Genomic DNA, 56,762 nt, shown 5'->3' with positions numbered 1-56,762 from the left:
CCCACGCTGGGCGAGCCCGGCCGCCGTGGCCAGCCCACCGATTCCCCCGCCGATCACCGCCGCTGTGCGCATGTCGCCTCCTCTACATCTGTAGAAGACACTACACTTGTAGAGATGACGACCGCTACGGGCCGCCGCGACGCCATCGCCGACGCCGCCATCGCCACCCTCGCCCGTGACGGGATGCGCGGGCTGACCCATCGCGCGGTCGACAAGACCGCCGGGCTGCCGGAGGGGTCGTGCTCCTACTACTTCCGCACCCGCCAGGCGCTGCTGGAGGCGACCGTCCGGCGTCTGGCCACGCTCGACGAGGACCTGGTCGCGCCGATCGCGGGACTGCCCGCGCACCTGAGCGTGAACGACCTGGCCGACCTGTTGACCGGGGCCGTCGAGCTGGCCGCGACCGACCAGCGGGACCGCCACCTGGCGCGATACGAGCTGTCCCTGGAGGCGACCCGCCGCCCCGAACTGCGGGCCACGCTCCTTGAGGTGGGCAAGCGCTATCGGGAACTCGCGACCGCGCTGCTCACCGCCGCCGGGGCCGCGAACCCCGACCGGCAGGGGCCTGATCTCGTCGCCTACCTGGACGGTCTGATGTTCGACAGCATCGCGGGGGCGGGCGCCCGGGAGTTCGACCGCGCCGCCGTGCGCCGCTCGTTCGGCGAGGTGCTCGCCGCGATGATCTCTGGATCACCCGACTAGAACACGTTACAGTTCTCGCACGGACGAAGGGTGCGGGAATGAAGTTCACGATGAGCGTGGCGATGAGTCCGCTGGACCAACTCACCGAGCTGGCGCGCACCGCCGAGGAGTGCGGCTTCACCTCGATCGCCCTGCCTGACTCGCTGTTCTATGCCGAGTCAGTGGCCGCGAAGTACCCCTATACCGACGACGGCAGCCGGTTCTGGACCGAGGACACACCGTGGCCCGACCCGTTCGCCGCGGCCGCCGCGATGGGCGCGGTCACCAGCAGGATCAGGTTCTACCCGCAGGTCCTCAAACTCGGCCCGCGCAACCCGCTGCTGCTCGCCCGCCAGGTCGGCAGCGTCGCCGTGCTGACCGGCGACCGGTTCGGCCTTGGCGTCGGGCTCGGCTGGTCGCCGGAGGAATCCGAGTGGTGCGGCGCCCCGTTCGCCGACCGCGGGGCCCGCGCCGACGAGGCCATCGAGGTGCTGCGGCTGATCCTCGGCGGCGGCATGGTCGAGCACAGCGGCCGGTTCTACGGCTTCGGCAAGCTGCGCATGAGCCCCGCGCCCGCCGCTCCGGTGCCGATCTACGTCGGCGGCCACTCCCCCGCCGGACTGCGCCGCGCCGCGCGCCTGGGCGACGGCTGGACCTCGGCGATGATGCGGTTCACCGAGCTGCGCGACACCGTCAAGACCCTGCGCGACCTGCGTGCGGAGTACGGCCGCGACGGCGAGCCCTTCGAGATCCAGGCGGTGTGCGTCGACCGGTTCGGCCTCGACGGGTTCCGCGCGCAGGCCGAGATCGGCGTGACCGACGCGGTCACCGTGCCGTGGATGTTCTACGGCGCGGGCTTCGACGCGCCGCTGCGGGACAAACAGGACGGTATCCGGCGCTTCGCCGACGACATCATCCACCGATTCGAGGGGGACTAGAACGTCATGCACCGATTCGACAGGGCCGACGACATCATCCACCGGTTCGAGGGAGACGCGTGATCACCTGGACGGCAGCCACCACCGATCATCCCGCGCGCACCGCGGCGCTGGCGTCGATGGACGCGGTCAGCCGCAAGGCGCGCGACGAGTGGATCGGCCTGTTCGCCCCCGATGGGGTGGTCGAGGATCCGGTCGGAAAGTCGCCGTTCGACCCCGAAGGCAAGGGGCACCACGGGCACTCCGGGATTGCCGCGTTCTGGGACATGGCGATCGCGGGCGTGGAGCGGTTCGAGTTCCGGATCGTCGACTCGTTCGCCTGCGGTGCCGAGGTGGCCAATGTGGGCACCATCAGCGCTTTTCTGCCCGGCGGGGCCCGCGTGGACACCGAGGGCGTGTTCGTCTACCGGGTCGGGGATGACGGTCTCATCCGGTCTGTCCGGGCGTTCTGGGAACTGGAGCGGACGATGGCGGGCATTCGTCACGACTGACCCGGGTTCGGTTCACCGCCCAGCGTGAACATGCTCGCCGGGCGGTTCCGGTTGTGGTTGACTGACTGTGGTCGATCGCTCCGCCAACGTAACGTTGGCCCGGTCGGCTGCGAGATGACACGTGTCCGCACGATGCGGTCACAAGTAAGAAAGCTAGGAGACAAGCATGGCCCAGGGCACCGTCAAGTGGTTCAACTCGGAAAAGGGCTTCGGATTCATCGCCCCCGATGACGGCTCCTCCGATGTGTTCGTGCACTACTCGGAGATCCAGTCGAACGGGTTCCGCACCCTCGAGGAGAACCAGAAGGTGCGCTACGAGGTCGGCCAGGGCGCCAAGGGCCCCCAGGCGACCGGTGTGACCATCGTCTGACACTCGTCTCAACCTCGCGGCTGACGTCGCGTTCCCGAGACCTTCACGGAGAAGAGCCCCGCTTGTGCCGAAGCGGGGCTCTTCTCCTGTCTCAGTGTCCACAGTGGACGTAGTTGTCCACAGGTCTTGTGCCCCCGCTCCCGCCGAACCACCGGGTCCGACAGAATGGACTTTCCACCCCGGACGAGGAAGCAGGAGTGATGACCGACCTGGCGCACGGGATCCATCAGCGCATCGCCGAGGAACTGGGCGTGCGCGAACGGCAGGTGGCCGCTGCCGTCGAGCTGCTCGATGGCGGGGCGACGGTCCCGTTCATCGCGCGCTACCGCAAAGAGGTCACCGGCACCCTCGACGACGCGCAGCTGCGCACCCTCGACGAGCGCCTGCGCTACCTGCGTGAGCTGGAGGAACGCCGGTCGGCGATCCTCGACTCGATCCGCGAGCAGGGCAAGCTGGACGACGCGCTGACCGCGCAGATCATGGGCGCGGACTCCAAGGCCCGCCTGGAGGACATCTACCTGCCGTTCAAGCCCAAGCGGCGGACCAAGGCCCAGATCGCCCGCGAGGCCGGGCTCGAACCGCTGGCCGACAGCCTGATCGGTGATCCCACGCTGGCCCCGGAGGCCACCGCTGCCGCCTATGTCGACGTGGACAAGGGCGTGGCCGACGTCAAGGCCGCGCTCGACGGTGCCCGGTCGATCCTGGTCGAACGGTTCGCCGAGGACGCCGACCTGATCGGCGAGCTGCGCGAGCGCATGTGGGGGCGCGGCGTGCTGGCCTCAAAGGTCCGCGACGGCAAGGAGACCGACGGCGCCAAGTTCGCCGACTACTTCGACTTCTCCGAGCCGTTCGCCAAGCTGCCGTCGCACCGCATCCTGGCGATGTTCCGGGGCGAGAAGGAAGAGGTCCTGGAGCTGGCCATGGAGGCCAGTCCGGAGGTCGACCAGACGGTGGTCCCCCCGGTCCGCACCGACTATGAGGTGCGCATCGCCCAGCGTTTCGGAGTCAGTTCCGAAGGCCGCGCCGCCGACAAGTGGCTGTCGGACACGGTCCGCTGGGCCTGGCGCACGCGCATCCTGGTCCACTTGGGCATCGACCTGCGGGGCAGGCTGCGCCAGGCCGCCGAGGACGAGGCGGTGCGCGTGTTCGCCGCGAACCTGCGCGACCTGCTGCTCGCCGCGCCCGCCGGGTCCCGCGCCACGATGGGCCTCGACCCCGGTTTCCGGACCGGCGTCAAGGTCGCGGTGGTCGACGCGACCGGCAAGGTCGTCGCCACCGACACGATCTACCCGCACGTGCCGCAACAGCGGTGGGACGACTCCCTGGCCACACTCGGGAAGCTGGCCGCCGCGCACAACGTCGAGTTGGTGGCGATCGGCAACGGCACCGCGTCGCGGGAGACCGACAAGCTGGCCACCGACCTGATCGCCAAGTTCCCGGCGCTGAAGCTGACCAAGGTCATGGTCTCCGAGGCGGGCGCCTCGGTGTACTCGGCCTCGGCCTACGCCTCGCAGGAACTCCCCGGCCTGGACGTGTCGATCCGCGGCGCCGTGTCGATCGCCCGCCGCCTGCAGGACCCGCTGGCCGAGCTGGTCAAGATCGACCCGAAGTCGATCGGGGTCGGCCAGTACCAGCACGACCTGTCCGAGGTGAAGCTGTCGCGCTCGCTCGACGCGGTGGTCGAGGACTGCGTGAACGGCGTCGGCGTGGACGTCAACACCGCGTCCGCCCCCCTGCTGACCAGGGTGTCCGGCATCGGCGCGGGCCTGGCCGAGAACATCGTCGCCCACCGCGACACCCACGGCCCGTTCCGCTCCCGCAAGGGCCTCAAGGACGTCCCGCGCCTGGGTGCCAAGGCGTTCGAACAGTGCGCGGGCTTCCTCCGCATCCCCGCGGGCGACGACCCGCTCGACGCTTCCAGCGTGCACCCCGAGGCCTACCCGGTGGTCCGGCGCATCCTCACCGCGGCCGGGGTCGCACTGCCGTCCCTGATTGGCAACACCACCACCCTGCGCGCCCTGCGCCCGGAGAAGTTCGTCGACGAGACGTTCGGCCTGCCCACGGTCACCGACATCCTCGCCGAACTGGAGAAGCCCGGCCGCGACCCGCGACCCGCCTTCAAGACGGCCACCTTCGCCGAGGGCGTCGAGAAGCTCGCCGACCTCAAGCCGGGCATGACCCTGGAAGGCGTCGTCACCAACGTCGCCGCCTTCGGCGCCTTCGTCGACATCGGCGTCCACCAGGACGGCCTGGTCCACGTCTCGGCCCTGTCGAAGACCTTCGTCAAGGACCCCCGCGACGTGGTGAAGTCCGGCGACGTGGTGAAGGTCAAGGTGCTTGAGGTCGACATCCCCCGCAAACGCATCTCCCTGACCCTGCGCCTGGACGACGAACTCCCCACCCCAGGCCAACCCGCCACCGGCCGCCCCAAGGGCGGCAGGCCGCAGCAACACCGCTCCACCACCGACCAACGCGGCGGCGACCAACGCCGAGGCCGCCAGGACACCCCCGCGTCCGGTTCCCTGGCCGACGCCTTGCGAAAGGCGGGCTACCAGGGCTGACACCCGGTTGCTGGGCGTGCTTTCCGGCAGCACGCCCAGGACCGACGCTGCCAAATCGATCGCTTCGAGCGAGATGCACCCGGACCGGCGCGTCGACCAACAGAAGGCCGTCGAAACCACCTGCGGCGCGGACGGATTCCGGGTCTGGGTGGTCGAAGTCGACTCGACGGTCGCGGGGGTTCGCCGCCGCCCGGCTGGACCACGACGAATCATGGGCGAGATCGACCCACCGTGAAACTGCCCTCTCGACATCGCCCTGCGCACACGTTCGCGGTGATCGTGGCCTGGTGACCCGCGTGCGCGGCGAGTGGACCTTCACACCTGACGGCGCGGGCACGCTGGTCCGGTGGACCTACTCGTTCTTCGCCCGCCCGCGCCGAGGGTTCCTGATCCGCCTGGTGGTGGTGCCGCTCTGGCGGCGCTACGCGACCATCACCCTTGCCAAGGCAAGCGCCGCGCTGGGGTGAACCGGACGGCGAGGCGAGACAGGGCCAGGACGGCGACGAGCAGGCCGAAGTCGCGCAGGGCGACGTCGTAGAAGCCGGGAATCGTCAGCAGGTTCACGATGATCCCCGCCAGCCAGGCGGCGACCAGCAGGGCGCCGTAGCGGGGCACCAGCGCCACCGCGACGCCTGCGACGATCTCGATCACGCCCACGGCGTACATCGCCTGCTGGGCGGTGCCCGGGACCAGGCTGTCGATCCACGGCGCCAGGTAGATGGGCCACTCGACGAGCAGGTTGGCGAACTTGTCCAGCCCGAACAGCACCGGCGCCACGGTGAACACCGTCCGCAGGGCAAGGAAGGCCTGATACGCCGGATCCGCCAGCGCGGACCGGGTGGACACATCGGACGACATGGCATCCTCCTTCTAAAATCAATGTGTCTTGACTTTAGAAGCGTCCAGGTTGTTTCGTCAACAGAAGTTGGCTTTAGAATGGTGCCGTGGACGACGCACGGGAGGACTCGGTCTCGGCCGTGGCCGCGCTGGAGGAGCCGACGCGGCGCAGGCTGTACGACCACGTGGTGCGCCAGCCGAACCCGGTGACCCGGGACGACGCCGCCACGGCGTGCGGGCTGCCCCGGGCGACCGCCGCGTTCCACCTCGACCGACTCGCCGACGAGGGGCTGCTAGACGTCGTCTACGAACGGCGCAGCGGCCGGTCCGGACCGGGCGCGGGCCGCCCCTCCAAGCTGTATCAGCGCTCCGGCCGCCAGGTCGCGGTGTCGCTTCCCGAGCGCCAGTACGAGTTCGCCAGCCGACTCCTGGCCGCGGCGATCGAAGACGTGGAGCGCACCGGCGACACCCCGCGCGCGGCCTTGGACCGGCACGCGCGCGAAGCGGGCGAACGACTCGGCGAGGCCGCGCGCACCGCGGCGGACCTCGATCAGACCGAGGCCACGATGCGGGCCTTGGACGACTACGGGTTCGAACCCCGGGCGACGGACACCGGGATCGTGTTGGGCAACTGCCCGTTCCACACGCTCGCGCGGGCGCACACCGAGATGGTGTGCGGCATGAACCTGGGTCTGCTCAACGGCTTCCTGACCGGACTCAGCGCCACCGGGCTGCGCGCCACGCTCGACCCGGCGCCGGGGTTCTGCTGCGTCCGCATCGAACCCGCGGGGTGATCACGAACGGCCAGCGCAGGTCCGCTGCAGAACAACGGGCCGAGGTTCTTACTCGGCGAGCGGGACGAACAGCGGCCGCACCTCGTGGCCGGGTTGAGCTTGGCGATCTCCGCCGCGGAGTGATCAGGTCAGTCGGCGGGCGGGACGAATAGCGGTCGGACCTCGACGCCGCCCGCACGGGTGGCCGGGTTGAGCTTGGCGATCGCCACCGCGGTGTCGGCGTCGGGCGCGTCCAGGATGAAGAAACCGGCGACGACCTCCTTGGCCTCGACGAACGGCCCGTCGGTCACGACGTCGCCGCGGATGGCGGTGGCGGTGGGACTCGGGGCCAGCGCGAACCCGGTGACGATCTCCCCGCCGAGTTCCTTGACCTGACCCTGGTACTGGTCGAGCAGCGCCACGTAGTCGGGCGTGAGCGCCATCGGGTCGGCGGGCGCGGGCGAGTAGATCAGGACCGCGTACTGGGGCATCAGGGTCTCCTCGACATCAGCGTCCGTCCCGCGACGAACAGCGGACCGCCACGGTCGACACCGTAGTCGGCGCGATCCGGTGCGCGCCATCCGGCACGGGAGGAGTTGCCAGCTGTCCTCGCCTGTGCGTCGAGCCCGGCGGCGAGGCCCCGAATCAGACCGTGAGTTCCGCTTTGGGGAACTCCTAGGGACCAGTGGCTAGTCGGTCTGAACCGAGGCCTCGCCGCCGGGAGATCTAGGCGGGCTCGCGCACCTTCCGACTCGCCGCGGCGCGGAGGAGTTCGGTGATGACGGGGAGCCGGTCGTATGGGAAGTAGTGGTCGCCGCGCAGGGCGGTGTGGGTGAACGCGGCCGTGGTGTAGCGGGACCATTCGAGGCCGAGGGCGGGGGTGGCCAGCGGGTCGTCGTCGGCGTGCCAGGCCATCAGGTCCAGCGCCATCGGGGTGGCGTCGGGGTGGTAGCCCACGATCAGCGCGAGGTCGGAGCGCAGCGCGGGCAGAAACAGCGCTCGAAGCGGTGAGGTGCGCAGGATCGGGTTGACCGCGCCCATCTCGGCCAGGGCGTCGATCAGCGCGTCGTCGTCCATGTCCAGCAGGGGCGCGAACAGCCGGGCCGACGACTGGTGCGGCGGCCGGGAACCGGCCAGCACCACGAACTCCGGGCGCGGCAGTCCATCCGCGACGATCCGCTTGCCGGTCTCGAAGGCGAGCAGGCCGCCGAGGCTGTGGCCGAACAGCGCGTACCGACCCGGACCGGACACAGTGGACGCCAGCTCACCGGCGAGATCCACCAGGGACGTCGCGGGTGGCTCGCGGCGGCGGGCCCCCCGGCCGGGGAGGTCCACCGCCGCGACGGTGAACTCCGCGGGCAGGCCCGAGACCCATGACTTGAACATCGCCGACGAGCCGCCCGCGGGGGCGAGGCACACCAGTCGGATCGGGTCGGGTGTCATGGGTCCGGGCCGCCTTCCGCATGGATCAGATGTCGAGAAACCCGCGCGGCTCGCCAACTCGAACCCGGTCGGGTGTCATGGGTCCGGGCCGCCTTCCGCATGGATCAGATGTCGAGAAACCCGCGCAGGGCGTCGACGCGGTTGGTGCGCTCCCAGGGCAGGTCGAGGTCGGGCCTGCCGAAGTGACCGTAGGCCGCGGTCGGGGCGTAGATCGGGCGCAGGAGATCGAGATCACGGATGATCGCGCCCGGGCGCAGGTCGAACACCGCGCGGACGGCCTCCTGGATCTTGGTCGGGTCGACCGTCTCGGTGCCGAAGGTCTCCACGAACAGGCCGACCGGGGCCGCCTTGCCGATGGCGTAGGCGACCTGCACCTCGATGCGCGTGGCCAGACCGGCGGCCACCGCGTTCTTCGCCACCCAGCGCATCGCGTACGCGGCCGAGCGGTCGACCTTCGACGGGTCCTTGCCCGAGAACGCGCCGCCGCCGTGGCGGGCCATGCCGCCGTAGGTGTCGACGATGATCTTGCGGCCGGTCAGGCCCGCGTCGCCCATCGGGCCGCCGACGACGAAGCGGCCGGTCGGGTTCACCAGCAGGCGAGCGCCCGAGCTCTCCAGGCCGAGCGCCTCCAGTTCCGGGGCCACGACGTACTCGCTGACGTCCGGGGCGAGCAGGCTGTCCAGGCTCACGCCCTCGGCGTGCTGCGACGACACGACGACGGTGTCGAGCCGGACCGGCTGGTCTCCGGCGTACTCGATGGTGACCTGGGTCTTGCCGTCGGGCCGCAGGTACGGCATCACGCCGGACTTGCGGACCGCGGTCAGCCGCAGGGCAAGGCGGTGAGCCAGGGCGATCGGCAGCGGCATCAGCTCGGGGGTGTCGCTGCACGCGTAGCCGAACATCAGGCCCTGGTCACCTGCGCCCTGGCGGGCGATCTCGTCCTCGCCGTCGCTGTCGTCGACGCGCACCTCGTGGGCGGTGTCGACGCCCTGGGCGATGTCCGGGGACTGCGACCCGATGGCGATGTTGACCCCGCAGGAGCGGCCGTCGAAGCCCTTGGCCGACGAGTCGTAGCCGATCTCCACCACGCGGTCGCGGACGATGCCGGGGATGTCGGCGTACGCCTCGGTGGTGACCTCGCCCGCGACGTGCACCTGGCCGGTGGTCACCATCGTCTCGACGGCGACGCGCGAGCGCGGGTCCTTGGCGAGCAGCGCGTCGAGGATCGAGTCGCTGATCGCGTCGCAGATCTTGTCCGGGTGTCCCTCGGTGACCGACTCGGAGGTGAACAGGCGGCTGTTCATGGATCAGGCCCCTTTCCGGGCGAATTCGGTGGTCCTGGAGTTGTCGAACGCGTCGAGCCAGTCCCCCACGCTCGGCGCGCGGAGTAGGGCGGTGCCGACCAGCAGGCCCGCGTAGCCGAGGTCGGCGAGCCGGGCGGCGGTCTCAGGGGTGTCGATCCCGCTGGCGCTGACCGGCGCCCGGGTTCCCGACGCGCGCAGGAACGGAAGCATCCGTTCGCTCCTGGTCAGGTCACCCGTGTCGCGCTCGCCGGTCTTGATGTCCTTGTTGTTGACCGCGATGACGCACTGCGAGGCCGACGTGATGCCGGTGATCTCGTCCTCGGAGGTGATCTCGACGAACGGGGTCAGTTCCAGCGACAGGGCCGCGTCGATCAGGTTGGCCAGGCTGGAGCGGGTCAGCAGCCCGGCGGTGAGCAGGACCGCGGCCGCGCCGCAGCGGCGGGCTTGCTGGATGTGGTCGCGGCGGGTGATGAAGTCCTTCTGCAGCACCGGTTTCCCGGTGCGGTCGACGACCTCACGCAGCAACTCGGGGGTGCCGCCGAACCAGCGGCCGGTCACCACTGAGACGCACGCGGCGCCCGCGGTCTCGTAGTGGGCGACGACCTCGGCGACGGTCCGACCGCCCATCAGGTCGTTGCCGTGCGGGTCGCGCCGCTTGACCTCCATGATCAACGGGCGCCGCGCTTCCAGCAAAGCCTCAATGAAAACACTCACGACGGCCCCTCGCAGGCTCCGGGCCGCCGCTCGCGGTCGCCCTGTGTCAATGATTCGCTCGCAAGCTCGCTCATCCGACGACCTCTCGCGATCGAGCCGTGCTCCACTCCAAGGCGATAGCCGCCACATTACTTCCGGAGAAGCGTCCACTGTGGTCACGGGCGGCGGTGTCCACGTCGATGCCGAGGTAGCCGGGGTGTGTGGCCAGCCACGGGTAGTCGGCACGGTTGTCGGCGCTGATCCCGCCCGCGAGAAGGAAAGGCAGGGTGAGACTGGGCACCAGGTCTGCCACCGCGGACTCCCGCAGTTGCTGCCCGGTGCTGCCGACCTGGCCGTTGTCGCCGACCCGGTCGAGCAGGAACACGTCGGTGCCCGCGCGTTCGTAGGCCGGGACCAGCCTGCGCTCGACGCAGCCGCCGTCGTCGACGTGCAGCACCTTGACCACCTTCAGTCCACTGTGGCCTTTCTGGCGTAGGCCCTTGACCACCAGCGGCGACTGATAGGCGTGCAGCTGCACCCAGTCGATCCCGCTGCGGGCGAGCACATCGCCGAGCCGGTCGACGTCGCTTAGGAACGTCACCAGGACCGGTTCCAGCACGCCGGTCGCCCGCGCCGCGGCGGCCAACTCCACGAGCGTGTCGACGTCGAGTTCGGCCGGACCGCCCGGGATGCCGTGCCAGAGCCCGACGAGGTCGGCACCGGCGGCGGCGAGCACGTCCATGTCGGCGGCCGAAGTCGCGCCGCACGTCTTGAGCAGGATCTCCTGCCTGCCCGCGGGGCTGGTCATAACCCCATCATCGATGCGATTCGGTTGTACTGGATCTCGGTCGTGCCCGAGTAGATGGTGCCCGCGACGGCGTTGCGGAGGTCCTTCTCCAGTCCGGTCTCGGCCATGTAGCCGTGGCCGCCGAAGATCTGCACCGCGGCCAGGCCGGAGGCGAGGTTGGCCTCGCTGGTCAGCAGCTTGGCGATGGCCATCTCGGTGGTGACGTTGTAGCCCTTGGCCAACCGCTCGGCGGTGTCGTAGAGCCAGCGGCGGGAGTTCTCCACGCCGATGCGCATGTCCACGAGCTTGTTCGCGATGGACTGGTAGTGGCCGATCGGCTTGCCGAACTGGGTGCGCTGCTTGGCGTAGGCCAGGCAGCGGTCGAGCCGGTGCTGCATCTCGCCGACATTGATGATGAAGGAGAACAGGATCTCCCGCTTCATCACGTGGTCGAGGACCAGGAACCCGCCACCCACCCGGCCGATGACCTGGGTGGCGGGGACCCGGCAGTCGTCGAAGAACAGCTCGCTGAGCGGTGACGTGCGCAGGCCCATCTTCTTCATGGACTTGCCCACGGTCAGGCCGGGGGTGTCCCGCTCGACCAGCAGCGCCGTGACCCCGAGCGCACCGCCCTCTGGGCGGGTCTTGGCGTAGACGACGAACACGTCGGCGATCGGGGCGTTGCTGACGAAGGTCTTGCTGCCGCGCAGGACGAACTCGTCGCCGTCGCGCTCGGCGGTGGTGAGCATCCGCAGGGCGTCGGAGCCGCCCTCGGACTCGGTGATCGCGTGGGCGCCGATCAGCTCGCCGGAACAGATCCGCGGCAGGTAGCGCTGCTTCAGCTCAGCGGAGCCGAAAGCCTCCAGTGGGACACCGGTGCTGCACATGCTGGTGGTGACCGAGAAGCTCAGGCCGCCGTCGCGGTTGCCCTCGCCAAGGGCCTCCAGCACGCCCATCGTGGTGACCAGGTCCAGGCCCAATCCGCCGAACCGTTCGTCGAACGGCAGGCCCAGGATGCCCGACTGGCGCACCAGTTTCCATTTGTCCCAGGAGAAAGTACCTTCCTCGTCCCGCTCCACGTGGTCGGCGCTGAGCGCCTCGCACCACTGCGCGATTCCCGCGCGCAGGTCGATCTGATCGGCGTTCCACTCGATCACCGCGACACCGCCCTATTCGATCAGCAACACGCCGACAGCGGCCTGATCAGCCGCCAGAACCTGCTGACAACACCGTTCAACAAGTGCGAGTTAGTAGTGCGAGGAACCGGACTCGTCGAGGCTGTGCACCTCGTCGCCGCGCAGCGCCGGGGAGAACACGCACACCAGGCGCAGGTCCTCGTCCGGGCTGGCGATCAGGAAGTGCGCGTCGTTCTTGTCCAGCGCGTACATCACGCCCGCGGTGATCGGGAAGGAGTTGCCGTCCATGTCGACGACCTCGCCGGACCCCTCGATGCAGTAGCACGCCTCAAGGTGGTTGCGGTACTCCAGCAGCGACTTGGTGCCCGCGCGGACGGTCGTGTCGGTCAGGCTGTACCCCATGCCGTCGGACTCGACGAGGAATCGCCTGCTGAGGCCGTTGCCCCACTCGACGGTGCGGACGCCGGAAAGCTCACGGATGATCATCGTGTTCTCCCTGTGTGCAGTGGGTGGTGGGGGTGGAGTGACCGGACGAAGTCGTGGAAGTCCGCGACCACGTCCCGGTCTCGCGTCAGGGCGTGCTCCACCACGGCGACCCCGGCGGACCCGACGATGACCGCGTCGGCCCCGACCCCGTGGATCGCCTCGACGTCGCGCCGCGTGCGAACGCCGAAGCCGACCGCGATCGGCGCGGTGGCCGTCTCGCGCAGGCGGGCGACCGTGCCCGCCAGATCGGCGTAGCCCGCCGCGGGCGCGGAACCGCTGCGCCCGTAGTGAGCCACCAGGTAGACGTAGGCCGACGCCTTCGCGGCGGTCTCGGCCAGCACCTCCGGAGGGGACTTCCGGTGGTAGCAGGTGGTCACGATGGGCAGCGCCGCCGCATCCGTGGCCAGGTAGTAGTCGGCCTTGAGCCGCGGCGGCAGGCCGTGCACGAGCAGGCCGTCGACCCCGGCGGCGGCGACCTCGTCGGCCACTGTGGACAGTGACCGGCGCTTGAGGGAGTGACTCCAGTCGACCAGCAGCGCGATCTTGAGCCTGCGCAGGCCGGGCCGGGTCTTGGCGATGAAGTCGAGCGTGGCGTCGAGGTCGACACCTTGGGCCAGTGCCCGGTTTGCGGACTGCCGCACCGTGAGGCCGTCAGTCACCGACCCCGGGAACGGGACAGCCAGCTCCAGACAGTCCACACCGGACTCGTCCAGCATCGCGACGAGATCGGCCAACACGTCGAGCGGCGGGTCACCGGCGTTGAGGAACAACGCCAACCCCGACTCGCCCACCGGCCGCTGCTCGAAGAAACCTCCCGAAACCCCACGCGCGCGGCCCCCACCCTGTCCCGGGGGGACGGCCCTTGGCCAGTCTATCGGGGTCTGGCGGGTTTCGGGGTGATCGGGATGTGCCTGTGGATGGATCGGCGCCACTGTGGACAACTCGGGCCGCTCAGGCATGGAGCACCGCCGTTGGCTTGCGCAAGCGGTCCACCAACGAGCGGGCGGCGCCGTCGCGGAGGGCGGACTCGGCCGCCTCGTACGCGTCGGGCCACGCGGGCGTGTGTCCACTGGCCACAGCCAGCGCCGCGGCGTTGAGGGCGACGGCTTCGAGGGCGGTGCGGTGGGCCTTGCCCGCGAGCACGTCGAGGAAGTGGTCGACCAGCGATCCCGGGTGCTCCGCGAGATCGGCGAGACCGCCGTCGCCGCGGGCCAGCACGCCCGGCGAGAGCCGGATCGGGCCGCCGTCGTTTGTGTGGATCACGTTGTGGGCGAACCCGAGCAGCTCGTCGGCGCCGAAGTCGTTGGCGCACAGCCAGATCCGGCGGTCCTGCGCCGAGGCCAGCTCGCGCAGGTCGGCCAGGGAGACCGCGGCCGACACGCCAGTCACCTGGGCGGCGACCGGGACCGTGGCGATGAACGGGCCCAGCGCGTTGAGGAACCGGCCGAAGCGCCGCATGCCAAGGGGCACCAGGGTTCGCGCCATCCGCGTCAGCACCGACGGGTAGACGAACGGGCCGGTGAACGCGACGCCCTGCTTGGCCAGCGTCGACGCCGTCTCGTCGAGCGACTTGGTCAGGCCGACGCCCAGCCGCTCCAGCAGGTCGATCGAGCCCGCGCTACCGGTGTAGGCGCGCGAGCCGGACTTGACGACCGGCACCCCCATCGCCGCGGCCACGAAGGCCGCGGCGGTGGAGATGTTGAACGTGCGCGGTCCGCCGCCGGTGCCGACGATGTTCACCGTGCCCGGCCACGGCGCCGCTTCCACGCGCAATGACCTCACCAGTGCGCGTAAGGACTCCGGGTCGGGCAGCTTCGTGGACAGCGACGCCAGCAATGCGGCGATCTCGGCCCGGTCGACGGCGCTCGACTCGATCCCGTCCCACAGCGAGCGCCACGCGGGCTCGTCGATCTCACCTCGCCCCTGGACCAGGGCCGCGATCACCTCGTGCATGGTCAGGCACCCACCACGGGGCCGATGCGCGCGGCATCGATGAACCGGTCGACCGCGGCGACGCTGCGGAAGTTGTCCGGGTCAAGGTCGTCGTCGCCGATCGGGACGCCGAAGCGGTCCTCGATCCACGCGATCATCTTCAGCAGGCCGAGGCTGTCGACCACACCGTTGGCCAGCAGGTCGTAATCGACGGCCAACCCGTCGGCGGCGACATCGGGGAGGAATTCATCGATGATGAACGCCTTGATCGTGGAGACGTTGCTCATGACACCCTTCTTTCGGCTTGAGACGACCCGGTCCCGGTCCGGCCCACCGCGGCGCGGTCGACCTTCCCGGTGGCGGTCTTGGGCAGCGGCTCGTCGGTGATCCGCATACGTGAAGGGATGGCGGCGCGCGGAAGCCGCCGCACGCAGTGCTCCCGCAGCGCGAGGCTGTCCAGGCCGCTGCCCGGCGCCCGGTGGATGGCAGCGGCCAGCACGGCCCCCGCGACCGGGTCGGGCAGGGCGGCCACGGCGGCCTCCAGCACGTTGGGGTGCTCCAGCAGCGCCGCCTCGATCTCGGCGGTGTTGACCGCGACGCCGCGCACCTTGACCTGGAAGTCGGCGCGGCCGACCAGCATCAGCCTGCCGTCGCCGCCGCGCCGGACCAGGTCGCCGGTGCGGAAGTAGCGCAGGTCGTCGGCGCCGGTCGGGTGGTCGGTGAACTTGCCGACGTTGCGGGACGCGTCGAGGTAGCCCTCGGTCTGGAACGGCGTGGACACATACAGCTCGCCTGTACCCGGCCCGGTGATCACGCGGCCCTCGTCGACCAGGATGGCGCGCACCCCGGGCAGCGGATCGCCGATCGCCATCGGCAAGCCGTCGACGTCGGCGATGAAGCTGTCGTTGGTCTCGGTGCAGCCGTAGATGTTGCGCAGCCGCGCCTTGGGGAACAGCAGCGGGATCCCGGCGAGCACGTGGTCGGGGGTGGCGTCGCCGGTGACCATGACGTGCTCGACGCTGTCGAAGCCCTCCGCGCCCGCGGCCAGCAGCAGTCCGAAGAACATTGGCACGGCCTGCACGACGTGGATCTCGTTGGCGCGCAGTACTTCGGCGAGGTGGCGGCCGTTGGCGGCGTAGGCCGGGTCGACCATGACCACCCGCCCGCCCGCGGCCAGCGTCGTCCACACGTCGAGCAGGCAGATGTCGAAGTTCAGCGGCGCCACGTTGAGCACGGTGCGGCCGGGGCCGATGCCGAAGGTCGGCGCGGCCCAGTCGGCGAAGCGGGCCACCGCCTGCGCGCTCAGCGGGACGATCTTGGGCTGCCCGGTGGAGCCGGACGTGGTGAGCATGAACGCGGTGTTCGCGGGCGGCCACGGCGGGGAGGAGACCGGCGTGGGCGGCAGCATCCGCCTGGCCTGGCCCGGCGTGGTCAGGACCGTGGTGCAGCCCGCCTGCGCGAACAGGGTGGCGAGGATGTCGTCGCCAAGCGCGGGCGATGGCAGCAGGAACGGGCGGCGGGCCAGCAGACAGGCCAGCACCAGCGCCACGGCCTCCGGCGACTTCTCCGCCAGGATGCCGACGGGCAGGCCGGTGGCCAGGTCGTGCCCGACGAGCTTGTCGCGTTCGACGTGGGCGAGGTCGAGCAGCTCGCCGTAGCCGATCTCGGTGTCGTGCCAGACCAGCGCGACCGCGTCGGGCGCGCGCTCGGCGTGCCACACGAAGCTGTCAACGAGGTCCTGCAGGAACGGCTCAGCCATGACGCCTCCCATCGATGCCCAGCCAGACCAGACCGGCCGCCACATGCTCGACGTGCCTACCGAAGCCCCACCCGAAACCGCCGACCAGATCCTGCAGGAACGGCTCAGCCATGACGCCTCCCGTCGGTGCCGTGCCAAACCACGCGAGAACTGCCCACCAGGTCCCGCAGGAACACCTCAGCCATGGCGCCTCCCGTCGATCTCGACCCAGCCGCCTTTGAACGCCAGGCCGCGCGGGGTCTTGCAGGTGAACTTGACGACCGGGCCGCCGTCGGTGACGTAGGTGATCTCCAGCGGCTCCGCGGGCAGGATCGGCGCGGAGAAGCGGCACCCGATCCCGGTGATCCGCGCGGCGTCGCCGCCCGCGTAGCGGTCGACCACGTCCTCGGTGATCAGGGCGAGCACGCTCATCCCGTGTGCGATCACGCCGGGGAAGCCCGCGGCGATCGCGGCGACCTCGTCGAGGTGGATCGGGTTGTGGTCGCCCGAGGCGTCGGCGTAGGCGAGCACGGTCTCGGCGGGGATCGTCGCGGTGACGGCGGTGCGTTCGACGGGGCCGGGACCGGCGGTGAGCTCGGTGGCGGCGGGCATGTCACCGAAGGGCTCCGGCGTGGTCGCGTCGACCAGCAGGGCACCGGTGAGCAGCTCGGACACGACGGCGCCGTCGTCGCCGACCACGACACAGCGGATCGCCAGGCGCACGCCCTTGGCCTCGCGGCGGGCGGCGAGCACCTCGACGTCGATGCCCACCCGCTCCCCCGGCGCGACCAGCCTGCGGACCCGGATCTCCTGGCTCAGATGGACATTGCCGGGACGGGGCTGCCCCTCGGGGGTGAGCTGGTCGACGATCTCATCGAAGCTGGCCATCGCGAGCACGAACGGATAGACCGGCGACGCCTGCGGGGCCCCGACGACCCGCCGCACGCCGATGGCGCCGCGCAGCACGTCGCGGTAGTTGGCGAGTTCGGCGGCGGTGACCGCGCGGATGTCGCTGGCGGCGAACGTCGATGCTTCGCTCACGGGGCCACCACCAGGCAGGCGTTGTGGCCGCCGAAGCCGAACGAGTTCGACAGCGCGGGGCCGGAGGCCACCGGGCGCGGTCGGCCGTGCACCAGGTCGATGTCCATACCAGGCTCGATTCGGTCGTGGTTGGCGGTCGGCGGGACGGTTCCGGCGGCGGTCGCGAGGATCGTCGCGATCAGCTCGACCGTCCCGGCGGCGCCGATCAGGTGGCCGGTGACGCCCTTGGTCGCGGTCACCGGTGGGGTCTGGCCGAAGACCTTCGCCAGAGCGATGGCCTCGGCCCGGTCGTTGTGCGGTGTGGACGTGCCGTGCGCGTTGACGTGGGTGATGTCCGCGGGCGACAGTCCGGACGCGGTGATGGCCGAGGTCATCGCCGCGATCGCGCCGCCGCCGTCGGGCAGCGGCATCGCGAGGTGGTGGGCGTCGGAAGTCGCGGCGTAGCCGAGGATCTGGGAGTGCACCGTGGCGCCGCGGGCCAGCGCGTCCGCCCGGCGTTCCAGCACCACGAAGCCCGCGCCCTCGCCCATGACGAAGCCGTCGCGGTCAACGTCGAACGGCCTGCACGCCAGCTCGGGCTCGTCGTTGCGGGCCGACATCGCGTTCAGGTTGGCGAAACCGGCGAGGCTGACCGGGGTCAGCGTCGACTCGCAGCCACCCGCGATGGCGACGTCGACCTGGCCGGAGCGCACCATCGCCGCCGCGTGGCCGACCGCGTCGACGCCGCTGGCGCACGTGGTCGAGATGGTCAGCGACGGCCCGTGCCAGCCGAGGCGCATCGCGATCAGCGCGGCCGCCGAGTTCGGCATGGTCACCAGCGGCATCAGCGGGTTCACCGCGCGGGGCCCGTTGAGGTAGTAGTTGCGGCTCTCCTCGTCGCTGGTCCACCGGCCGCCGACCGCGGTGCCGACGACGATCGCCGTGCGCGCCGGATCCGGGGCCGGACCGCCCGCGTGCTGGTGCGCCGACAGCGCGGCGACCAGACCGTAACGGGCGAACGGATCCATCCGGCGCGCTTCCTTGGCGGTGACCAGGCCGACCTCGTCGAGCCCGGAGACCCGGCAGCCGAACCGGACGCCGTGCCCGCTGACGTCGATGTGGTCCAGCGGCGCCGCCGTGGAGCGGCCCGCCAGCAGCGCCGACCAGAACCGGTCGAGGTCGCACCCGGCCGGGGTGACCACGCCCATCCCGGTGACGACGACTTCAGGAGAGGGAGCCATGTCCGCGCGCCTCAGGCCGCGATGAGCCCGCACTGGCGGGCCGCGGTCAGGAAGGCGTCGGCCGCCACGTCGATGTCCTCGGACGAGTGCCGGGCGGTGACGGCGATCCGCAGGCGGGCCAGGGTGTTCGGCACCGCGGGCGAGACGACCGGCAGGCCGACGACCCCGGCCTTGCGGCACGCGGTGGCGTAGTCGTAGGCGAGCTCGTCGGACCCGGCGATCAGCGGGATCACCGCGGTCTCGCTCGACAGCGTCCGCATGCCCGCGTCGGTGACGATCTTGCGCAGCCGCGCCGACTCGTTCTGGATGTGGGTGACCCGCCAGGGCTCCTGGTCCAGGATCCGCAGCGACTCCAGCGCCGCACCCGCCTGGGCGGGCGGCAGGGCCGCGGAGAACAGGAACGGCCGCGCGTTGTACTTGAGGAACACCGCCAGCTCCGGGGAGCCGACGACCCAGCCGCCGGTCGACGGGATGCCCTTGGACAGGGTCCCGACCTTGATGTCGACCTTGACCTTGAAGTCGAAGTGCTCCTCGATGCCGCGGCCGGTCTTGCCGATGACGCCCAGCGCGTGCGCCTCGTCGACCATCAGCAGCGCGTCGTGCCGGTCGCAGACCTCGCGCAGTTCGGGCAGCGGGGCGATGTCGCCGTCCATCGAGTAGACCGAGTCGACGATGACGAGCTTGACGCCCTCGCGGTGGGACTCGGCCAGGCGGCGGTTGAGGTGGTCGGCGTCGTTGTGCCGGAACCGGGTCACCGTGGCGCCGCTGAGCTGGCAGCCGTCGACGATGCTGGCGTGGTCGTACTTGTCGATGAAGACCGTGTCACCCGGGCCGACCAGCGCGGCGATGGTGCCGACGTTGGCGGCATAGCCCGAGCCGAAGACCAGCGCGGTGTCGCGGCCGAGGAACTGGGCGACCTCCGCCTCCAGCTCTTCGTGCAGCGGGGTCGAGCCCGCCAGGGCCCGGACACCGTGGGCGCCGGAGCCGTAGGTGTCGACGGCGGCCTTCGCCGCGGCCACGACTCGCTCGTCACCGGACAGTCCGAGGTAGCTGTAGCCCGACATCTGCAGCAGGCGCTCGCCGTGCAGGTCGACATAGGGGCTGTCGCGTTCGGGGGTGTACGGCATGAAGCTGTTGCGCCGGTCCGGCTCGGACTCCAATTGCCCGAGCCGCTGCCGAATCGCGGTCAGTTTCGGCTCCAGCCGTTCCCATGCTGCAGAAGCGCTCACGGTTGCGTCTCCTCTTTCCGCGTTTCGGCGAATTCCACGGTCGAATACGCCCACCGACTCCGGTGGCCGTTCGCCTTTTCTGCCGTTTCCCTAAGTACGAATTTCCGCCTGGCGCAATTTCTACGGCAGGCCGCGCAAGCGGAGCGCAACACCGAGGTTGCGTGGCGTGGATCCCGTCTGTCACAGCAGGTTACGGCTGGCGGGACTCCTACCGGGACGAACATGGGGTTGCGCTGTTCAGGCGTACGCGAGTACTCCGTAAAAACGTCCGCATCGACTACCTGTTGGGCTTGACACCTTGATCCGGTCCCCCGGTAGAGTTTCCACGCGAGTGGTCCAAGCGGGGCTTTCTGAATTTAGATCGCTTAGTGGATTGTGCCGAGCCGCCGAAGCGGGTGCTGGCGCCTGGCGTCACGCACCCTGGGGGTCCAGGGAGTTTGCGCGCATGCTGATCAGACTCATCGGGCTGATCGCCGTCGAGGAACCGGGCGGCGTGGCTCGACACCTGTCCAGCGCCCAGACCCAGGTCGCCTTCGCCCGGTTGATCCTGGAGCGGGCCACCGGCACCGACCGCGACCAACTCGCCGACACCGTGTGGCCCGACGGGCTGCCCGACACCTGGGCTTCGGCGTTACGCAGCGTAGTCAGTCGGGTGCGCACTTTCGTCGCCCATGACGACGCCGAACTCGTCGCGCAAGGCAGGCGCTATCTGCTTCGGATGCCGCAAGACGCCGTCGTCGATCTTGAATGCGCCGAGCGAGCGGTTGGGGACGCGATCCGCGCGCAGGCCGAGGGCGCCAACGCCGACGCGCAGAAATTCGCCATGACCGCGTTGTCGTATTTACGCGAACCATTTCTCCCCCATCACGAGGGCGAGTGGGTAGCGGGCGTGCGCGAGCACCTCGACGGGCTGCTGTCCTCGGCGCTGGAGACCGCCAGCGGCGCGGCGGCGGCGCTGGGCGTGGACCGCGACGCGGTGCGCTTCGCCGAGGAGGCCGTGCGGCGGGCCCCGCTGAGCGAGAGCGCGCACCGATGTCTGATGACCGCGCACGCCGCGGGCGGCAACCGGGCCGAGGCGCTGAGCAGCTACCAGCGGCTGCGCCAGGTGCTGTCGGAGGAACTGGGCATCGACCCGTCGCCGCAGACCCAGGCCGCCTACGTCGACCTGCTCGGCGGCCCGGCGTCGCACCGGGGCAAGCCGCGCGCCGGGACAGTGGCAGCGGCGGCGGTCCCGTTCAGCGGCAGGCGCACCGAGCTGGCCGGGATCGCCAAGGCGTGGGCGCAGACCGAGCAGGGCGTCGGCCACCTGGTGCTGGTCACCGGCGAACCGGGGGTCGGCAAGACGCGGCTGGTCACCGAGGCGGCCCGGCGGATCGGGCGCGCGGGCGGGCTGGTGGTCTACGGCCGCTGCGAACCGGGGTCGACCGTGCCCGCCCAGCCGATCGTGTCCGCGCTGGCCGACTTCGTCGCCGCCACTCCGACCGAGTCCCTGCCGCCACTCAGTTTTGGTCCACTGAGGACACTTCGGGCGCTGGCGCCGGGAAACGACGCGCGACCGGACCTCGCCGCGCTGACGAAGCTGCTCGCGGAGCTGGCCGACCAGTCGATCTGCCTGGTGCTCGACGACCTGGACCTGGCCGACGAGGACACGTTCCTGTTGCTGCGCAGGGTGTTCCGGCTCGGCGGCACCGACTGTTCGCTGCTGCTGGTGGCCACCGCGAACGGCCGCGGGCCGCGCAAACCGGCGGATCCGCACACCGACTTCGTGCACGACATGGACCGGCTCGGCCTGCTGCGCCGGGTCGCGGTGCCCGGGCTCGAGGAGTCCGACATGCGCGCGCTGTCGCGCCAGATCATGCCGACCGCGCACGCGGCCGACGTGCCACCGCCGTACCGGCTGCTCGCCGACACCGCGGGCAACGCCTATCTCGCGGTGGAGATGCTGCGCTGGTACCGCGAAGGGCCCGCGGTGGCGGGGCGGCGGCTGCCGGACGGCATCCACGACTACGCCGAGGCGAACCTCGCCGCGCTCGACCCGGAGCCGCGCAGACTGCTGCGGGCCGCGGCGGTCGCGGGCTTCGCCTTCGAACTCGACCTGGCAGGCGACGCCGCGGGCCTGACCCCGGACGACGCACTGGACAGCCTCGACGAGCTGGTCGAGACGGGCCTGGTCACCGAGGTGATCGCCACCGGTTTCGGGGCCAACCCGGTGCCGAAGTACCGCTACACCCACGATGTCGTGCGGCGCGCGGTCTATGAGCAGCTCAGCGAGACCCGGCGGCGGTGGCTGCACGCGCGCCTCGCCGACGCCATCGAACATCACCGCACCGACAACCTCGCCACCCACAGCCGGGCCCTGGCCCACCACCGCTCGGCGGGCGCCGCGGCCGATGGCGACACCCGCGCGGTCCAGGCCAGTTGGCACGCCGCGGCCTGGGCCACCCGCAAGGGCGCGCAGTCCGAGGCGGTCCGGCTGCTGGAGCAAGCGCTTACGCATGTCCCGGAGTCCGACAACGAGCTCAGAGCCGACGCCCTGACCAGGTTGGGTCTGGCGCAGCTGGCCGCGGGTCACCGCGACTGCGACCAGACCCTCCTCGACGGCACGATCCAGGCCCTGCACACCCACCGCCTCAACATCGCCGCCCAAGCCGCCCTCGGCCTGGCCGACGCCGTCGGCACCCGCCCCCGCCTGCGCAGCGAGGCGACCGCGATGATCGACCTGCTGCTCCGCACCGTCGCCGAGTCCCGCCCGAACCGCTCGGTCGCCGTGGACGACGTGACGGTGGGCAGGCTGATAGCAAGGCAATGCGACCTGTCGACGTCCGTCTCGGCCGATCCGGCGGTGACCCGCTCCCTGCGTGCGATGACCGGTGAGCTGCGACTGCTGGAAGGCCCCGACCACGTCCGCTGGCGCGCCACCCTCGCCGCTGAGGCCCTCGCCGTCGCGGGCGCCATCGGCGACACCGCGGGCCGCGTCGCCGCCGCCCACCACCGCGCCGCCACCGCCGAACTCACCGGCGACATCGAGTCCCGCGACGCTGCTTTGGCATCCCTCGCGGAAGCGATCAACGACGGCGATGGCGACGAGATAGCCATCGGCGACGCACTGTTGGCCGAGCACACGGTCGCCATAGCCGTCACCGAGGGCAGACTCACCGACGCCGCCGCCACCGCCCGCCACGTCGAGATCGTCCAGTCCGCCACCGCGATCGCCCCCCTCCCCGGCAGCCTCGCCCAACGTCAGATGCTCATCTCCCGCTGGCTCCGCTACGGCGGCGCCGTCGCCCCAGACCACCCGACCACCGCCCACGAAGGCGCCGAACGAGCCCTGGCAGCAATCCTGCGCGGCGACCGAGGCCTCCCCCACTTGACAGTGAGAGCCCTGGCCATCAACGCCGAACCCCTCCCCACCGGCGACGAATGGCCACACGCGGTCGGCGTCTTGGCATTGTCAGCGGTCGAACTCGGCGACGCGGCCACAGCGGAAGCCGTACGAGCCCTCCTGACCCCCTACCCAGACCTGACCTGCGGCGTCGGCTACCGCACTTTCGTCGGCACAGCGGCATTCCACTTAGGACGACTGGCAGTAGTCGTCGGAGACTGGGACGACGCCGAACGACACCTGTCGGCGGCCCTGTCACAACTGGCAGGAAGACGAGCCAGACCATGGATGGCCCTAGCCCAACTGGCGCTGGCCAAGGCCTTGGACAGCCGCAACAAGGTAGGCGACCGCCGCTGCGCCCAGGCGCTTCGCGCAGAAGCCACCTGGACCCTCACAAACCTGGGCCTACGCAGATCCGCATAGAACGGAACCGCCGGGTCCAGTTTGTCTTTTGAGGACCGCAGCTCCTTGCCCTGGTCCGTGTCCTTTGAGGACCGCAGGTCCTCGCCTTGTCTTGTGGGGACCGAAGGTCCCTGGTTGTGGGGACCGAAGGTCCCTGCACTTCCCCCAGCACCCTCGTCCTGGCAATCCCTTATCCGGAAACAGGGATGTCAAGGGTCAGCTCGCTGATCGCGCAGCGACGCCGCAGGCGCCCTTGACATCCCTGTTTCCGGATAAGACGCTGATTGACGAGGGAGCGACTCGCCCTCCGAAGCCCGAACGAGTGCGCTCAATCGTTGTGCACCAACGAGTGCACTCGTTCGTCGCACAACCGCGGGGTCGCTCCCCTAGCCCGAGCGTTTAACATTCGATCGACGGCGTCAAGGGCGCCTGCGGCGTCGCTGCGCGATCGGCAAGCCGACCCTTGACACCGCCGATCGAATGTTAAAGATGGCCAGGACGGGGTGCTGGGGGCAAAGCGGTCGGTTGGGTGGCTGCTTTGCGTTGGTGCGTTTCGGTCTAGGACAAAGGGATTCGGACTAGGGCTGATGGGTCCGGGTGTACGACTACGTCCGCCAGGCGGTCGGCTACCGGTGTCTCGGTTGCTGTCGCTACTACCATCAAGCCCGATGATCTACACGAATGCCACAGGTGTGAGAGCAGTGAGATGGACGTGGGGTCCGCTCTATGGGCGTCGTCCAGGACCAAGATCGTGGGGACTCTGCTGGTGATCGCTCTGACCCAATGGCCTACTGCGTCGAACATTCCCGCACGTTCATAGGTTGAACCGCCTCGGCCCGGGATGGTTCCGCCGACCCTCGCACCAAGATCAGGCAACAGGTGGGCGATCTCGTCAGCCCAGCCTTGCAAGTCGGTGACCAGCTGGTCAGTCGCGCAAGCCGCCGCGTGGAAGCCGAGAGCCTCGCGGAAGGCCCGATAAGTCTCATATGTGCCGGCCGTCCAACGCCCGTACAGGACAAGCGCCCCTTCCGCGTGCAACCGCAGCACGAGTTCGGCCGTGACAGCCATCCGGTCCGCGGCCGAACCGCGGTAGACGAGCACCATCCGGGCGTTGCCGGACTGAACCTCAGGCCAGACCGACGTGGCCGTGCGGAGTGCTTCGGCGACGTCGACCACGACGGTGGCGGCTGGGTCGTGCAGGGCTCGTCTGGCCCATTCGAGGTTGGAGGTGCCGGTGCCCTCGGGGGTCGCGCCGCCCACGCACATCTCGTAGACGCGTTCCGGTGGGGCGTCGGGTAGGGGGGTCCAGAAGCCACGGTCGAGGAGCTCGATGCCCGCGGGCAGGGTCGGGCCAGCGACAACCGCGGTGGGGGCGGTCGCCAGGATCTGGCCGGGGGCGGCCTTGGCCAGCAGGGTTCGCGCGTGGCGCATCGCCTGGGTGCCGATTGGGGACTCGGGGGCGTCGACGGCGGCGCACAGCACGATGCGTAGGCCGCCTAGGGGGTCTCCGGTGTCCGACTCCGCGAGCGCGACCATGCTGGCGATCTCCAGTGACGCCCTGGTCGCGTCGCAGACGCTGTGGAAGACGGCGCTGACCACGCGGGGTTCGGTGGGTTCGTCGTCGGTGATCTCGTGGCCGCCGAAGCGCAGCGCGATGTCGTGGGCCCCCGCCGTGACGTCGTGCGCGCGTGCGTCGAAGGCGGCGGTGAGGACGGTGACCATTCCGGGCATGTCCTCGGTATCCTCGTGCGGCCAGGGGGCTTCCACAATGCGCCGCAGGCTGCGGGCCAGGTCTAGGGGCGGTCCGGACTCAGCGCCTGATAAGGCGGGGCCTGATATGGACATGGGGCTCCTCCCGAGAACCACGCTCCACAATGGCGAATGCCCACCACCGCGGCACACGGTACTCGGTCATTACGCCCGCAACCGGACGAATGCTACAGATCAACTCAGCCGAGCGTCAACGCGGACCGGGTCTCTCAAAATATTCCAACACCAATGGAGATAGTCCTTACAGGACCAATAGGGGGTGCTCCGACCTGGCGATGGATCCGCCCGTGACACCATTCGCAAGCCCAGCTCTGGCAGGCACTCATCAACTGTTCACGCCGCCGAAAGCAATCGATGGACACCGTATACGCGGCATAAAAAGTCTCGGTTCAATACTGCGCGAATGTTCACACAAACCGGCAACACCCTGCGGAAACAGGCAAACAGAAATGGGATTCGCGTCATGGCGCGTCCCACGCGGTCGGCGCGCGGAACAGCACCTTCGGGAGCGTCCATCGGGGACCCGGGGACGGCGGGTCCCCGGTGGACGGGGCGACGGCGGCCAGTGCGGCGACGAGCGCGGCGACCTCCTCGTCGCAAGCCTGCGAGGTCAAGATCGGCTCGGCGCCCATAAGGGCCGACTCTCCGCGCTCGGTGTCCGGAGTCACGATCGGTTCAGTGCTCACAGCGGCGGGTTCCCGTGCTTGGTGTGCGGCAGCGACGCGCGCTTGGTCCGCAGCATCGCCAGCGCCCGCGCGACCGTCGAGCGGGTTTCGGCCGGGTCGATGACGTCGTCGACGAGCCCGTGCTCGGCCGCGAAATAGGGGTGGACAAGTCGCTGCCGGTACTCGGCGATCCGCAGCGCGCGGGTCGCCTCCGGGTCGGCCGCCGCGGCGATCTCCTTGCGGAAGACCACATTGGCCGCGCCCTCGGCCCCCATGACGGCGATCTCGTTCGTCGGCCACGCGTAGGACAGGTCCGCCCCGATCGAGCGGGAGTCCATGACGATGTACGCGCCGCCGTAGGCCTTGCGCAAGATCACCTGGACCCGCGGCACGGTCGCGGCGCAGTAGGCGTAGAGCAGCTTGGCACCGTGCCTGATCAGCCCGTTGTGCTCCTGGTCGGTGCCGGGCAGGAACCCGGGCACGTCCACCAGCGTCACCAGCGCGATGTTGAACGCGTCGCAGGTTTGGACGAACCGGGCCGCCTTCTCCGCGGAGGCGATGTCAAGCACGCCCGCCAGCGAGCTCGGCTGATTCGCCACAACCCCTACTGTCGTGCCATCGATACGGGCCAGCGCGCACACGACATTGGTCGCCCAGGTCTCGTGCAGTTCGATGTATTCGCCGTCGTCAACCAGCTCGGCGACCACGTCCCGCATGTCATACGCGCGGCCCGGCTCGACAGGGACGATGTCGGCCAGGGCGTCGGTGCGTCGGCCGGCCGGGTCGGTGGCCGCGAACGTCGGCGGCGGCTGCTGGTTGTTCGACGGCAGCAGGCCGACCAAGTAGCGCACGTCGAGCAGGCAGCTCTCCTCGTCATCGTGGACGAAGGTGGCGACCCCGGTGCCGCCATGAACGTCGGCGCCGCCGAGTTCGTCGTGGGAGACCTGCTCACCGGTGACCGCGTGGACGACGTCCGGCCCGGTCACGAACATCTGGGCGACATCGCGGACCATGAACACGAAGTCGGTCAACGCGGGCGAGTAGGCCGCGCCGCCCGCGCACGGGCCGAGCATCACGCTGATCTGCGGGACCACACCGGACATCCGCACGTTGCGCCGGAAGATCCCGCCGTACCCCGCCAGCGCGGTCACACCTTCCTGGATGCGCGCGCCCGCCCCGTCATTGAGCCCGATCAGCGGCGCCCCAGTGGACTCGGCCAAGTCCATGATCTTGTGAATCTTCTGCGCGTGCGCCTCACCGAGGGAACCGCCGAACACCCGAAAGTCGTGCGCGTGGACGAAAACCGTCCGCCCCTCGATCGTCCCCCACCCGATGACCACCCCATCCCCGGGCGGCTTGCGGTCAGCCATCCCGAACCCGGTCGCGCGGTGCGTGCGCAGAGTCTCGATCTCGTTGAAGGAACCCGGATCGAGCAGAATGTCGAGCCGCTCCCGAACAGTGAGCTTACGCCGCGCGTGCTGCGCCTCCGTCGCCGCCACGCTCGGCCCGTCGTACGCCTTGCTCCGTTTGAGACGGAGCTCCCGCACCCTGGCGGCCATGTCGTCCACAGTGGACAGAGCGGCTAGTTCGCCTTCGGCGGACGGGTCGGCAAGCGCTGTCACGAGTGCTCACTTCCTCGCTTTTGGCTGCGGGCAGGACCTTCATTGAATCTTCGACAGCGCAAGCACGGCGCAACAGCAGGGGTTGTCCCTGGAAGGAATGAGGGAGAATCACCCACGCCCCCTGGTCGACGTTCCTCACCGACCTCAAACACTGAAGGCCCGTCCCGGGGGCGAAGCGGCTCAACCCCCGGGACGGACTGCTCAGGTGACGCTCACGCCACCGTCGATGCTCACCACCTGGCCCGTCATGTAGTCCGCGTCCAGGAACAGGGACATGCTGCGGGCGACCTCCTCGGTCGTGCCGAAGCGCGGGACCGGGCACTTCTCCTTGATCGCGTTCTGCACCTGGTCCGACAGGTCCTTGGTCATCTCCGTGATCATGAAGCCCGGCGACAGCGCGTTCACCGTGACGCCCCGACGACCGCACTCGGCCGCCAGGGTCCGGGTGAACCCGATGACACCCGACTTCGACGCGCCGTAGGCCGTTTGGCCCGCGGTGGCGATGATGCCGGACGGGGACACGATGTTGACCACCCGTCCCCAGCGCTGGCGGAGCATGTGACCGACACAGACCCGCGCGGTGTGGAACGTGCCGATCAGGTTCGTCTCGATCACCTCCCGCCAGTCGTCCGGGGACTGCATCGCCATCAGGCCGTCCTTGCGGATCGCGCCGTTGTTCACCAGCACGTCCACGGGGCCCAACGCCTCGGTGATCTCCGCGTACATGGCCACGACCGCCTCATACGACGCGACCGAGCCGCCGACGACGACCGACGGGTTCTCCAGCTTCTCGGCGACCGCGAGAGCACGGTCGCGCGAGCTGTTGTAGTGCACCGCCACCCGACAGCCGAGGGCGTCGAGTTCCATCGCCAGCGACTGACCAAGGCCGCCGGAGGCCCCGGTGACCAGAGCCACCGGCTGCTCCGGACGCGATCCCGCCTTACCCATTGCGCACCCCACCCCACTCGGCGTCGGTAGTGGCTAGCACCCGCTCCATCACAGCGCGCGTTCCCGCCTTACCCATTGCGCACCCCACCCCACTCCAGCAGCACCGAACCCCACGTCATCCCGGCGCCGAAGCCCGCGAGCAGCACCAGGTCGCCGTTGTTGATCCGACCGGCGTCCAGTGCCTCGGCCAGGGCCAGCGGGATCGACGCGGAGGCGGTGTTGCCGTACCGGTCGAGGTTGGTGACCAGCTTCGCGGGATCGAGCCCGGTGTGGCTGAGGATCGAGTTGATGATCCTGATGTTGGCCTGGTGCGGGACGATGTGGTCGATGTCGGCCACCCCCACCTTGGCCTGCTCCAACGTGGCCCGCACGGTACGCACGGTGAACCGGACGGCGTTGAGGTAGATCTCGTTGCCGTTGATCTTGGCGTAGTGCAGGCCCTGCTCGACGGTCTCGGCCGTGGTGGGCATCCTGGCCCCGCCCGCCACCACCTTGAGACTGTCGTGCTTGGACCCGTCGGCACCCAGGTTCCACGCGCGGATCCACGTGTCCGGGCTGGGGGTCAGCACGATCGCGCCAGCGCCGTCGCCGACCAGGATGCTCAGATCCCGGTCCTCCGGATTGACCGTGAGCGAGTGCGTGTCCGACCCGATGATCAGGATCGGCCGCGGGTCCATCAGCATCCAACCCGCCGCCGTCATCAGCGAGTACACGAAACCGGAGCACTCGGCGTTGACGTCGTGCGCGCTGCCCGCGATCCCGAGCTCGTGGTGCACGAACGCCGACGTCGCCGGGGAGAGCTGCTCCGGCGTCGCGGTGGCCACGATGAGGTGGGCGATGTCGGCGCCGGTGAGCCCGGCCTTCTCCAGTGCCCTGCGGCCCGCCTCGATGGCCAGTGACGCGGTGGTCTGGCCGGGGCCGACGATCCGCCGCTCCCGGATGCCGCACCGGCTGACGATCCAGTCCTCGTCGACGCCCAGCCGGTCGGCCAGCTCGACGCTGGTCAGGACGGTTTCCGGGACGCTGACACCCCACCCGGCGATGTCGAAGCCGTTCACGGCCCGCGCCTTAGTTCGCGGGGACGAGGGCCATCAGCCGCTCGTGGACGGCGCGCAGGGTGGTGGTGTCGTCGATGTCCTTGAACAGCGACTCGTCGGCCGGGATGTGCGGGTACTTGTTCTGGAAGCCGTAGAGCCACTCCATGAGGTCCAGCGAGTCCACATCGGCGAGCTGCAGCAGCGGGGCGTCGACATCGACGTTCTCGGCACCCGACACGGCCGCCAGCTGGGTGGCCAGTTCTTCGACGTTGGGCAGTTCCATCTTCGTCGCTCCTCACAGTCGCGTTCGTCTCGCGCCGCCTCCTGGTGCGGCGAGGTCCTTGACGGATGTAACCGGCACAAGCGCAACGAAGCCGCAACTCCCTGCGTGTTGCGCCGCTGTTGCACGGGTCGCGCTTACCTACAGACCGCAGAGGCGTCACACGGCCAGGAAACGTGGAAAAGGGGTTTTGGCATGACTGCGGTGACAGGTGGGGCAGAGAACAAGGTGATCAACCCTGAGGTCGACGCGATCCGGCACCACTACGAGGTCAGCAACGACTTCTACCGGCTGCTGCTCGGCCCGGCCATGATGTACTCGGGCGGCTACTGGAACGAGGGCGAAGACCTCTACGGCCTGCACGACCTCGCCCAGGAGCGCAAGCTCGACAAGTTCATCGAGCTGGCGGGCGCCGGGGGCGCCAAGCGTGTGCTCGACATCGGCTGCGGCTGGGGCACCATGCTCGACCGGGTCACCCGCGTCCACGGCGCGGAGCAGGCCGTCGGCGTGACGCTGTCGCGCACCCAGGAGGAGTTCATCAACTCCCTGGGCAACGCCAAGGTCACCGTGCACGTCGAGTCGTGGGAGGACCACAAGACCGACGAGCCCTACGACTCCGCGTTCTGCATCAACGCCCTGGAGCACTTCGTGCTCTCCACCCTGCCGCCCAAGGAGCGCACCCGCCGCTTCCGCGCGTTCTTCCAGCAGTGCCACACCCTGCTCAAGCCGGGCGGCAAGCTGGTGCTGCACATCATGACCATCGAGAACCCGCCGCTGAAGCGCGAGCTCATCGACGACCTGAAGTTCTTGCAGCGCGAGGAGTTCAAGGGCTGCTACATCCCGAAGCTGCAGGACCTGGCCGCGGGCGCGGAGTCGCTGTTCGTGATCGACGAGATCGTCAACGAGCCACTGTCGTTCGCCCGCGCGTGCCGCGTCTGGCTGGAGTTGCTGGCCGAGCGCCGCGACGAGGCCGTCGCCATGGAGGGTGCGGAGATCGTCCAGCGCTTCGAGCGCTACCTGGACATCTTCGCCTACACCCTCGAGGACGGCATCTTCAACAACTTCCGCATCACCCTCACCCGGCGCGGCTAGGAGCACCGACATGACCAGGACGATCAACCGGGTCGAACCCCCGGCCGAGGGCTCGGGCAGCCGGGTCCCCCACTTCCGTGTCGCGGTGATCGGCACCGGGTTCTCCGGGCTGGGCATGGCGATCCGGCTCAAGCAGCAGGGCATCGACGACTTCGTGGTGCTGGAGCGCGCCGACGAGGTCGGGGGCACCTGGCGCGACAACTCCTACCCTGGCTGCGCGTGCGACGTGATGTCGCTGCTGTACTCGTTCTCCTTCGCGCGGAATCCGAACTGGACCACCACCTTCGGCAAGCGCGACGAGGTGTTCGCCTACCTCAAGGAGTGCGCCGAGAAGTTCGGCGTCCGCCCGCACATCCGTTTCCGCCACGAGCTGGTCGGCGCGCGCTGGGACGACACCGAGCGCCGCTGGCACATCGAGACCAGCGGCGGCGACGTCACCGCGCAGGTCCTGGTCACCGGCACGGGCTACCTGTCCGACCCGGTGATGCCCGACATCGAGGGCCTGGAGTCCTTCCCCGGCGCCAAGTTCCACTCGGCCACGTGGGACCACGACTTCGACCTCAAGGGCAAGCGGGTCGCCGTCATCGGCACCGGCGCGTCGGCGATCCAGTTCGTGCCGAAGATCCAGCCCGAGGTCGGGCAGCTGTTCGTGCACCAGCGCACCGCGCCGTGGGTGGGCCCGAAGGCCGACAAGACCACCAACAAGCTGCAGTTCGCGCTGCGCAAGAACGTGCCGGGCTACCAGCGCTTCCGCCGCAACTTCAACATGTGGGGCCGCGAGATCCTGGCCTTCATGCTGGCGCGGCCCAACATCGCGGCCAAGACCATCACCGGCATGGCCGAGAAGAACCTCAAGAAGCAGGTCAAGGACCCGGTGTTGCGGGCGAAGCTCACGCCGAACTACGCCGCGGGCTGCAAGCGCCTGCTGTTCTCCAACACCTGGTACCCGGCGCTGCAGCAGCCCAATGTGGAGCTTGTCACCGACGCCATCGTGCGCGTCGACGGCAGCTCGGTCGTCACCGCCGACGGCACCTCGCGTGAGGTCGACGCGATCATCCTGGGCACGGGCTTCTCCGCCACCGACCGCCCGGTCGCGCGCCGGATCTGGGGCCGCGACGGCGTCCAGCTCGCCGACGCGTGGAGCACGGGCATGTCCGCCTACGCGGGCACCACGGTCACGGGATTCCCGAACCTGTTCATGCTGCTCGGCCCCAACACCACGCTGGGCCACTCCTCCCAGACGGTGATGATCGAGGCGCAGATCGCGCACGTCGTCGACGCGCTGAAGGTCATGGACAAGCGCGAACTGGCCAGCGTCGAGGTGCGCTCGGAGGCGCAGCAGGCCTACAACACCGCGCTCGACGCCAAGCTCGAAGGCACGGTGTGGACCGCGGGCGGCTGCGTCAGCTGGTACCAGGACGGCTCCGGCCGAAACCCCTCTATCTGGCCGACCTACACGTGGCGGTTCCGCAAAGCGACCAAGAAGGTCGACCTCGGCGCGTACCGGATCGCCACCACCGTCGGGCTTCCGGTGAAATCACAGTGAACGTGGAGAGAGCAATGAGTAGTGGATTATCGCGTCGCGGCGTCCTGAAGGGCGCCGCCGCGACGACGGCCGCCACCATCGTCGGGTGGAGCGCGGCGAACTCGGCGTTCGTCACCGCCGCCCAGGCGCAGGCCCCCGGGGTCACCCCCGTCCCCGCGCTCGACGGCGTGCTGGAGACCTACAGCCCGGCGCTGGGGAACTTCAGCAAGGACTTCGGTGAGCTGATCACCGGTGCCCCGCGCGCGGTGCTGCGCCCTGGGTCGGTTCAGGACGTCAGCAAGATCATCACCTGGGCCCGGCGCAACCGGCTGACCGTGGCGATGAACGGCCAGAGCGGGCGCAGCCCCGACCTCGAGTCGCACTCCAGCTACGGCCAGGCGCTGGTGCCCGGCGGCATCGCCATCGACCAGCGCAAGTTCAACAAGATCCACTACATCTCCAACGGGCGGGCCTGGGTCGACAGCGGTGTCACCATCCGCCAGCTCACCGACGCCGCGCTCGCGCAGGGCCTGACCCCGGTCGGCACCACCGACTACCTGAACCTGTCGATCGGCGGCGTGATCAGCGTCGGCGGCATCGGCGGCCAGGTGCAGAAGCACGGCCTGTTCGCCGACACCGTGGAGGCCATCGAGATCGTCACCGGCACCGGCGACATCCTGCGGGTCTCGAAGACGACGCGGTCGGACCTGTTCGCGGCGGCTGTCGCGGGCGCGGGCCAGTTCGGCATCATCACCAAGGCGCTGATCAAGCTGGCGCCCGCGCACACCAACGCGCTGGTGATGACCCTGTTCTACGAGGACATGGCCACGTTCCACGCCGACTCGGAAAAGATCATGGTCGAGAACCGCCTGACCCACCAGTCAGGTGAGATCGTCCGCAAGCCGGACGACTCGGGCTGGCGATACAAGGTCGAGGCCGCCGTCTACTGGACCACGACCCCGCCGGACCAGGCCGCGATCCTCGCCGACCTGCGCGACACCCGCGCCGACATCCAGATCTCCGAGATGTCCTACACGGACTGGTACTTCCGGCTCGACGGGATCGAGGACTGGCTCAAGGCGAACGGCTTCTGGCAGGCGCCGAAGCCGTGGCTGAGCATCGTCCTGCCGTCCTCGACGATCCAGCAGTACATCCCGCACGTCGTGGCGGACCTGCAGCCGTCGGACATGGGTGTCGGCTTCTCCGGTCTGTACCCGTTCTACCGGTCGAAGCTGACGCACCCGTTCTTCATGCTGCCGGAGACCAGCGACGAGCGGCTGTGGCTGTTCGACCTGCTGCGCTTCCCGTTCCCGAACGACCCGAACCTGCAGCGCATGCTCGACCAGAACCGCAGGCTCTACGACCTGAGCAAGCCCATGGGCGGCAAGCGCTACACCGTGGGCGCGATCCCTGGCATGACCCCGGCCGAGTGGAAGGCGCACTTCGGCGGCCAGTACTCGCGCCTGCTCGACCTCAAGCGGCGCTACGACCCGGACCGCGTGCTCACCCCCGGGCAGCACTTCTTCGCCTGATCGCCCTTCCCCGGGAGCAGGTTCGTCGACAACGCGGTTGTTCGGCGGACCTGCTCCCGGTTCTCCCTGGAGGCTCACCATGACCGACTACGACCTGATCGACGAAGCGTTCATCAACACCTCCCCCGACGTCGTGTGGCAGGCCCTCATCGCCGAACTCGGTGGGGCGCGGCGCTGGTGGGTGCCGACCAACACCTTCGAGGCGGGCGCCATCCCCGCCGACAAGGTCGGCGCGGAGGTGCACGTCACCGTGCACACCAAGGGCGTGGACAAGGGTGGCCCGAAGCTGAAGTTCACCAGCCGCACCACCGGGGTCGTGCCCGGCCGCAGCCTCACCACCGAGTACATCGACGGCGCCTTCCGCGGCACCGGCGACTTCCTCCTCGAGGAGATCGACGGCGGCAAGCGCACCAAGCTCTCCATGCACTTCAAGGGCGCACCGCAGGGCATGCTCAAGATGCTGGCCAAGGTCAAGGACCTCGGCGAGGCGCACTCGCAGGGCACCCAGGGCGCCTTCGCCAACCTCAACGCGCTGGTGGGATCCCGGTGACCCGCAGCATCTCGACCGCGGCCGACCTGGTGGTGCGCACCGACGACGGGGCCGAGCTCGCGGTCACCGTCGAGGAACCGCGCGACGAGCGGGGCCCCACCGTGGTCCTGGTCCACGGCTGGGGCGCGGCCCGCGCCGTGTGGCACCACGTGGCGGGGCGGCTGCTCACCGCGGGCCACCGCGTCGTGCGCTACGACCACCGCGGCCACGGCGCGTCGACCGTGGGCAAGGACGGGATCACCGTCGAGCGGCTAGGCGCCGACCTCGCCGCGGTGCTCGCCCAGCTCGACATCACCGGGGCCGTGCTCGTCGGCCACTCCGGCGGCGGGTTCGCCGCGATGTCCTATGCCACCACGTATCGCACCGAGGCCCAGGCCCGCGTGCGGTCCATGGTGCTGTTGGCCACCGCGGCGCACGACCGCAAGGAGCCCGCAGGCGAAGTCAAGATGATGGGCAACCCGGTATTCCACTTCGCGCTCAACCGGGGCCCCGTCGGCCGGGCGATGCTGCGCCAGACCCTCGGCGAGAACCCGAGCGCGGCCGTGGCCGAGTCCAACCGGCGCATGTTCGCGGGCACCCCGCGCAAGGTGCGCCAGGCCTACTTCGGCTGCATGGGCGAGATGGACATGCGCGCGGACCTGACGACGGTGTCCATTCCGGCCGTGGTGATCGCGGGCTCGCGGGACAAGATGATCAGGCCGGAACTCGGCGCGGTCGTGGCCGACTCGCTGCCGGACGCGGAGTTCCGCATCGCCAAGGGCATCGGCCACATGGTGCCGCTGGAGGCTCCCGACGTGGTGGCGGCGGCCGTCACGGAGATGGCGGCCCGCTAGCCAGTCACTCTCCGACCGGTTCGTAGAATTGTTCAACAGTCCTCTTGTTGAACAATTCTACGAAGGGTCGGAGCCGCGGTCGGGCACGTGGAGCCCGGTGATCCGCAGGCAGCAGCGTCGCTGCCCCATGTTCACCCTCCGCCCCGCCACTAACCCCGGGCGGGACCGCGGGTGCAGGGCACTCCCCCCGAGTGCCTTTCGTCGTCGCCGTGCCGCGGTCCCTCCAATTTCCGCGGCACGGCGACGGCGTACGCCGCTTGCTCGGGTCGGGCACGACGAGTCGCTGGTGATCAGCGACTCGCCTGGCCACCCTGGCCGAGAGAGGAGCCGAAGTGGATCTGCGCAGCTGGCTGCCGCGGGCGGTCGACGTGGTCGAGGAGTGGGGCGCGGCGTTCGGCCCGTTCACTCCGCACCCGTCCCACCAGGTCGACGACGCCACTTTCGCCACCGCCTACGCGCGCTTCGCCAAGCGCCTGCACGACAACTACCCGTTCTTCCACCCGCGCTACGTCGGCCAGATGGTCAAGCCGCCGCACCCGGCGGCCGTGGTCGGCTACGTCACCGCGATGCTGATCAACCCGAACAACCACGCCGCCGAGGGCGGCCCCGCCACCACGGAGATGGAGCGCGAGACCGTCGCCGGGCTGGCCGACATGTTCGGCCTGCCCCGCCACGCGGGCCACCTGACCACCAGCGGCACCATCGCCAACCTCGAAGCCCTTTACGTGGCAAGGCAAGCGCACCCAGGCAAGGCCGTCGCCTACAGCGCCGAGTGCCACTACACGCATGAGCGGATGTGTCACGTGCTGGGGATCGACGGCGTGCGGCTGCCGGTCGACGACATGGGCAGAGTGGACCTCGACGCCCTGCGCGACGCGCTGGCCACCGGCCGGATCGGCACCGTCGTCGTGACCGCGGGCACCACCGGGCTCGGCGCGGTCGACCCCGTGCACGAGGTGCTGCCACTGGCCCGCCAGTTCGGCGCCCGCGTGCACGTCGATGCCGCGTACGGCGGGTTCTACGCGCTGCTCGCCGGGTCCGACCCGACCATCGACCCGCGGCCGTGGGCGGCCATCGCCGGGTGCGACTCGGTGGTCGTCGACCCGCACAAGCACGGCCTGCAGCCCTACGGCTGCGGCGCGGTCCTGTTCGCCGACCCGGCCGACGCGCGCCACTTCGGGCACGACTCGCCCTACACCTACTTCACCGACGCCGACCTGCACCTCGGTGAGATCAGCCTGGAGTGCTCGCGCGCCGGTGCCGCGGCGGCGGCCCTGTGGCTGACTACGCAGTTGCTCCCACTCACCCCGACCGGTCTCGGCTCGGTGCTGGCCGCCAGCCGCCGGGCGGCGCTGCGGTGGGCCGACCTGCTGGAGACGAGCACCGAGCTGCGCCTCTACCAGCGTCCGGACCTCGACATCGTCACCTATGCGGCGCGCTTGCCGACGCTGAGCGCCATCGATACCGCCTCCGAGCGGCTGCTGCGCGGCGGCATGTCCCGCGACGACGACCCGGTCTACGTGAGCCTGCTGCGCGTCGAAGCCGCTGCTCTGCGGCGCAGACACCCGGATGTGGCCGCCGACGCCGAGACCGCGCGGATCTGCCGCAGCGTGCTGATCAAGCCCGAGGCCGAGGACCACGTCGACCGCACACACGACCGGGTGCGCCGTCTCGTCACCGCGACCCGGTGACGCCCGATCGACCCGACCCGGCGGGCCCCACACGGAAGGAGTCACCCGAGGTGACCTTCATGGACATACCTGGCCGCGCACCGAGCCTGCCGGAGCCGCATGAGCTGCCCACCGGTGTCCGGCTGGCCACCGCGGCCGACGAGGCCGCGCTCATCACCTTGCTGAGCGCCTCGTTCCAAGAGGACCCGCTGACCAAGTGGATCCTGCCCGACCCGGTCGCCCGCCGGGCCGCGTTGCCGGGCTTCTTCGAGGTGTTCGTCGAGCTCGCCCTGACCCACGGCGGCATCCTGCTCGGCGGCGACTTCGAGACCGCGCTGCTGTTCACCTCCCCGGTCGCCACCGAGTTCGCCGACGAGCGCGCCGAGGAGATCCAGTGGCGCCTGTCGGCCGCGGTCGGCGGCGGCGGCGCCGCGTCGATGCTGCTCACCATTCTGGGCATGCAGGCCTCCCACCACCCGACCGACCGCGCCCACTACTACATCTCCTTCGCCGGGGTCCGCCCCGACCGGCAGCGACGCGGAATCCTGACCGGGATGATCGCGCCGCTGCTGCACCTCGCCGACCGGCAGGGCTACCCGATCTACACCGAGGCCAGCTCCGCGGGCGGCGCGGCGGCGGCCCTGCGCTTCGGCTTCACCCCGATCGGCAGCGTGATCACGCTGCCGAACGGACCCGCGTTGCGTCCATTGTGGAGGGACCCGCGATGACCGACCTACGAGTCTGGACCGCCGCGGAGGTGGAGCGCGGTGACCAACCCGCGCTGTCGTCGGTGCTGCGGTGGAGCCAGGACTATTTGGTCTCCCCGCACGCCGACCTCGGCCGAACCGGCCCGGTCTGCCCGTACACCCAGCCGTCGCTGCGCAAGAACCTCTTCCACCTGGCCCTCCCGACCACCGACGACCTCGCGGGTGCCGTCGCGGCCCTGCGGTCGTGGCACACCCGCCTGTCGGCGGATTTGGACGATGCCGACCGTGAGCTGCTGACCCTGCTGCTCGTCCTGCCGGACATGGACCACACGGACTCGACCGAACTGGACCTGTTGCAGCGCAAGGCGAAGGACGAGTTCGTCGCCGACGGCCTGATGATCGGCCAGTTCCACCCGACCTGCCCGGAACCGGGCCTGTGGAACCCGGACTTCCGGCCGCTGCGGTCACCGGTGCCATTGCTGGCGGTCCGCCAGATGCTGGTGTTCGACCTGCTCTTCCTGATCGACGACCTCGACCACGCCGACAGCTACCTGCGCCGCTTCGCCCCGGCGATCCCGGCCAGGGTGCGCGACCAGCTGATCACCCGCCTGGTCAACAGATCCTACTCCGAAGCCATGAGCGCATGACCACTCATCCACAGGCCCGCGCACTTGTCCACAGCCCGACCCACACCCCTCCCACCCACCACCCTCTCCCGATAGACTGGCCAAGGGCCGTCCCCCCGGGGAAGGGTGGGGGCCGCGCTCGTGAGGTTTCCGGCGGTGGCAATGGTTTGCGGGCCACCGCGATCTTGATGCCTGCCGTCATGGTGGCCGTCTCGGCGGCGTGGGTTCTGCGCGCGCATGCCGGGCCCATGCCCACCCCTGCGACCCGTGCACACGCCCTCAGCGGCGCGGGACACCATGGCGGCGGGATCACCTTGCCGCCACCGGTCATCGGCGACGCGTTGGCCAACACCGTCGGCCTGGCATTCCTCATCCTGCTTCCCGCCGCCGCGGGAATCGCCGTGACGGCGGTTCTCGTGCGGCGGGTCTTCCCGTCTTCCGGCGTCCTTCGGCACACCGCGTTCGCGGCGGCGGCCGGGGTGGTGGCAGCGGGGGTGACCGTCGCCGTGGCCGCTGTCGCGCTGGCGGGTGCGGTGTCGTTCACCGAGTCTCTGGCGGCATCGGTTTCCGTGCTGCGGAACACGTTCGTGGTCATCGTCGGCGTGTGTGCCGTCGGAGGCGTTCCCTGGCGGCAGGTGCCCGCCCGACAAGTAAAGGTGTGGTGAACATGATCAACCGTCGCAACGCGCTCACACTCGGGGCGGTGGGCGGGGTCGGGCTCGCGCTTCCGACCGAGAGCCTGATGGACTTCGCCTTCGGTCCATCATGGACAGTCGAGCCGTTCACCAGGGCGCTGCCCATCCCCCAGGTGCTGCGGCCGTCGGCCACCCGGATCGACACCGACGTCTACCGCCTGACCGTCGGCGAGGGCACCGCGGAGATAGTGCCCGGGGTCCGCACGAACGTCCTGACCTACAACGGCCAGTTCCCCGGGCCGACGATCCTCGCCCGGCAGGGCCGCACCGCCAAGGTCGTGGTCACCAACACCCTGGCGAGCGCGACGGCGGTGCACCTGCACGGCGGCAACGTGCCCGCCGACAGCGATGGCCATCCGATGCATGTCATCGAGCCCGGCCGCTCCCGCACGTACACCTACCCGAACATCCAGCGCGCGGGCACGCTCTGGTACCACGACCACGCCCACCACCTGGAGGCCGAGCAGGTCTACCGCGGCCTGTCCGGCCTCTACCTCATCGAGGACGCCCGGCCGACGCACCGGCTGCCCAGTGGGGCCCACGACATCCCGCTGCTGCTGCGCGACGCCGACATTTCCCGCGACGGTGAGTTGCAATGGGCGGTGTTCGGCCAGGCGAACCGGTCGCTGGTGCTGGTCAACGGCGCGGCCCAGCCGCGGCTGGCGGTGCGGCGGCGGCGGTATCGGCTGCGGCTGGTCAACGGCGCCAACGAGCGCACGTTCCGGCTGAAGCTGAGCAACGGCGCCGAGTTCGTGCAGGTCGGCAGCGACGGCGGGCTGCTCCCCCGGCCCGTCCGGCGAAGCGAGATCACGCTGTGGCCCGCCGAGCGGGCCGACGTGGTAGTCGAATTCAGCGGGGCGGCCGACGGTTCCCAGATCTTCCTGGAGAACATCGACGGCGAATCCGATGCGAGCAGGCGGATCCTGCGGTTCGACGTCGCCGGCGGCCCCGAGTCCGATGGGTCCTCGGTCCCCGCGACGCTGGCTCCCGCGCCCATCCCCAAGCCGCCGACCGTGACTCGCAAGGTGGAGCTGAGCTTCGACGCGCTCGCGGGCACTTTCCTCATCAACGGCAAGGCCTACGACCCCGAGCGGGTGGACTTCACCGTCAAGCGCGGCACCACCGAGTTATGGGAGATCACCAATCTCGACACCCAGTTCGAGATCCCGCATTCACTGCACCTGCACCTGATCCAGTTTCGCGTCCTGGACCGCGACGGCATCCCGGCCGCGGAGTGGGAGGCGTATCCGAAGGACACCGTGGCGGTCCCGCCGGGCACCACCGTGCGGATCCTGGCGACCTTCGACAGCCCCTACACGGGGATCTACCCGTTCCACTGCCACTTCATCGACCACTCGTCGACGGCGATGATGGCGCAGATCAAGATCGAGCCGTGAGAGTAGGGGTCCGGTCGCCGACCGGACCCCTAACTTCACGAACTGGCGGAAACGCAGAGCAGGATGAAGCCCACCGCCACGGCGAGACCGCGAAGATTGTGCCACCGGTTCCACGGCGCTTCGAACGTCTGCCGCACCTCGGCGGAGTTCTGCTGGCGCGCGACCGGCCCGGCCGCCTCAAGCCGGGCGTTCAGCGGAAAGTTGCCGCCGAAGGTGAAACCATGGGACAGCACCACGAGCACCGCCCCGATCACCGCCGCGGCGTCCACGCCGCCGCCGTTGACGAGGTCGATCACCGGGATCGCCAGTGCCGTCAGCATCGACACCAGGAACGTCAGGCCGAACAGACCGTTCCCGATCACGCGGTTGATCCGCTGCATCACGTCGATGAACACCTTGTCGTCCACCTGCTTGAGTGCGGGCATGACCCCGACCGAGAACCCCAAGAACACTCCCGCGATGAGCCCCGACGCGATCGCCGCGACCAGCACCACTACCTCGAACATCCGACACCTTCCATCGACACCGACGTTTGCCCGGACTCCGCCAAGCGCAACCTACTGGGGCCGGCGGACAAGATCGATGGGTTGAGATCACATAGACGATTCATGCGTTTTTCACCCATCTGCATGTGCATTCGTCTATACTAGCGGTATGAGCACGCTAGCGGACGACACCTTGACCGGTCTGCTGGACGGACCGAGAGCCCGCGGGGCCTTTCTGCTCCGCTCGATCCTGAACCCACCCTGGTCGATCCGCATCGAGGACCGCGCGCCGCTGTCCCTGGTCATCCCGGCCCAGGGCGACGCGTGGATCGTCCCCGACCACGGCGACCCGGTGCAGCTGCATCCCGGCGAGGTGGCGATCATGCGCGGCCCCACGCCGTACACGATCGCCGACGACCCGGCCACCGTGCCGCAGGTGATCATTTACCCCGGCCAGCGATGCGTGACCATCGACGGCGAGGACATCGGCGAGTCCCGCAGCCTCGGCGTGCGCACCTGGGGCAACAACGAGGGCTCCGCGGTCATGCTCAGCGGCACCTACCAGATGCAGCGCGAGATCGGCCAACGCCTGTTCGGCGCCCTCCCGCCGGTCCTGGTCCGCCCGATCGACGCGGGCGACAGCGCGCTGGTGGCGTTGCTGGAAGGGGAAATGCTCAAGCAGGAGCCCGGACAGGAGCTCGTGCTCGACCGCATCCTCGACCTCGTCCTGGTCAGCGTCCTGCGCGCCTGGCTCGCCTCCCCCGGCGTCGGCGCCCCCGCCTGGTACCGCGCCCAACACGACCCGGTGGTCGGCGCCGCGCTCCAGCTGGTGCACACCGAACCGGCCCACCCGTGGACCGTGGCCACCCTGGCCGCCCGCGCCGGTGTCTCCCGCGCCGCCCTCGCCCGCCGCTTCACCGCCCTGGTCGGCGAACCCCCGATGAACTACCTCACCAGCCTCCGGCTCGCCCTGGCCGCCGACCTCCTGCGCGAGTCCAACGCGACCATCGGCTCGGTGGCCAGAAAAGTCGGCTACAGCAGCTCTTTCGCGCTGAGCACCGCCTTCAAGCGAGTCCGGGGCATGTCCCCGCAGGAGTACATCCGCCAGGCCGCCACCAACCCCGGTTCCCCCATCGCCGCGGTGTCCTAAAAGGATGGTGCGGGCGTGATGGCCCGCACCATCCACTCGACCTACAGGATCTCGGTGAAGACCCCGGCCCCGTTGTTGCGGAAGTGCCGCACCGTGACCGGACCGCCGCTGGGCTGGGTGATGACGCCGACGTCAACCACCCCGTCGTAGTCGAAGTCCGCCCGGTACACCTCATACTTCGTACTCACAGTGGTCGTCGACGCGAAGACCACCGGCGTACCGCCGTTGCCGAAGTGCAGTTCGGCGCCCGCGTAGGAGTACTCGCACCGCCGGTACATCAGCATGTCCTGCCCGCCGTCGCCGTTGAAGTCGGCGAACACGTGCTGCGGCTGCGACGTCGAGTTGCAGACGCTGATCGGACCGGGCACCAGCGTGCTCGATGTCGTGTTGAGGTACGATCTGACCTGCATGGTCTGGTCGCTGGACTCCCAGATGTCCTTGCGTCCGTCGCCGTTGAAGTCGACCTGGTTGATCGTGCTCGGGAAACTCACCCCGGTCGTCTCGTACCACGGCACGAAGTTGCGCAGCACGAGGATCTGCTTGCCCGCCACCGTCCAGATGAAGTGGGTCGTCACCAACTCCACGACACCGTCGCCACCCAGGTCCACCGCCTCGCCCTTGTTCGGGCAGAACGGCGCGTACGGCGCGGGTGAGGTGAACGGGTAGACCACCGGCGCACGGAATATGCTCCCGACGATCCGGTAGGACACGGTGATCGTGCAGTCGGTGCGCGCGGATCCGGTCGACCCGAGCGTGATCCGGTCCGACCTGCCGTCGCCGTTCAGATCGCCGTAGAACGTGGTATTGCCCGCCGCCGCGGTCCCCGGAGCCACCAGGCTCAACGCGACCGCTGACAGGATCAGTAAGAGAACGCGCGTTCTTCGCATGACATCCCTCCCCTTGGCGCGACCGCGGGCCGCGGGCCGCCTGCTGGTTGATCGCGACCGGCTTCCCGGGCGTGAGGGGTGACAGGACGCGGCCGCCGGTTTCGCTCCAGGAAGCGAAACCGGCGGCCAGGGTTGTGCGTCGGGACCTACCGGGGGAGCAGGCCGTCGGCACGTTCAGCGCGGCCGTGCAGCCAGAGGGCGCGGCCGAGGCAGCCGAGTGCGAGGACGCAGGCGACCGTGCGGGCGAGGTGGGCGGAGTTCCATGGGTCCTCGAAGGCGGCGCGGACGGCGGCGAGGTCGGCGATGTTGGCCGGGGCGCCCGCGGCTTCCAGCTTCTGGTTCAGCGGGATGTTGATCCCCATGGTGATGGCCACACCCACCACGTAGAGCAGCAGCGACGCGATGATCCAGCGGGCGGCGGCACGTCTGCCCATGCGGTTCTCGATGATCGCGGCGGCGCCGGTGAAGATGAAGGAGCCGAGGAACGCCGAGCCGAAGGCGCCGTTCTCGATGGAGCGGTTGATGTTCTGCATGCTGTCGATGAACGCCTTGTCGTCGGTCTTGGCCAGACCGGGCATCACCGAGATGGCGAACGCGTAGAACACTCCCGCGACCACGCCGACGCTCGCCGTGGCCAGCCACAGCAGTGGGCCTGCCAGCTTTCCCTTGGCGCGCTGGTCGACCTCACCCGTACTCGTCATGATTCCTCCTCGTTGCGGGCCCGTCGGCTCAGGTGAGGACCGTCGACAGACTGCTCGTCGACCCCTCGGCGACCATAGACCCCTTGTGCAGGAGGCCGAAACGGTCGCACAGCCACCGAACCTCACCAAGATCACGGCACGCGTACAGCACCGCCACACCTTCGTCGCGAAGCCGGGCGAGGGTGCCCAGCACGCGCTGCTTGCTGTCGGGGTCGATGCCCGTGGTCGGCTGGTCGAGCACCAGCAGGCGCGGCCGGTGCAGCAGGGCCACGGCCAGGCTCAGTTCGCGCAGGACCCCGCCGGTGCAGCGGTCGACGCGCTCGCCCGCGCGGTCGCGCAGGCCCACCGCGGCGAGGACCTCCGCGGCCCGGTCGCGGCGCATGGCCCTGGGCAGGCCGAAGAAGCGGGCCCAGAACCGGACCGTCTCGGCGATGGTGGCCGACGGGATCATCACCACGCTCTGGGGCACATAGCTGACGGACTCGCGCAGGGAACGGCCGCCGATGTTGTCGATCGGGGTGCGCCGGACCATCACCGTGCCCGCGTCGGCGGTGAGCAGACCGCACACCATCCGCACGGTGGTGCTCTTGCCCCCACCCGCCGGGCCGACGAGGCCGTACGCCTCGCCCGCCCGCACGTCGAAGGACACGTCGTCGACCACGACCCGGTCGCCGTAGGTCGCCCGCAGGCCGCGCACCGACAGCAATGGCCCTGGTCGGACCGGTGCGGTGCGCAGGGCCGGGAGTGTGCGCTCAGCCAGGCCTATCGCTCTCGAGGTGGGTAAGTCGACGGCGGTGTTGATCGATCCCATGGCGATTCCCCTTGTGTCTAGAAGCCCTGCTCTTCCCCGCAAAGGCCCGCCCGCGCTGTGGACGCGGGCCGGTCTACGCCGCCGTCAGCGACCGTGTCGCGTTCACCACCAGCGGTACTGGCGGTGGTAGTTCCACCGCAGCACCGTGGTGCCGAGCAGTCGTACCGGCGGCGGCATCGCGGCGGCGGCCCCCGCCGCACCCGCGCTGTCGGCGCCGTCGAGCATCCAGGGGACGAGGAACTGCATGATGGGAAGCGGCGCGCTGGTGATCACGCGTTGCTCGATGGCGGAGTACTCCCGCGCCGACAGGTCGACGCAGAACGCCTTGAACACCACCGATTCCTCGGCGCGCAGGTGGTCCTGGATGATCGTGTCGAACCCGGCGGCCGCGGCCTCGACCTCGCCGCGCTGACGACCCGGCCGCAACGCGGCGGTCACCGCGTCCATCGCGTCGTCGAGCGCGGCGTGGTCGGCGTGCATCGCCTTCTCGGTCTCGGCGAAAGCCAGCACCCGCTCGCGCAGCGCGGGCCAGAGGATGTCGTCCTCGGTGTGGTGGTGCCAGTCGATGACGGCCCGGACCTGCCGCCACCAGTCGGCGACTTTGCCGACTTTGGCCTCGGTCAGCACGGGCGCCACCGAGAGGAGCCTGCGTGCGTCGCGGCGCATCGCCACGTGCATCAGGGCGAACCCATGCACGTGCTTGGGCAGCGAGTCCAATCCGTTCTCAGTGGACAGATGAGCCTGCACGATCACAGCCCTCCTCGGTGGCGTTCCAGCGGTTCGGTTGAACTGCTAGCTCACGTTCCAGACGCCCGTCGCGGCGGCGTCCTTGATGTAGTCGGCGAAGTCCTTGGCCGGGCGGCCCAACACCTTGCTGATGTCGTCGCTGGTGTGGGCGTTGCGGCCGTCGAGGACCTCCTTCATGAGGTCGGAGAAGTGCGACGGCATCCCGTATTCCGCCAGCGCCGCGGCGTAGTCCTCATGCGACATCGGCTGGTAGACGACCTCGCGGCCGAGTGCCTTGGTGAACTCGGTGGCGACCTCGGCGAAGGTGAGCAGCCGCGGGCCGGTCATCTCGTAGATCTGGCCGATGTGGGCCTCGTCGGTGAGTGCCTCGACGGCGACGTCGGCGAGGTCGTCAAGGTCGACGAACGGCTCGGCCACGTCGCCCGCGGGCAGCGCGATCTCGCCTGCGAGAACGTAGTCGAGCAGGAAGTGCTCGCTGAAGTTCTGGGCGAACCACGCGCCGCGCAGGATCGTCCAGTCGGCGCCGTTGGCGCGCACGACGTCCTCGCACCGGATGGCCTCGGCCTCGCCGCGGCCCGAGAGCACGACGAGCCGCTTGACGCCGTTCTCGACGGCGATCTTGGAGAACGCGTCGATCGACTCGTAGGCGCCGGGGAAGGTCATGTCGGGGTAGTAGCTGATGTACGCCGCCCGCGCACCGCTGAGAGCGGGCTCGTAAGTGGCCGTGTCCTCCCAGTCGAAGGGGATCGCGCCGGTCCGAGAGCCGATGCGGACCGACTCCCCGCGGTTGACGAGTCGTTCGGCGACCCTGCGGCCGGTCTTACCGGTCCCGCCGGTCACCAAGATCGGGTTCTGGTTCTCTGCCTGTGTCTCTCCCATGTACACAAGTACACCGGCCCGGCCTTAGACGAGCCATAGCCGAGAAGCTCAGGCGCATATCAGAACGTCTCACTTAGTCCTTGCCGTAGACGATCGCCCAGTAGTAGCCGCACTCGCCGCCCACAGCCCGGCCGACGCCGATGGTGTCGACCTCACAGGACAGCGCGGGCGTGTCCCCGGCCGCCAGTTCCTTGGCCAGTTCGGCGCCGGTCTCGCGGTAGGCCGCGACGTATGCGCCGCGCATGCCGCGGTAGCCGGTCGCCTTGACCCTGTCGGCCAGGGAGGTGCCGTCGGGGCTGGTCAGGCCGATGTGGCTCGCGTTCATCATGTCGGTGCTGTGCGCGCGGGCCGCGGTGGTCAGCTGCGGGATCGACCGCACCGGACCGCAGCCCTCCGCCGAGCGGCGCTGGTTCAGGGCGGTGATCAGCTTGTCCACTTCGGACGGTGGACGCGGAGTGGTCGTGGTGGTGGCGACGGTTGTGGTCGTGGGCGGCGGAACATTCGCGACGGGCGCCACGGGCGGCGGGACTGGTTCGCGCGTCGTGGTGGTGGTCGGCGGCGGCGCGACGACCGGCGGCGGTTCCTGCGGGCTCGGCACGAACCACCAGCCGACGGTCAGCGCGACGGTCAGTCCCAGCGTGACGAGACTCTTGCGGACCAGGTGGCGCGACGGGTCGGCCAGCGCCCAGGCGGCCTGGTCGACCGGGACCGACGACGTGCGCCCGGCGGCGACCAGCAGCACGCCGAAGGCGGCCAGCGGGGTGGTCAGCCTGCCCGCGAGGTCGCGGCACTCGGGGCAGCGCCGCAGGTGCCGGTCGACACTGGCGCGCTGGGCGCGCGACAGGGTGCGCGGCCGGTCGGGCACCAGCCCGGCCAACCGGGAGCAGCGGCGAGGGTTGCGGGCGAGCAACAGCAGCCGCACGGCGTGGCCGAGCGCGGAGCGGGCCCGGTGGGCGAGCACGGCGGCGTGGGAGGCGCGCACATCCAGTGCCTGGGCCAGTTCGGCGTTGGTCACCTCGTCGCGGACCGTCAGCTCCAGGATGGCCAGCTGCCGCGGTTCCAGGCTCGCCGCGGCGTCCCAAACCAGCCCGACGGCCTCGCGGGCCGCGGCGTTCTCGTGCGGCGAGTCGTCCCCGGCGACCTCCGGCAGGTCCCACAGCAGCACCGGACCGCCCCGGCGGACGTGATCGAGCGCGGCGCGGTGGGCGATGCTGAACAGCCACGGCCGGAACCGGAGGGGATCACGCAGGTCCCCCAGCAGGCGCAGGGCCCGCACGAACGCTTCTTGGACCAGGTCCTCGGCCAGGTGCGGGTCGCCGACCGTGCGCGCGACGAACCTGGTCACCGGGGTCCGATACCGGTGGTAGAGCTGCGAGAACGCGTCCTCGTCGCCTGCCAGGGTGGCATCGACGAGTTCGGCGTCGGTCGCTTCGCCTACCCGCATCCGTGTCGCCTCCGCAGAAAACTTTCGACGGCTTTCGACATCAGACCGTAATCCCTGGCGCAACCCCGACGTCCAACGGGCGTAGCCACTCCCCGAATTCCCCCAGAAGGATCAACCGTGCACTACACGCCGAAGTCGCACCGCCGCCGACGCGGCCTGCTGATCGCCGTGGGCGTCGCGGTCGCCGCCATCGCGGTCGTGGTAGCCCTGCCGACCTGGCGTGACACCGCCCAGGTCGCCATCGTCGACTCCAACTCGGGCGGCGCCAGGTCGCACGCCCAGTCGGCCACCACCCCGGCACCGGACCCGACCGGATCGGCGTCGGCGACTGTGGCCGACGCGGGCGCGGCGCCGATCGCGCCGACAACCACGACCACGACGGCGCCCCCACCGCCCCCACCCAGCACGACCACCACCAAGCCCAAGCCGACGACCACCAAGCCCAAGCCCGCGCCGGTCCCGCCGGGTGCGGACCCGGCCGAGTCCGAGGTCTTGGCGATCGTCAACACCGAACGATCGAAGGCGGGCTGCGGACCGCTGCGCTGGCACGACACGCTGGCGCTGGCCGCCCGCAAGCACAGCGCGGACATGGCCGCGAACAACTACTTCGACCACAACTCGCAGGACGGCCGCTCCCCCTTCGACCGCATCAAGGCAGAGGGATACACCAAGGGCGGCGGCGAGAACATCGCCGCCGGTCAGGCCACACCCAAGTCGGTCATGGAGTCGTGGATGAAGAGCCCAGGCCACCGCGCCAACATCCTCAACTGCGACTTCAAGGAACTGGGCGTGGGCATGGCCAAGGGCGGCAGCTACCGCATCTACTGGACCCAAGCCTTCGGCTACTAGCCCGCCTCCCCGGATTTTTCGGGGTGGGTCAGGGAAGCTGCCGGAGGTGTTCCGCCACGTCGTGGTGGCCCGCGTGCTCGGCCCACCCCTGCGGTGTCGACCCGAATTCCGTGTCCTGTCGGGTCGGGTCGGCGCCAAGGTCGAGCAGCAGCCGCACCAGCGGCAGGTCACCGGCGAACGCGGCCTGGTGCAAGGCGGTCTCGCGGACGGCTGCGTTGACGTCGAACCCTGCGTCGACGAGCAGCCGGACCGAGACCGCCTTGCCTAGTTCAGCGGCGTCCACCACCGCGGTCGGCCCGCGCTCCCGCGCCGCCCGGACGACCTCGGGCGCGGTGGCGGCCACCGCCACGCTGTCGCCGCGCATCGCCGCGGCGAAGAACTGGTCCACGTCGTCGAGGTCCACCGGCCGGGCACCCGCGGCGACCAGCAGGTCGGCGATCTCGGACTCCCCCGCCCGAACCGCCAGTTCCCAAGGCGAACGACCGTGGTGCAGCGGGTGTCCGCGGAACTCGGACTCGGGGGCGACGCGGTGGTCGAGCAGCAGGGCGACCCGATCACGCTGGCCGTGGCCCGCCGCCCAGAGAAGCACGTCGTGGATCATTTGTTCAGGGGTCGCCTGCTTGGCGCCCAGCCTGGCCTTCCACGGGCCGCCGTCGCCGCGGCCGAGACCGAACTCGAACAGCAGCCGCAGGTGGCCGTCGTCGGCGCCGAACATCCGGTTGTAGAGGGCTTGGCCGTCGTTCGGATCGGCCCCGGCGGCGAGCAGCAGCCGCGCCAGCGCCTGCTCAGCCTGGTGCCGCGGCTCGTTGACGGTGTCTTCGCCTTCGCCGAACGCGCCGGTGAGAGCCGTGAAGGGCGGGCAGAGGCCCTCCCACAGATAGCCCGCGTTCGGATCAGCGCCCGCGTCGAGCAGCAGCCGAGCCACCCCGACCGGATCGCCACCGGGCAACCGCGAGTAGGAGAGGTAGAGCAAGGGCTCCCAGCCGAACGGACCCCCCTGCTCCCGCGCGGCCTCGGGATGATCGGCCAGCCACCCACGCGCCGCGTCGACGTCCCCTAGTGCGGCGATGGTGTGCAGGTTGGCGGCGGCCAGACTCGGATCGGCGGCCAGCATCGCCCGCGCCCGATCGAGCCGATGCGGCCCATCACCGCCGTAGACCAGGCAGGCGTGCGCGAGAAACTCGTCCACGGCACTGTCGAACGCGGTGACCTGATGCGGCGAGCGCGCGAATGTCACAGGTTCATCCCCCCAACCTCGTGCGGAGAGCGCGTCACGACTCCGCCACCCGCAACAACGTGTTCATGCCCGCCGCATCCAACACCCGAGACACAGCGGGCGACGGATCCACCAACCGCAGCCACCCCCCACTCGCCTCCAACCGCCGCTGCGCCGCGATAAGCGCGTTGACCCCGGCACACCCGAAGAACTCGGCATCGGACAGGTCGATGATCAGCCCAGGCTTGCGATGCCGCTGCTCAGCGACAGCACCAAGCAGAAACCGCTCCAGAACACCCGCCGCCACGAAGTCGACCTCCCCACCGATCGCGACCAGCACAACGCCAGGCGCAGGCGGATCCTCCAACCGAAGATCCACGCACACTCCCCAGCAGCCGCAAGCCAGTCCCGGAAAGACCAGGTTACCCGCACTCCCGCCGAGTCACGACCGCAGCTGAGGCCATTGGTCTCAGGCTACCCAGGCGTGATCAAATCAACAGCCTCCCTGGACAGGATCATCTACGATCAGTACACAGTGGACTAATCTCTACAACCGCAACGCACCAACGCAAATCAGCCACCCAACCGACCGCTTTGCCCCCAGCACCCCGTCCTGGCCATCTTTAACATTCGATCGGCGGTGTCAAGGGTCGGCTTGCCGATCGCGCAGCGACGCCGCAGGCGCCCTTGACGCCGTCGATCGAATGTTAAACGCTCGGGCTAGGGGAGCGACCCCGCCCTGCCCCACGACGAGTGCACTCGTTGTACGCCAACGAGTGCACTCGTCCGGGCTTCGGAGGGCGAGCCGCTCCCTCGTCAATCAGCGTCTTATCCGGAAACAGGGATGTCAAGGGCGCCTGCGGCGTCGCTGCGCGATCAGCGAGCTGACCCTTGACATCCCTGTTTCCGGATAAGGGATTGCCAGGACGAGGGTGCAGGGGAAAGTGCAGGGACCTTCGGTCCCCACAAGCCAAAGACGCGCTTAGCCGAAGCGGCCGTGGACGTAGTCGGAGGTGCGTTCGTCCTGGGGCGAGCCGAAGATCATCTCTGTTGGGCCTGCCTCGACGATCACGCCGGGCGTGCCCTGTTCGGCCAGGAAGAACGCGCACTGCTGGGACACGCGGGCCGCTTGCTGCATGTTGTGCGTGACGATCACGATTGTCACCTCGTGTGACAGTTCCGCGATGGTCTGCTCAATGCGACGCGTCGAGGTTGGGTCCAGCGCCGAGCATGGCTCGTCCATGAGCAGCACCTTGGGGCGGACCGCCAGGGACCGTGCGATGCACAGGCGCTGCTGCTGTCCGCCGGAAAGCGCGCCACCGGGCTGGCGCAGGCGCTCGCGTACCTCGTTCCACAGACCTGCCTTGGCCAGGCAGGACTCCACCAGGTCGTCGCGCTCGGACCGTGCCACCTTGGTCCCGGTCAGCTTCAGCCCGGCGACCACGTTGTCGTAGATCGACATGGCCGGGAACGGGTTCGGCTTCTGGAACACCATCCCGATCTGCCTGCGCGCGTCGGTGAGCTTTCGCTTCGGGTCGTAGATGTCGGCCCCCGACAGCAGCACCTCCCCCGCCAAAGTCGCGCCGGGGATCAGCTCGTGCATCCGGTTGAGCGTGCGCAGGAAGGTCGACTTGCCGCAGCCCGACGGGCCGATCAGCGCGGTCACCGACCCGGCGGGCATCATCAGCGACACCCGGTCGAGCACTTTGCGCTCGCCGAACCAAGCCGAGATCGAGCGCGCGTCCAGGGCGGCGAGGTCGCCGGGGGCGGGCAGCTGTTGGGTCACAGTCATCGTCATTCTCCTTGCGTCACAACAAGTTCGGCAGCATCGCGGCGGCCTGGTCGGCCAGGGTCACGCCCAGCACGCCGAGTACGGGCAGGCCGATCACCCAGGCGTGCCAGCGGCCGACCCGCTTACGCACCCACACGATCAGCACGGCGGCCACCGCGAGCAGCAGGCTCCACAGCACAACGGGGACCAACGCGCTGTTGTCGCCGACCATGAGCCGCTCGCTGTCGGGCACCGCGAACGCGGGTACCGCGCCGGAGGTGGTCTGCACCTCGGAGGTCAGCCGCGCGTCGACGCGCATGACGTCGGTGGGCAGGAACATCGGGCCGTCGGCGGTGGCCAGCAGCAGCCTGCCCTCGTTGGCCTTGGGCGCGGGCCGCTCCTTGTCGCCAGCATGTCGCACGCCCTGCACCATGTAGCGGTGCTCGCCCTGGCCGGTGGTCACGATGATCTGGTCGCCCTGTTGCAGCCGGTCGAGCAGGCTGAACGGGCCGCCGTACGCGGCGCGGCGGCCGAGGATGACGCTGATTCCGGCCTGGCCGGGCAGCGGGGTGTTGCGCAGGTGCCCTGGCCCGGACTTGAGCGTGCGCGCCGAGGTGCCTTCGGCGACCACTTCCCGCAGACGCAGCCTGGGGATCTCGATGATGGCGACCGACGTGCCCGCGTCGAGCAGCCTGCCCTCGTCGGTCAGCGCCGAGACCGGGGCCGTCGCGTTGGCGAGTTCGACCCGGAAGTCGACCAGCGCGCGCTCTTGGTCGCGGGCGTGTTTGGCCGCGCCGATCAGCGCCAGCTGGGCGACGAAGCACAGCAGCACCGCGCCCAGGATGGCGAACATCTGCCCGGCGAACACCAGCCACGACACGCGTCTGTCATCGACGGGCGCGGGCGCGGGTTCGGCCGGGCGCACGGTCTCGTCGGTCACCGTCACCTTGTGTCCTTCCTGGTCACACCCGTATGCGCCGGGGCTGTCTGGCCCCGGCGCACACGAACGGGTTGGAACGTGCCCCTGGCCGCCGGGCCCGCGATGAGCGGAACCCGGGCGGCTTCAGGGCAACCATGTCGATCAGCTGTCGGACGAGGTGCCCACGGCCCGGCGCCTGCGCGCCGCGACGACCGCGAACGCACCCGCGCCGATCAGCACGGACCCGACCAGGACGCTGAGCCCGATCGACGCGCCGGTGCTGGCCAGGCCGCTGTCGTCGTCGGAGTCGCCGTTACCCGACGCCGCCGGGGTCGTCGTCGTGGTGGTGGTGGCGTCGGTGGTGGTGGTGCCCGAGGTCGTGGTGCCCGCCGTGGTGCTGGTGGTGGCGGTGCCCGACGTGGTCGAGGTCGGCGCGGTGGTGGTGCTGGTCTGCCCGCCGGTGATGACCTTCCAGTTCTTCGCGTCGGTGAACTTGATGTCCAGGGTGAAGATGCCGACGCTCTCGTCCTCCACACCGATGTGGCAGGACAGGACGATCGTGTAGTCGCCGACCGGCATCGCCGTCAGGTTCGCGTCCTTGGCGATGTCGAGGAAGGTGTTGCTCTGCTGCGCGGTGAACGGCGCGGTGAAGGAGATGCCCGCGTCGCTGAGGCTGACGAGCTCACGACCGTTCTCGAACGCACCCGGGCCGAACAGGTCGGCGCGGTAGTTGTCCGCGGTGTCGGGGCAGCCCGCCGAGGTGGTGTAGATCGGCGCGTCGGTGTCCAGACCGGCCTGCTTCGACGAGGTCAGCTTGCCCAGCAGCGGGATCTCACCGGGCGTCGTGGTGGTCGTCGTGCTCGAGGTCGTCGTCGTGGTGGTCGGCTCGACCGTCGTGGTGGTGGTCGTGGTCGTCGGCTCCACCGTGGTCGTGGTGGTCGTGGTGGTCGTCGTCGGCTCGACCGTCGTAGTGGTCGTCGTCGGCTCCACGGTCGTCGTCGTGGTGGTCGGCTCGACCGTCGTGGTCGTGGGGTCGACCGTGGTGGTGGTCGTGGTGGGCTCGACCGTGGTCGTGGTCGGCTCCACGGTGGTGGTGGTCGGCTCGACGGTCGTGGTCGTCGTCGGCTCCACGGTCGTCGTCGTGGTGGTCGGCTCCACCGTCGTGGTGGTCGTTGTAGTGGTGGTGGTCGCCGTGGTGGTGGTGGTCGGCTCCGCCGGGTCCTTCAGCTGCCAGTGCGTGGCGTCGGTGAAGTAGAAGTTCCGGGTGAAGGTGCCCTTGGTGACGTCGGCGAGCTGGTCCTTGCAGCTGACCATGACCGTGTAGACGCCCGCGGTGATCGTGGTGCTGTTGTCGACCGCGATGTCCTTGAAGGTCAGCGTCTGGGTGACCGGGAACGGGTCGGTCGACGAGAAGCCCACGTCGGTGACGGTGGTGCCGACCAGGCCGGTCTCCCACTTGCCCGGGCCGAACACGCGCAGGTCGTAGCCGTCGGAGTCGGCCGTGCACGGGGCCGACGTGGTGTAGGACGGCGCCTCGATGTCGAGGCCCTTGTCCTTGCTGACCGACAGGGTGCCCAGGTCGCCGACCGGCGGGGCCGCCGCGGAGCTGCCCGCGGCGATGATCACACCGGCCACGGCCGTGGTGAGGACCGCCGCGCCTGCCGCGATCAGATGGCGCTTACGCATGAAAGATTTCCTCCAATGTGGTGAGCAGCGGCCGGGTTCGGCGTCACTCTGATGCGGACTCGGAACTGGGCGCCTTGGCGCGCTTGCGGAACGACGACACGGCGAACGCCACCGCGATCAACGCGAGCACGCCGCCCGCGAGGTACAGGAACGGCTGTGTGCCGTCGCCGCTCGCGGGCGCGGGCTGCGCCGCGGCATCTGGGTCCTGTGGGGACGGCTGCGCTTCGGGCGCGGCCTGGCCTGGCTGGGTCGGCTGGCCAGGCAGCCCCGGCTGGCCGCCCTGCTGGGGCACTGACTGCTCCTCCATGCCGGGCACGGCGGGCTTGGTGTGCTGCTGCGGGCCCTTCGACTTGCCCTGCGCGACGTAGCGCGCCTGCTGCGGGAAGTCGACCGTGGCGACGAAGGAGCCGTACGCCTGCTGGGTGAACATGTCCACACAGGTCAAGGTGATGTCGTACTTGCCTTGCAGCGTGGTGTTGTTGTCCGCGGCGAAGTCCTTGAACGTGTACGCCAGGTGCACCTCGAAGCTCTCGGAGAAAGAGATGCCGACATCCGAGGTGGCGACGACGTTGACGTTGTCGAGGCCGTGGCCCTTCATCGTGGCCATGTAGCCGGTCGCCGGGCGCGGGCACCCCTTCTCGGTGGTGAGCCGCACCGGAACCGCGTCGACGCTCTCGCCGGGGGTGACGACCAGCACGCCGGGGGCCTGGGCAGCGGCATGCCCCGCCAGGCCGACGAGAGCCGTCAGCGCCAGCAGGGCAGCCGCGAAGTGCTTACGCAACCGCACTCTGCACCTCCACGACGGGCTCCGGGTCGGCCGGGCCGGGCGCGTTCTTGCGCCTGCGCTTGCGCCACCGCAGGAACAGGACCAGCAGCAGGACCACGGCGAGGAGGATGACCAGCAGCCACGGCACCGCGACGACCGTGACGCTCGCGTCGATCGCCTCGGCCTGGGGCTGCGGCCCGGGCGGGGCAACGGGGTCGATGTGCACCAGGCCGTCGAGCCAGCCCGCGGGCAGAATGCCCTTGACCGTGGTGGTGACGGCGAAAGTGTTGTTCGGCAGCAGTTCCGGCAGGTCCGGCAGGTTCTCGGCGCTGGTCCCGGAGCCCCACGGGGTCTCGACGGTGACCTTCTGCTTGCCGCCGAGGCGGACGTTGCCCGAGTTGCGGACGGTGTAGCTGATCTTCGTCTCGCCGCTGCCGAACCACCCGCCGCTGTACTGCGCGGTGAGGCCCTCGATCGACAGCCGCGGCTTCAGGTCGCCGGAGATCCGCAGATAGAACCGGGAGCCGACGCGCTGCTCGACCGCGACGCGCTGGCCGTCGCTGCCGGTGGCCTCGGTGACCAGCGCGGCGACGATGCCGCCGACGTGGTCGCCGGGCGTCGCGTCCGCCGGGATGGTGATGGTGAACGGCACGATCTTGGTGGTGCGGCCGGGAACCTCGACGGTCTCGGCGTCGACCTTGGCCCAAGCGCCGATGTCCACCGGCTTGTGCCCGGCGGCGAGCAGGTCGAAACCGCCGTCAGGGGTGTTGAAAGCGTCGCTGGCGTACACCTTGAGCGACAGCGGACCGGTGGAGATGTTCGCGACGGCGAGGTGGTCCTTGATCACCGCGCCCGGCGTCGCGCTGAAGCTGAAGTTGGGGCGGTTGTCCGGCGCTTGCGCGGTGGCGGGCCGCACGCCGAAGGTGGCGGGCCCCTTGTCCTGCGCGGGCGTGTCCTGCGCCGTGGCCACGGCCGGGAAGGCTCCCAGTGCGACGGCGGCGAGCAGGCCGGTGAGGATCGTGCGGCGCCAGATCCGCGTCATGTCGTGTCCTTTGTAGAGCATGGTCATTGTGGAGCTTGAAATCCAGGGCGTGGGGGCGGATCGGGATGCCTGGTCCCGATCCGCCCCCACTGGCGTGGTGCTAGCTGGCTATCCGAGGAACAGATCAGATAGCGGTGAGGGTCAGCCGCGCCGTGTAGGTGCCCGCCACGGTGGAGGTGGGAACCTTGAGGGCCAGGTCCGCGGTGAGGTTCGCGGTGCCGTTGCCGCCGAGGGCGGCGGCGGAGGCCAGAACACGGGCGGTGGCCAGGCCGAGGCCGTTCGGGGCGGTGGCGCCCGGAACGATGGCGTTGGCCGGGTCGACGAGGGCACCGGCGGTGATGACCTGAACCGGGGACTTGTCGACGATCTTCGGGGTCCAGCCCAGGTTGGCACCGTTGATCGAGTTGGCGCCGTTGATGAAGTCGGTCACCTGGCCCGAGACGTTCCAGCCCGGGTTACCCGCGCGGGTGTCGGTTACCTTGATCGGGTTGAGCGAACCAGCGGTGGTCAGCAGCGAGCCGTCGGCGGCCATGACCGGCGAGGGCAGGACGACGTTCTGGTTCGCGACCGAGATGGTCAGCTCACCGGCGAGAACGGTGGTGGTGATGTCCTCGTAGGTGGTGACACCGGCGAACGCGGTGATCTCCAGCGCGACGGCGGCGGACACCGACGGGTTGAAGAGGGCCGGGTTGGCCGGGATGAAGCGCACGGTGAAGCTGTGCGCGCCAACGGCGAAGTTGGCGTTGTTGACCGAGGCGGAGCCGTTGGCGACGGTGACCGGGTTGCCCAGGGCGTTGGCGCCATCGAAGAACTGCACGGTTCCTGCGGCGGTGGCCGGGGCCACGGTCGCCGCGAGGGTGACGGTGCTGTACTGCGCGGCGGTGCCGCTCGGGGTCACCGCGAGGGCGGTGGTGGTGTCGCCCGCCGGAGCCGGGTTGACCTGGTAGGCCAGCGCGGCGGAGGTCGACCCGTTGTGCGTGGCGCTGCCCAGGAACTCGGCGGTCAGCGAACGCGCG

57 protein-coding genes (2 of these 57 cut by a window edge) are annotated in these 56,762 nt (G+C 69.8%); 20 read left to right on the top strand and 37 right to left on the bottom strand.

Annotated features, from left to right (window positions below):
- Positions 1-72: the start of an FAD-dependent monooxygenase gene (locus BN1701_RS33390; RefSeq protein ID WP_054055423.1), read on the bottom strand. Its footprint begins 1,005 nt before the window's first position; only the first 72 of its 1,077 coding nucleotides appear in the window; it begins with the start codon at positions 70-72; its stop codon lies beyond the left edge, outside the window.
- A 42-nt stretch (positions 73-114) separates the two neighbouring features.
- Between BN1701_RS33390 and BN1701_RS33385 the strand changes: the two genes are divergently transcribed.
- The 6 genes from BN1701_RS33385 to BN1701_RS38400 all read left to right on the top strand — a co-directional run bounded on the left by BN1701_RS33385 (position 115) and on the right by BN1701_RS38400 (position 5,508).
- Positions 115-702, top strand: a complete 588-nt coding sequence (locus BN1701_RS33385) for a TetR/AcrR family transcriptional regulator (protein WP_054055422.1) — start codon at positions 115-117, stop codon at positions 700-702.
- A gap of 38 nt (positions 703-740) precedes the next feature.
- Positions 741-1,619 (top strand): TIGR03619 family F420-dependent LLM class oxidoreductase, encoded by an 879-nt coding sequence (locus tag BN1701_RS33380; protein WP_054055421.1) that lies wholly within the window; start codon positions 741-743, stop codon positions 1,617-1,619.
- A 119-nt stretch (positions 1,620-1,738) separates the two neighbouring features.
- Positions 1,739-2,110: a nuclear transport factor 2 family protein gene (locus BN1701_RS33375; protein ID WP_082860481.1), complete on the top strand. Its 372-nt coding sequence runs from the start codon at positions 1,739-1,741 to the stop codon at positions 2,108-2,110.
- A 166-nt stretch (positions 2,111-2,276) separates the two neighbouring features.
- Positions 2,277-2,480 carry a cold-shock protein gene (locus BN1701_RS33370; protein WP_054055419.1) on the top strand — a complete coding sequence of 68 codons (204 nt, stop codon included), beginning with the start codon at positions 2,277-2,279 and terminating at the stop codon, positions 2,478-2,480.
- 200 nt (positions 2,481-2,680) lie between these two features.
- A complete protein-coding gene (locus tag BN1701_RS33365; protein ID WP_054055418.1) occupies positions 2,681-5,041 on the top strand; it encodes a Tex family protein in 2,361 nt (786 codons plus the stop codon).
- The gene (locus BN1701_RS38400) at positions 5,038-5,508 is read left to right on the top strand and encodes an SRPBCC family protein (protein WP_369800686.1); all 471 of its coding nucleotides are present in this window, start codon (positions 5,038-5,040) and stop codon (positions 5,506-5,508) included. The genes BN1701_RS33365 and BN1701_RS38400 overlap by 4 nt, the downstream gene beginning before the upstream one ends.
- Here the strand turns inward: BN1701_RS38400 and BN1701_RS33350 are convergent.
- Positions 5,474-5,899, bottom strand: coding sequence for a hypothetical protein (locus BN1701_RS33350; RefSeq protein ID WP_054055415.1), 426 nt, complete (start codon positions 5,897-5,899; stop codon positions 5,474-5,476). The genes BN1701_RS38400 and BN1701_RS33350 overlap by 35 nt on opposite strands.
- 86 nt (positions 5,900-5,985) lie before the next feature.
- On the opposite strand from BN1701_RS33350, the gene BN1701_RS33345 reads away from it, so the two are divergent.
- On the top strand, positions 5,986-6,672 hold the full coding sequence (locus BN1701_RS33345) for a metalloregulator ArsR/SmtB family transcription factor (protein WP_054055414.1): 687 nt from the start codon (positions 5,986-5,988) through the stop codon (positions 6,670-6,672).
- A 128-nt stretch (positions 6,673-6,800) separates the two neighbouring features.
- On the opposite strand, the gene BN1701_RS33340 is transcribed toward BN1701_RS33345, so the two are convergent.
- From BN1701_RS33340 to BN1701_RS33275, 14 genes are all read right to left on the bottom strand, one after another.
- A complete protein-coding gene (locus BN1701_RS33340) occupies positions 6,801-7,142 on the bottom strand; it encodes a YciI family protein (protein ID WP_054055413.1) in 342 nt (113 codons plus the stop codon).
- A 235-nt stretch (positions 7,143-7,377) separates the two neighbouring features.
- Complete coding sequence (locus BN1701_RS33335; RefSeq protein WP_054055412.1) at positions 7,378-8,094, bottom strand: thioesterase II family protein; 717 nt, start codon at positions 8,092-8,094, stop codon at positions 7,378-7,380.
- A 104-nt stretch (positions 8,095-8,198) separates the two neighbouring features.
- On the bottom strand, positions 8,199-9,398 hold the full coding sequence (metK, locus tag BN1701_RS33330; RefSeq protein WP_054055411.1) for a methionine adenosyltransferase: 1,200 nt from the start codon (positions 9,396-9,398) through the stop codon (positions 8,199-8,201).
- Between the two features lie 3 nt (positions 9,399-9,401).
- Positions 9,402-10,112: an indole-3-glycerol-phosphate synthase gene (locus BN1701_RS33325; protein WP_197672168.1), complete on the bottom strand. Its 711-nt coding sequence runs from the start codon at positions 10,110-10,112 to the stop codon at positions 9,402-9,404.
- A gap of 70 nt (positions 10,113-10,182) precedes the next feature.
- The gene (locus tag BN1701_RS33320; RefSeq protein ID WP_157368356.1) at positions 10,183-10,899 is read right to left on the bottom strand and encodes an N-(5'-phosphoribosyl)anthranilate isomerase; all 717 of its coding nucleotides are present in this window, start codon (positions 10,897-10,899) and stop codon (positions 10,183-10,185) included.
- Entirely contained in the window at positions 10,896-12,035 is a 1,140-nt protein-coding gene (locus BN1701_RS33315) for an acyl-CoA dehydrogenase family protein (protein WP_054055410.1), read from the bottom strand. The genes BN1701_RS33320 and BN1701_RS33315 overlap by 4 nt, the downstream gene beginning before the upstream one ends.
- Positions 12,036-12,125: 90 nt before the next feature.
- Positions 12,126-12,500 (bottom strand): ectoine synthase, encoded by a 375-nt coding sequence (locus BN1701_RS33310; protein ID WP_054055409.1) that lies wholly within the window; start codon positions 12,498-12,500, stop codon positions 12,126-12,128.
- Positions 12,497-13,291: a tryptophan synthase subunit alpha gene (trpA, locus tag BN1701_RS33305; protein WP_054055408.1), complete on the bottom strand. Its 795-nt coding sequence runs from the start codon at positions 13,289-13,291 to the stop codon at positions 12,497-12,499. Before trpA ends, BN1701_RS33310 begins: the two co-directional genes overlap by 4 nt.
- Before the next feature lie 160 nt (positions 13,292-13,451).
- Complete coding sequence (locus BN1701_RS33300) at positions 13,452-14,453, bottom strand: hypothetical protein (protein ID WP_054055407.1); 1,002 nt, start codon at positions 14,451-14,453, stop codon at positions 13,452-13,454.
- A 2-nt stretch (positions 14,454-14,455) separates the two neighbouring features.
- Positions 14,456-14,719 carry an acyl carrier protein gene (locus BN1701_RS33295; protein WP_054055406.1) on the bottom strand — a complete coding sequence of 88 codons (264 nt, stop codon included), beginning with the start codon at positions 14,717-14,719 and terminating at the stop codon, positions 14,456-14,458.
- Positions 14,716-16,191: an AMP-binding protein gene (locus BN1701_RS33290; RefSeq protein ID WP_054055405.1), complete on the bottom strand. Its 1,476-nt coding sequence runs from the start codon at positions 16,189-16,191 to the stop codon at positions 14,716-14,718. The genes BN1701_RS33295 and BN1701_RS33290 overlap by 4 nt, the downstream gene beginning before the upstream one ends.
- 177 nt (positions 16,192-16,368) lie before the next feature.
- Positions 16,369-17,211: a MaoC/PaaZ C-terminal domain-containing protein gene (locus BN1701_RS37720; RefSeq protein ID WP_054055404.1), complete on the bottom strand. Its 843-nt coding sequence runs from the start codon at positions 17,209-17,211 to the stop codon at positions 16,369-16,371.
- Positions 17,208-18,431: a beta-ketoacyl synthase gene (locus BN1701_RS33280; RefSeq protein ID WP_054055403.1), complete on the bottom strand. Its 1,224-nt coding sequence runs from the start codon at positions 18,429-18,431 to the stop codon at positions 17,208-17,210. Before BN1701_RS33280 ends, BN1701_RS37720 begins: the two co-directional genes overlap by 4 nt.
- An 11-nt stretch (positions 18,432-18,442) precedes the next feature.
- Positions 18,443-19,660, bottom strand: a complete 1,218-nt coding sequence (locus BN1701_RS33275; RefSeq protein ID WP_054055402.1) for an aminotransferase class I/II-fold pyridoxal phosphate-dependent enzyme — start codon at positions 19,658-19,660, stop codon at positions 18,443-18,445.
- A gap of 445 nt (positions 19,661-20,105) precedes the next feature.
- Here BN1701_RS33275 and BN1701_RS33270 point away from each other — a divergent pair, with 445 nt between their 5' ends.
- Complete coding sequence (locus BN1701_RS33270) at positions 20,106-23,465, top strand: BTAD domain-containing putative transcriptional regulator (protein WP_054055401.1); 3,360 nt, start codon at positions 20,106-20,108, stop codon at positions 23,463-23,465.
- 537 nt (positions 23,466-24,002) lie between these two features.
- Here BN1701_RS33270 and BN1701_RS33265 read toward each other — a convergent pair.
- The 6 genes from BN1701_RS33265 to BN1701_RS33245 form a co-directional block, all read right to left on the bottom strand.
- Positions 24,003-25,175, bottom strand: a complete 1,173-nt coding sequence (locus tag BN1701_RS33265) for an AAA family ATPase (protein WP_157368355.1) — start codon at positions 25,173-25,175, stop codon at positions 24,003-24,005.
- Between the two features lie 500 nt (positions 25,176-25,675).
- Positions 25,676-25,900, bottom strand: coding sequence for an acyl-CoA carboxylase epsilon subunit (locus BN1701_RS36245; RefSeq protein ID WP_157368354.1), 225 nt, complete (start codon positions 25,898-25,900; stop codon positions 25,676-25,678).
- Entirely contained in the window at positions 25,897-27,438 is a 1,542-nt protein-coding gene (locus BN1701_RS33260; protein WP_054056340.1) for an acyl-CoA carboxylase subunit beta, read from the bottom strand. Before BN1701_RS33260 ends, BN1701_RS36245 begins: the two co-directional genes overlap by 4 nt.
- Before the next feature lie 264 nt (positions 27,439-27,702).
- Positions 27,703-28,416 (bottom strand): SDR family NAD(P)-dependent oxidoreductase, encoded by a 714-nt coding sequence (locus tag BN1701_RS33255; protein WP_231949791.1) that lies wholly within the window; start codon positions 28,414-28,416, stop codon positions 27,703-27,705.
- A 101-nt stretch (positions 28,417-28,517) separates the two neighbouring features.
- Complete coding sequence (locus BN1701_RS33250; protein WP_054055398.1) at positions 28,518-29,507, bottom strand: 3-oxoacyl-ACP synthase III family protein; 990 nt, start codon at positions 29,505-29,507, stop codon at positions 28,518-28,520.
- Positions 29,508-29,517: 10 nt separating this feature from the next.
- Entirely contained in the window at positions 29,518-29,769 is a 252-nt protein-coding gene (locus tag BN1701_RS33245; RefSeq protein WP_054055397.1) for a hypothetical protein, read from the bottom strand.
- Between the two features lie 192 nt (positions 29,770-29,961).
- Here BN1701_RS33245 and BN1701_RS33240 point away from each other — a divergent pair, with 192 nt between their 5' ends.
- The 10 genes from BN1701_RS33240 (at position 29,962) to BN1701_RS33195 (ending at position 40,393) form a co-directional block, all read left to right on the top strand.
- Positions 29,962-30,858, top strand: a complete 897-nt coding sequence (locus tag BN1701_RS33240) for a class I SAM-dependent methyltransferase (RefSeq protein ID WP_054055396.1) — start codon at positions 29,962-29,964, stop codon at positions 30,856-30,858.
- Between the two features lie 10 nt (positions 30,859-30,868).
- A complete protein-coding gene (locus BN1701_RS33235) occupies positions 30,869-32,404 on the top strand; it encodes an NAD(P)/FAD-dependent oxidoreductase (RefSeq protein WP_054055395.1) in 1,536 nt (511 codons plus the stop codon).
- 14 nt (positions 32,405-32,418) lie between these two features.
- Entirely contained in the window at positions 32,419-33,915 is a 1,497-nt protein-coding gene (locus tag BN1701_RS33230; RefSeq protein ID WP_054055394.1) for an FAD-binding protein, read from the top strand.
- 79 nt (positions 33,916-33,994) lie between these two features.
- Positions 33,995-34,465, top strand: a complete 471-nt coding sequence (locus tag BN1701_RS33225; RefSeq protein ID WP_054055393.1) for an SRPBCC domain-containing protein — start codon at positions 33,995-33,997, stop codon at positions 34,463-34,465.
- Positions 34,462-35,298 (top strand): alpha/beta fold hydrolase, encoded by an 837-nt coding sequence (locus tag BN1701_RS33220; RefSeq protein ID WP_054055392.1) that lies wholly within the window; start codon positions 34,462-34,464, stop codon positions 35,296-35,298. The genes BN1701_RS33225 and BN1701_RS33220 overlap by 4 nt, the downstream gene beginning before the upstream one ends.
- A gap of 332 nt (positions 35,299-35,630) precedes the next feature.
- Positions 35,631-36,989: an aminotransferase class V-fold PLP-dependent enzyme gene (locus BN1701_RS33215; RefSeq protein WP_054055391.1), complete on the top strand. Its 1,359-nt coding sequence runs from the start codon at positions 35,631-35,633 to the stop codon at positions 36,987-36,989.
- Positions 36,990-37,039: 50 nt separating this feature from the next.
- The gene (locus tag BN1701_RS33210) at positions 37,040-37,696 is read left to right on the top strand and encodes a hypothetical protein (protein WP_054055390.1); all 657 of its coding nucleotides are present in this window, start codon (positions 37,040-37,042) and stop codon (positions 37,694-37,696) included.
- Complete coding sequence (locus BN1701_RS33205) at positions 37,693-38,322, top strand: DUF6875 domain-containing protein (RefSeq protein ID WP_054056339.1); 630 nt, start codon at positions 37,693-37,695, stop codon at positions 38,320-38,322. The genes BN1701_RS33210 and BN1701_RS33205 overlap by 4 nt, the downstream gene beginning before the upstream one ends.
- A gap of 227 nt (positions 38,323-38,549) precedes the next feature.
- The gene (locus BN1701_RS33200) at positions 38,550-38,966 is read left to right on the top strand and encodes a hypothetical protein (protein WP_172803378.1); all 417 of its coding nucleotides are present in this window, start codon (positions 38,550-38,552) and stop codon (positions 38,964-38,966) included.
- A gap of 2 nt (positions 38,967-38,968) precedes the next feature.
- Entirely contained in the window at positions 38,969-40,393 is a 1,425-nt protein-coding gene (locus BN1701_RS33195) for a multicopper oxidase family protein (protein ID WP_054055388.1), read from the top strand.
- Positions 40,394-40,428: 35 nt separating this feature from the next.
- Here BN1701_RS33195 and BN1701_RS33190 read toward each other — a convergent pair whose 3' ends face one another.
- The gene (locus tag BN1701_RS33190) at positions 40,429-40,887 is read right to left on the bottom strand and encodes a DUF1772 domain-containing protein (RefSeq protein ID WP_172803377.1); all 459 of its coding nucleotides are present in this window, start codon (positions 40,885-40,887) and stop codon (positions 40,429-40,431) included.
- 160 nt (positions 40,888-41,047) lie between these two features.
- Between BN1701_RS33190 and BN1701_RS33185 the strand changes: the two genes are divergently transcribed.
- Positions 41,048-42,028 (top strand): AraC family transcriptional regulator, encoded by a 981-nt coding sequence (locus BN1701_RS33185; RefSeq protein WP_054055386.1) that lies wholly within the window; start codon positions 41,048-41,050, stop codon positions 42,026-42,028.
- 41 nt (positions 42,029-42,069) lie between these two features.
- Here the strand turns inward: BN1701_RS33185 and BN1701_RS33180 are convergent, their stop codons facing one another.
- The 6 genes from BN1701_RS33180 to BN1701_RS33155 form a co-directional block, all read right to left on the bottom strand.
- Positions 42,070-42,915 carry a VCBS repeat-containing protein gene (locus BN1701_RS33180; RefSeq protein WP_157368352.1) on the bottom strand — a complete coding sequence of 282 codons (846 nt, stop codon included), beginning with the start codon at positions 42,913-42,915 and terminating at the stop codon, positions 42,070-42,072.
- Between the two features lie 146 nt (positions 42,916-43,061).
- A complete protein-coding gene (locus tag BN1701_RS33175) occupies positions 43,062-43,616 on the bottom strand; it encodes a DUF1772 domain-containing protein (protein WP_054055384.1) in 555 nt (184 codons plus the stop codon).
- Positions 43,617-43,644: 28 nt separating this feature from the next.
- Positions 43,645-44,427: an ABC transporter ATP-binding protein gene (locus tag BN1701_RS33170; protein WP_054055383.1), complete on the bottom strand. Its 783-nt coding sequence runs from the start codon at positions 44,425-44,427 to the stop codon at positions 43,645-43,647.
- Positions 44,428-44,529: 102 nt separating this feature from the next.
- Positions 44,530-45,180, bottom strand: a complete 651-nt coding sequence (locus tag BN1701_RS33165) for a hemerythrin domain-containing protein (RefSeq protein ID WP_197672167.1) — start codon at positions 45,178-45,180, stop codon at positions 44,530-44,532.
- A 39-nt stretch (positions 45,181-45,219) separates the two neighbouring features.
- Positions 45,220-46,053 carry an NAD(P)H-binding protein gene (locus tag BN1701_RS33160; protein ID WP_054056337.1) on the bottom strand — a complete coding sequence of 278 codons (834 nt, stop codon included), beginning with the start codon at positions 46,051-46,053 and terminating at the stop codon, positions 45,220-45,222.
- 73 nt (positions 46,054-46,126) lie between these two features.
- A complete protein-coding gene (locus BN1701_RS33155) occupies positions 46,127-47,497 on the bottom strand; it encodes a sigma-70 family RNA polymerase sigma factor (RefSeq protein WP_054055382.1) in 1,371 nt (456 codons plus the stop codon).
- 117 nt (positions 47,498-47,614) lie between these two features.
- Between BN1701_RS33155 and BN1701_RS33150 the strand changes: the two genes are divergently transcribed.
- Complete coding sequence (locus BN1701_RS33150; protein WP_054055381.1) at positions 47,615-48,346, top strand: CAP domain-containing protein; 732 nt, start codon at positions 47,615-47,617, stop codon at positions 48,344-48,346.
- Positions 48,347-48,374: 28 nt separating this feature from the next.
- On the opposite strand, the gene BN1701_RS33145 is transcribed toward BN1701_RS33150, so the two are convergent.
- From BN1701_RS33145 to BN1701_RS33110, 8 genes are all read right to left on the bottom strand, one after another.
- Complete coding sequence (locus tag BN1701_RS33145) at positions 48,375-49,583, bottom strand: ankyrin repeat domain-containing protein (protein WP_054055380.1); 1,209 nt, start codon at positions 49,581-49,583, stop codon at positions 48,375-48,377.
- Positions 49,584-49,617: 34 nt separating this feature from the next.
- Positions 49,618-49,941: an STAS domain-containing protein gene (locus BN1701_RS33140; RefSeq protein ID WP_172803376.1), complete on the bottom strand. Its 324-nt coding sequence runs from the start codon at positions 49,939-49,941 to the stop codon at positions 49,618-49,620.
- Between the two features lie 603 nt (positions 49,942-50,544).
- Positions 50,545-51,354: a phosphate ABC transporter ATP-binding protein gene (locus BN1701_RS33135; protein WP_172803375.1), complete on the bottom strand. Its 810-nt coding sequence runs from the start codon at positions 51,352-51,354 to the stop codon at positions 50,545-50,547.
- Between the two features lie 16 nt (positions 51,355-51,370).
- Positions 51,371-52,279, bottom strand: coding sequence for a sortase (locus tag BN1701_RS33130; RefSeq protein ID WP_054055378.1), 909 nt, complete (start codon positions 52,277-52,279; stop codon positions 51,371-51,373).
- 135 nt (positions 52,280-52,414) lie between these two features.
- Positions 52,415-53,938: a hypothetical protein gene (locus BN1701_RS36990; protein WP_054055377.1), complete on the bottom strand. Its 1,524-nt coding sequence runs from the start codon at positions 53,936-53,938 to the stop codon at positions 52,415-52,417.
- 43 nt (positions 53,939-53,981) lie between these two features.
- Positions 53,982-54,725 (bottom strand): hypothetical protein, encoded by a 744-nt coding sequence (locus BN1701_RS33120; RefSeq protein ID WP_054055376.1) that lies wholly within the window; start codon positions 54,723-54,725, stop codon positions 53,982-53,984.
- Entirely contained in the window at positions 54,712-55,746 is a 1,035-nt protein-coding gene (locus BN1701_RS33115; protein WP_054056335.1) for a WxL protein peptidoglycan domain-containing protein, read from the bottom strand. Before BN1701_RS33115 ends, BN1701_RS33120 begins: the two co-directional genes overlap by 14 nt.
- Before the next feature lie 124 nt (positions 55,747-55,870).
- Positions 55,871-56,762, bottom strand: the 3' portion of a protein-coding gene (locus BN1701_RS33110; protein ID WP_054055375.1) for an Ig-like domain-containing protein. Its footprint extends 659 nt past the window's final position; 892 of the gene's 1,551 nt are visible here — the last part of the coding sequence; the start codon falls outside the window, past its right edge; its stop codon occupies positions 55,871-55,873.

Origin of the sequence: Alloactinosynnema sp. L-07 (genome assembly GCF_900070365.1) — a bacterium.
In the GTDB taxonomy this organism is placed as follows: Bacteria; Actinomycetota; Actinomycetes; order Mycobacteriales; family Pseudonocardiaceae; genus Actinokineospora.
This window is presented reverse-complemented; position numbering and strand designations above follow the sequence as displayed.

Excerpts from the sequence above, each read along its gene's own strand:
- BN1701_RS33385 (WP_054055422.1), top strand. The coding sequence starts at position 115 with ATGACGACCGCTACGGGCCGCCGCGACGCCATCGCCGACGCCGCCATC.
- BN1701_RS33380 (WP_054055421.1), top strand. The coding sequence starts at position 741 with ATGAAGTTCACGATGAGCGTGGCGATGAGTCCGCTGGACCAACTCACC.
- BN1701_RS33375 (WP_082860481.1), top strand. The coding sequence starts at position 1,739 with ATGGACGCGGTCAGCCGCAAGGCGCGCGACGAGTGGATCGGCCTGTTC.
- BN1701_RS33370 (WP_054055419.1), top strand. The coding sequence starts at position 2,277 with ATGGCCCAGGGCACCGTCAAGTGGTTCAACTCGGAAAAGGGCTTCGGA.
- BN1701_RS33365 (WP_054055418.1), top strand. The coding sequence starts at position 2,681 with ATGACCGACCTGGCGCACGGGATCCATCAGCGCATCGCCGAGGAACTG.
- BN1701_RS33350 (WP_054055415.1), bottom strand. The coding sequence starts at position 5,899 with ATGTCGTCCGATGTGTCCACCCGGTCCGCGCTGGCGGATCCGGCGTAT.
- BN1701_RS33340 (WP_054055413.1), bottom strand. The coding sequence starts at position 7,142 with ATGCCCCAGTACGCGGTCCTGATCTACTCGCCCGCGCCCGCCGACCCG.
- BN1701_RS33335 (WP_054055412.1), bottom strand. The coding sequence starts at position 8,094 with ATGACACCCGACCCGATCCGACTGGTGTGCCTCGCCCCCGCGGGCGGC.
- metK (WP_054055411.1), bottom strand. The coding sequence starts at position 9,398 with ATGAACAGCCGCCTGTTCACCTCCGAGTCGGTCACCGAGGGACACCCG.
- BN1701_RS33320 (WP_157368356.1), bottom strand. The coding sequence starts at position 10,899 with ATGACCAGCCCCGCGGGCAGGCAGGAGATCCTGCTCAAGACGTGCGGC.
- BN1701_RS33310 (WP_054055409.1), bottom strand. The coding sequence starts at position 12,500 with ATGATCATCCGTGAGCTTTCCGGCGTCCGCACCGTCGAGTGGGGCAAC.
- BN1701_RS33300 (WP_054055407.1), bottom strand. The coding sequence starts at position 14,453 with ATGCACGAGGTGATCGCGGCCCTGGTCCAGGGGCGAGGTGAGATCGAC.
- BN1701_RS33295 (WP_054055406.1), bottom strand. The coding sequence starts at position 14,719 with ATGAGCAACGTCTCCACGATCAAGGCGTTCATCATCGATGAATTCCTC.
- BN1701_RS33290 (WP_054055405.1), bottom strand. The coding sequence starts at position 16,191 with ATGGCTGAGCCGTTCCTGCAGGACCTCGTTGACAGCTTCGTGTGGCAC.
- BN1701_RS33280 (WP_054055403.1), bottom strand. The coding sequence starts at position 18,431 with ATGGCTCCCTCTCCTGAAGTCGTCGTCACCGGGATGGGCGTGGTCACC.
- BN1701_RS33270 (WP_054055401.1), top strand. The coding sequence starts at position 20,106 with ATGCTGATCAGACTCATCGGGCTGATCGCCGTCGAGGAACCGGGCGGC.
- BN1701_RS33265 (WP_157368355.1), bottom strand. The coding sequence starts at position 25,175 with ATGCCCGGAATGGTCACCGTCCTCACCGCCGCCTTCGACGCACGCGCG.
- BN1701_RS33260 (WP_054056340.1), bottom strand. The coding sequence starts at position 27,438 with ATGGCCGCCAGGGTGCGGGAGCTCCGTCTCAAACGGAGCAAGGCGTAC.
- BN1701_RS33245 (WP_054055397.1), bottom strand. The coding sequence starts at position 29,769 with ATGGAACTGCCCAACGTCGAAGAACTGGCCACCCAGCTGGCGGCCGTG.
- BN1701_RS33240 (WP_054055396.1), top strand. The coding sequence starts at position 29,962 with ATGACTGCGGTGACAGGTGGGGCAGAGAACAAGGTGATCAACCCTGAG.
- BN1701_RS33235 (WP_054055395.1), top strand. The coding sequence starts at position 30,869 with ATGACCAGGACGATCAACCGGGTCGAACCCCCGGCCGAGGGCTCGGGC.
- BN1701_RS33230 (WP_054055394.1), top strand. The coding sequence starts at position 32,419 with ATGAGTAGTGGATTATCGCGTCGCGGCGTCCTGAAGGGCGCCGCCGCG.
- BN1701_RS33225 (WP_054055393.1), top strand. The coding sequence starts at position 33,995 with ATGACCGACTACGACCTGATCGACGAAGCGTTCATCAACACCTCCCCC.
- BN1701_RS33205 (WP_054056339.1), top strand. The coding sequence starts at position 37,693 with ATGACCGACCTACGAGTCTGGACCGCCGCGGAGGTGGAGCGCGGTGAC.
- BN1701_RS33200 (WP_172803378.1), top strand. The coding sequence starts at position 38,550 with ATGCCCACCCCTGCGACCCGTGCACACGCCCTCAGCGGCGCGGGACAC.
- BN1701_RS33195 (WP_054055388.1), top strand. The coding sequence starts at position 38,969 with ATGATCAACCGTCGCAACGCGCTCACACTCGGGGCGGTGGGCGGGGTC.
- BN1701_RS33185 (WP_054055386.1), top strand. The coding sequence starts at position 41,048 with ATGAGCACGCTAGCGGACGACACCTTGACCGGTCTGCTGGACGGACCG.
- BN1701_RS33180 (WP_157368352.1), bottom strand. The coding sequence starts at position 42,915 with ATGCGAAGAACGCGCGTTCTCTTACTGATCCTGTCAGCGGTCGCGTTG.
- BN1701_RS33175 (WP_054055384.1), bottom strand. The coding sequence starts at position 43,616 with ATGACGAGTACGGGTGAGGTCGACCAGCGCGCCAAGGGAAAGCTGGCA.
- BN1701_RS33170 (WP_054055383.1), bottom strand. The coding sequence starts at position 44,427 with ATGGGATCGATCAACACCGCCGTCGACTTACCCACCTCGAGAGCGATA.
- BN1701_RS33160 (WP_054056337.1), bottom strand. The coding sequence starts at position 46,053 with ATGGGAGAGACACAGGCAGAGAACCAGAACCCGATCTTGGTGACCGGC.
- BN1701_RS33155 (WP_054055382.1), bottom strand. The coding sequence starts at position 47,497 with ATGCGGGTAGGCGAAGCGACCGACGCCGAACTCGTCGATGCCACCCTG.
- BN1701_RS33135 (WP_172803375.1), bottom strand. The coding sequence starts at position 51,354 with ATGACTGTGACCCAACAGCTGCCCGCCCCCGGCGACCTCGCCGCCCTG.
- BN1701_RS36990 (WP_054055377.1), bottom strand. The coding sequence starts at position 53,938 with ATGCGTAAGCGCCATCTGATCGCGGCAGGCGCGGCGGTCCTCACCACG.
- BN1701_RS33115 (WP_054056335.1), bottom strand. The coding sequence starts at position 55,746 with ATGACGCGGATCTGGCGCCGCACGATCCTCACCGGCCTGCTCGCCGCC.